Origin of the sequence: Actinomadura miaoliensis (genome assembly GCF_039536785.1) — a bacterium.
Lineage (GTDB): Bacteria > Actinomycetota > Actinomycetes > Streptosporangiales > Streptosporangiaceae > Spirillospora > Spirillospora miaoliensis.
The window spans coordinates 1-57071 of the sequence record NZ_BAAAZG010000026.1 but is presented as its reverse complement, the minus strand read 5'-3'; the positions used below and the strand labels follow the sequence as shown (position 1 = coordinate 57071).

The following is a 57071-nucleotide window of genomic DNA, read 5'->3' as shown; positions in this document are numbered from 1 at the left end:
CTTGGACCCGACCGGCTCGTTGGTGGAGACGTAGTCCTCGACAATGGCGCGCAGGACCGCCAGCTTCCGGTCGTCGAGCACGTGGTCACCTCCCCTGCCCCCGTACTGGCACTCCATACTTCCGAGTGCCAAGTGTACGGCCCGGCGGGCACCGGCTGGAGTGCCTGGCGCGGCCGAAAGCAGCCCCGGGGCGTCCCCAGGGCCGTGCCCGTGGCCGGTCCCGGCCTCCCGGGGGGCGCGCCACGCCGAAGGACGTGCGCGAACGGTGCCGGGGCGAGCAGTGCGGTTAATGTGCGGATCCGTGCGGAGTAAGGACTACGGAAACGACGTCCTGGCAGGCGACTGGCGGCGGCCCCGCAAGGGTCAGATCCCCGAGATCCCGGCCGAACGCGACCTGGTGGTGGAGGACCCGGACAGCGGCTTCTGCGGCGCCGTGGTCGGCTGCGACAAGTTCGGCGTGACGCTGGAGGACCGGTTCGGCAAGCGCCGGGTGTTCCCGTTGGCCAAGGCGGGGTTCCTGCTGGACGGCAAGCCCGTCACGCTCGTCAGGCCGGCCCAGGCCCCGCAGGGACCGCGAGCCCCGGCGCGCTCCGCCTCCGGGTCCATCGCGGTGAGCGGCCTGCGCGCGCGTGTGGCCAAGGAGAGCCGCATCTACGTGGAGGGCGTGCACGACGCCGAGCTGGTGGAGAAGATCTGGGGCCACGACCTGCGGGTGGAGGGCGTGGTCGTGGAGTACCTGGAGGGCGTGGACGACCTGCCCGCCATCGTGGAGGAGTTCGCGCCCGGCCCGGAACGCCGCCTGGGCGTGCTCGTCGACCACCTGGTGGAGGGTTCCAAGGAGAGCCGGATCGCCGCGCGAGTGCGCTCCCCCCACGTTCTGGTGACCGGCCACCCGTTCGTCGACATCTGGCAGGCCGTCAAGCCCCGCGCCGTGGGAATCAGGGCCTGGCCGAACGTCCCGCGCGGCGTACCTTGGAAGGAAGGCGTGCTCGCTGCTCTGGGTTGGGGGGACGACGTGGGCGAGGGATGGCGGCGCATCCTCGGTTCCGTGAACTCCTATACGGACCTGGAACCTGAGCTGCTCGGGCGCGTCGAAGAAATCATCGACTTCGTAACGGCCCCCTAGCGCCTCAAAGGCCGTTCCGCGGCCTTGCCAGGCGTCCTTGCCCCCGATCCCTCGTCCCCACTTCCTTGTCCCAGCCCCGCAGCCCTCACCGCAGGCGACCACGAGGAGCAGGCCATGACGCACGGGCACCCCGGCCAGCCGGGATACGACCCGCCCAACCACGGGCAGCAGCCGGGCTACGGACAGCAGCCGGGCTACGGCCAGTCCCAGCCCGGATACGACCCCGGCTACGGACAGCAGCCCGGCTACGGCCAGGCCCCGGGGTACGGGCAGCCTGGGTACGGGCAGCCGGGATACGACGCGTACGGGCAGGCGCCCGGGTACGGCTCCTACGGCGGCCAGATGCAGCCGTACGGCGCCCCCGGATACGGCCCTGGGCAGACGACCTCGGACGAGCGGACGTGGGCGCTGCTGGGCCATCTGGGCCAGCTCGTCCTCGGTTTCATCGCGCCGCTGCTGGTCTACCTGATCAAGAAGGACGAGTCGCCCTTCCTGCGGCACCACGGCGCCCAGGGCCTGAACTTCGCGATCACCCAGACCGTCTACGTGATCATCAACATCGTGCTGATGTTCCTGATCATCGGGTTCTTCACGTTCCTCGCGCAGTTCATCGCGCAGATCGTGCTGCTGATCATGGCGGCCGTCGCCGGGAACCGCGGCGAGTGGTACCGCTTCCCCTCGTTCATGGCCTGGCCCATGATCCGCTGACGCGCACGCCGCGCCGAGCCGGGCCGGGCCGACGTCAGGCCGGTCGACGTGTCGGGCCGGTCGACGTGTCGGGCCGGTCGACGTGTCAGGTCAGGTCGCGGACGACGGCGTCGGCGAGCAGGCGGCCGCGCAGGGTCAGCACCGCGCGGCCGCGCCGGTAGGGCTCCGGCTCGATCAGCCCGTCGTCGATCATGCGGCGGACGGCCCCGTCGTCCAGGAGCTCGGCGGGACAGCCGTCGGCCAGCCGCAGCTCGAGCATGACGCGCTCGATACGCCGGTCGGTGTCGTCCAGGACTTCGCGTGCGTGCGCGGGGGTGACGCCCTCGGCCAGCCGCGCCGCGTAGGCGGCGGGGTGCTTGACGTTCCACCAGCGGGTGCCGCCCACGTGACTGTGCGCGCCGGGGCCCACGCCCCACCAGTCGGCGCCCGTCCAGTAGAGCATGTTGTGGCGGCAGCGGGCTTCGGAGGTCGCCGCCCAGTTGGAGATCTCGTACCAGCGCAGGCCGTTCGCGCTCAGCGTCTCCTCCGCGATGAGGTAGCGGTCGGCCATGGCGTCGTCGTCCGGCTGCTCCAGCCGCCCGCGCCGCACCTGCGCGGCCAGGCGGGTGCCCTCCTCGACGATGAGCGCGTAGGCCGAGACGTGGTCGGGCTCCGCGGCCAGCGCCGCTTCCAGAGACGCCCGCCAGTCGTCGTGGCTCTCCCCCGGCGTGCCGTAGATGAGGTCCAGGTTGACGTGTTCGAAGCCCGCCCTGCGGGCCCAGTCCACCACCTGGGGCACGCGCCCGGGCGTATGGGCGCGGTCCAGCACGGCCAGCACGTGCTCGCGCGCGCTCTGCATGCCATAGGAGACGCGGGTGAATCCGGCCTCGCGGAGCTTGCCCAGGTACGCCTCGTCCACCGACTCGGGATTGGCCTCGGTGGTGACCTCGGCGTCAGGGGCCAGCCCGAACTCGGCGTCGATGGCACCGAGAACGCGGCCCAGGTCGTCCGGGGCCAGCAGCGTCGGCGTGCCCCCGCCCACGAAGACGGTCGCCACGGGCAGTTCCGCGTCGCCGAGCACGCGGCGCGCCATCCGGATTTCGGCGATCGCCGTGTCCGCGTAGGAGTCACGGCTCGCCCCCGGGCCGAGTTCACCGGCGGTGTAGGTGTTGAAGTCGCAGTAGCCGCACCGCGTCACGCAGAACGGCACGTGCACGTAGAAGGCGAACGGCCGCGTCCCCAGCCCTTCCAGGGCGCGCGCGGGAAGCGCGCCGTCGGCGGGTACGGGGTCACCATCGGGCAAGGTAGCGGGCACCCCTCCAGTCTGCCGCTCCTCGCCTCATGCCGAGACCATCCCTGGGGTCACCGCCCAGCGAGCCTGGCACGCAGCCAGTCGGGCATGTGCTCCTCCGAGCGGGGGAAGTGTTCCAGGTCCACCGCGTAGGTGTCGGCGGTCAGCGGCGGGTTGAAGTCGGGTTCGCCGTCGTAGTCGAACTCGGCGCTGAACCGCCCGGACCGTTCCACCCGCAGGCGCGCGGTGAACCACGCGCCCTTGTCCTCGCGGTACATCAGCTGCCGCAGGTCGTCCATCTTGTCGCTGGCCTGCCCGGGCACCGTGGTGGGCCGGATGTTGCCGTCCGCGTCGACGACCTGCAGGGCCGAACTGTCGATGCTGACGGTGGCGCGGAACACGAACTCCATGTGCTCCCACCCGTCGGGGGCCGCCGACCGCAACGCCCGCACCGCCCCGTTCACCGTTTCCCGCTCCTCCGGAGACAACCTCACCTGCTCGGAGTGGGTCACGGCACAACCTCCCTTGTCGTCCCACGCCGCCCAGCGGCCGATCCCCTCGACCCTACCGACCCGCCACTGCCCGCCCTGGAATCACCACCGTGTCGCCCATCGGCCGCATGGGCACGGGCGCCGTCCGGGACACCTTGGGGGGATTCTGCGCATGTGGGGGTCGGGGTGGTGATCAGCGTGGATAGAGTCGGCCACGTGCGGAACCAGGGGGCGACGGGGTACGGCCGGGTGCCGGTACGGGTGCTGCTGCACGGGGAGCCCGCTGGATGGCGCTCGGTGGTCGTCGACAAGGACGGGGCGGAACAGCACGCCGACCTGGGCGGCCCGGGTGTCCTGTGGAGCGAGAACGGCCGCGACGACCCCGAACCCGCGTGGTGGGCGCGCCGGCTGGCCGAGACGGCGGCGGCGTTGCGCCGCCGCGTCGACGAGACGCTGACCGACCGCACGTTCGCCGAGCTGGGCGTCGAGGCCGAGGTCACCTGGTTCGCGGTGGACGAGCCGGTCGCCTGGGAGGGCCTGGTCACGCTGCGCGAACCCGACCCCGCGCGGTTCCCCGGCCGGGTGCCGCCGTTCGTGGTCACGCTGGAGCCGGGACGCGGCGCCCTGCTGCCGGGGGCCAGCCTGCTGTTCACCACCCTCGCGCAGGACGCCTGGACCACGCTGACCGCCGTGGCCGAACGCTGCCGCACCCCTTCGCCGGTCGCCTCGTTCGTGTGCGGCTGGGACGGCACGCGCACCGTGCGGGTGGGCCGAGGAAGCCTCTCGCTGTCGACCAGGCGCGGCCACGACGGCGTGGAGCGGATCGGCGAGATCCACGGCGAGCGCCGCCCGGGCTGGGGCGGCAACCCCGAGCTGCGCGTCCGTCTCGACGGCATCGACCTGCTGGACGAACCCGCACGCGACGTCGTGACGCTGTTCCGCGACCTCGGCCACGAGGTGGTGGCCAGGAGCGGCCTGCACGTCCTGCCTGCGCTGGGCCTGACGCTCTACCCGCCCGAGGGGACGGCCGAACGGTTCACCGCCGCCGCCCTTCGCGACCCGCTCGCCGGCGGCGACCACCACTGAGCCGGCCGGTCGCGGCCAGGGTGGCCGGCGGTGACGGCGGTAGGAATCGGCGGCGGGGGCTGCCGAGCGCGCCGGTCCGGGCGGCGGGGTGTCACACGACGGCGACGGCGTCGATCTCGACCAGGCGCCCGGGGGCCAGGCCGGCGACGACGTGGACGGTGATGGCCGGCGGCGGGTCGGCCGGGTCCCACATCTGCTGGAAGGCGGCCACGCCCTCGTCGAAGCTGTGGCCGTCCACCACGGCGATGGTCCAGTGCACGATATCGGCCAGGCTCGCCCCCTCGCTCTCCAGGATGGTGCGAAGGTTGCGGAGCGCCTGCAGGGCCTGTTCCGCGACCGTGGGGCCGACGACCCTGCCGTCGGCGTCGACGCCGTTCTGCCCGCCGATGTAGATCGTCTTCGTCGGCTGCTCGACCACGACGGCCTGGCTGAAGGCCCGGCTGCGATGCAGCCCCTCGGGGTTGATGTGACGTACGCCCATGTGTCGCCCTCCTCTGACGATGACACCGGTAATAGTGGTGTCGCGCGACACCAGTTATAGTGGTTTCATGCGTGCGAGCACAACCGGACGGGTCCTGCACGACCCCAAGGGAGGGTCGTTCCGCTTCGACGCCGGCGCGGTCTGCCTGGACTTCGCCCACACCGGCGGCGAGGGCCGCTACGCGGTGTTCGAGACCCTCCACCAGCCCGCCGACCTGGCCCGATGGCTGGCCGAGCCGCCGCTGTCCGCGGTCATGACGGTTCCCGTGACGGCCGGCGAGCTGACCGCGGCCAAGGTCCTGCGCCAGGCGGTCTGGGACGCGGCCCATGCCCGGGCGGCGCGCCGGCCGATACCCGCCCGAGCGGTGGCGACCATCAACCGGGCCGCGGCGGAGGCGCCGCTGGCCCCCGAACTCGCGGCCGACGGCACCACGGCGGGGTGGGCGGCGCCGGTACGGGCGACGCAGGCGCTGTCGACCCTGGCCAGGGAGATGATCGAACTGCTGTCCGGGCCGCTGGCCGAACGCATCCGCGAATGCGCCGGTGACAACTGTCCGCTGCTGTTCGTCGACACGTCCCGTCCCGGCGCGCGCCGCTGGTGCTCGATGGAGCGCTGCGGCAACCGCCACAAGCTGCGGGCTCTGCGCGCCCGGCGAGCGGCGGAGCCGTGACGCGGACCCAACTGCCGGTCTGCTCCGGCTACCGCGAGCCGCCGCGGCGGGCGGTGAACCGAGCGGGGTTTCGGAGCGTCAAAGGAGTCATACCGTTCGCCAACAGCCATTCGGAGAGGACTCCCGCCATGGCCTACGGGCCTCCGCCGTCCCCCGGCTACGGCCACCAGCCCATCCCGCCCGCCGCGACGCCGGGCCACCGCGGCCTTCCGCAGGGCCCCTCCGGCCACGACGACACGACGTGGGCGCTGATGGCCTACGTGGGCCAGTTCGTGGTCAGCGTGATCGCGCCGCTGGTCGTCTACGTCGGCAGGGGCCGCTCGCCGTTCGTCCGGTGGCACGCCGCGCAGGGGCTCAACATGGCCGTCGCGGCGGTCGCCATGTGGCTCGTCGGGGGGCTGCTGTCGCTGCTGGCCGAGGTGATGATCTGGCTGCCGCTGGCGTTCACCGCCGTCACCTTCGTCTTCCTGGTGTACGCGGCGCGCGCCGCCAACCGCGGCGAGTTCCGCCGCGTGCCGCCCTTCATCGCCTGGCCGCTGTTCAAGTAGCCCGTCTCAAGTAGCCCGTCGCCCGCGGCCGGCGCCCTGGTGCGGCCGCGGGCGCCCGTTCGTCACGTCGCGGTGCCGGGGCCGGGCAGGACGGTCATGGTGCCGGGCTCGCCGGGCGGCTGGTCCAGGCGGACGACGCGTCCCGGATAGGCGCGTTCGGCGATCTCGACGTCGCGTTCGTCCCACTCCCCGTAGAACACCGGGCAGCCGTCCCACAGCTCCACCTTCTCGGCGCCCGTGGGCCAGCGGTGCCCGAAGGCGTCGATGAGGATGGGGTCCTCACAGTGCGGCAGATCCGGGCCGGTGCGGTGCGTCTGGTCGGGCACGGCGACTGTCCTCCTCGCAGCGGACCGGCACGGCGGCCGGTCGAAGATGGCATCGGGGGCGAGTTCGATCGGGAACGGCCGGGTCAGCGTGCGGGAGCGGCCCCAGGTCACGCGGGCCGCCTCGACGTAGCGGCCGTCACACCCGAGTTCGAACACCTCGACCTCGGGCTCGTCGCCCTTGAGGTCGACCACCCAGTACGACGGCACCCCGAACCGCTCGTACATCTCCTTCTTCCGGCCGAGGTCGGCCTCGCGCGAGGCGTCCGAGGTGACCTCGACGGCCAGCAGCGGCCCGCCGTCGATGTACCACAGATCGTCCCTGGCCTGCTCCTTGCGGAAGACCATCAGGTCCGACCGCAGCCAGGTGTCGTCCGCCAGCCGGGCACCGAACCCCGTGAGCGACTCCTGGTCCTCGGTCTCCGCGAGCCCGATCGGCACCACCAGGTCGGAGACCAGAACCTGATGCAACAACGTATGGGTCACGACAATCAGTGTTCCCGCGTGAACACTCCGTCACCACCGCTTTGCCATTTCCACAGCAACGCCCTACCTCCGGTCGACCTTGCCCGAGAGAACAGCGGCATTCACGACCCCACCCCCACCGCAGGCACACCCCAATCCACGCACATGCGCCTGCCGCCGTCCTCCCAGACACGCCCCCACGACCACAGCGCCTCAGGGCCCAACAGACCACCACAGACACACGTCACCCACAGGGCGCCTCCCACTACCACGGCCACACGGCACGCGCCCAACACAAAAACACCAACCCCACCCACATGCGCCTACCGCGGCCTCCCAAACACGCCCCACGACCACAGCACCTCAAGCACCGGCAGGCGACCGCAGGCACACTTCACCCGCAGGGCACCTGCCACAGCCTCAACGGCACGACCCCTACCACAGCCACACGGCACGACCCCAACACAGAAACACCAACCCCACCCACATGCCACCTGCCGCCGGCCTCCCAAACAGGCCCCCACGACCACAGCGCCTCAAGGCCCGGCAGGCGACCGCAGGCACACTTCACCCGCAGGGCACCTGCCACAGCCTCAACGGCATGACCCCTACCACGGCCACACGGCACGACCCCAACGCAGAAACATCAGCTCCACGCACATGCCGCCTGCCACGGCTTCGCGGGAACCGCACCGGCTGCGGCCACAGCGGCTTCATGGGGGCGACGCCACTGCGGAGACGGCGGTCTTATGGGCACGACACCGCCGCAGGCATGCCGGCTTGCGGGCATGCCGACACAAGGGGCTTGCCGGCCTCTGGGGCTTGGGCGTTCTCGGACGCGGGGGCATCACGGCCCGTCACGTCCGGGGGGCGCCTCAGGCGTGGGGCGTTACTTCTTGCCCTTGTCCTGCGACGACTCGCCCGTGGACAGGGCGGCGACGAAGGCCTCCTGCGGGACGTCGACACGGCCGATCGTCTTCATCCGCTTTTTGCCTTCCTTCTGCCTCTCCAGCAGCTTGCGCTTACGGGAGATGTCGCCGCCGTAGCACTTGGCGAGCACGTCCTTGCGGATGGCGCGGATGTTCTCGCGGGCGATGATGCGGGCGCCGATCGCGGCCTGGATGGGCACCTCGAACTGCTGCCGCGGAATGAGCTCCTTGAGCTTGCCGGTCATCATCAGACCGTATTCGCGGGCCTTGTCGCGGTGCACGATCTGGCTGAAGGCGTCCACCGACTCGCCCTGCAGCAGGATGTCCACCTTGACCAGGTCGGATTCCTGCTCGCCGCTGGGCTCGTAGTCCAGCGAGGCGTAGCCGCGGGTGCGCGACTTCAGCTGGTCGAAGAAGTCGAAGATGATCTCGGCGAGGGGCAGCGTGTAGCGGATCTCGACCCGGTTCTCCGACAGGTAGTCCATGCCCTGCAGGAGGCCGCGCCGGCCCTGGCACAGCTCCATGATCGCGCCGATGTGGTCGCTCGGGGACAGGATCGTCGCCCGCACCACCGGCTCGTACACGGCGCCGATCTTGCCCTCGGGGAACTCGCTGGGGTTGGTGACCACGTGCTCGGAGCCGTCCTCCATCAGCACCCGGTAGACCACGTTGGGCGCGGTGGCGATCAGCGACAGGTCGAACTCGCGTTCCAGCCGCTCCCGGACGATCTCCATGTGCAGCAGGCCGAGGAAGCCGCAGCGGAAGCCGAAGCCCAGTGCGGCCGAGGTCTCCGGCTCGTAGATCAGCGCGGCGTCGTTGAGCCGCAGCTTGTCCAGGGCGTCGCGCAGCTCGGGGTACTGGTCGCCGTCGACCGGATACAGGCCGGAGAACACCATGGGCTTGGGGTCCTGGTAGCCGCCCAGCGGCTCGGGCGCCGGCTTGGACGCCCCGGTGACGGTGTCGCCGACCCGCGCCTGCCGGACGTCCTTCACGCCGGTGATCAGGTAGCCGACCTCGCCGACGCCCAGCCCCTCCACCGGCTTGGGCTCGGGCGAGATCACCCCGACCTCGAGGGTCTCGTGCGCCGCGCCCGTGGACATCATCAGGCTCTTCTCGCGCCGCGACAGGTGCCCGTCGATGATCCGCACGTACGTCACCACGCCGCGGTAGGTGTCGTACACCGAGTCGAAGATCAGCGCCCGGGCCGGGCCGTCGGCGTCGCCGACCGGCGCCGGGACCGTCTCGACGATCCGGTTGAGCAGCTCGGGCACGCCCGCGCCGGTCTTGCCGCTGACCCGCAGCACCTCGGACGGGTCGCAGCCGATGATCCCGGCCAGCTCCTCGGCGTACTTGTCGGGTTGCGCCGCGGGCAGGTCGATCTTGTTGAGCACCGGGATCAGGTGCAGGTCGGCCTCCAGCGCCAGGTACAGGTTGGCCAGCGTCTGCGCCTCGATGCCCTGCGCCGCGTCCACCAGCAGCACCGCGCCCTCGCACGCCGCCAGCGACCGGGACACCTCGTAGGAGAAGTCGACGTGCCCCGGCGTGTCGATGAGGTTGAGCACGTAGTCGCGGCCGTCCGCCCCGGTCCACGGCAGCCGGACCGCCTGGCTCTTGATCGTGATGCCCCGCTCGCGCTCGATGTCCATGCGGTCCAGGTACTGGGCGCGCATCTGGCGCTCCTCGACCACGCCGGTCAGCTGCAGCATGCGGTCGGCGAGCGTCGACTTGCCGTGGTCGATGTGCGCGATGATGCAGAAGTTCCGGATGATCGCGGGATCGGTCTTGTTCGGCTCAGGCACCGGCGTCCGTTCGCAAACTCACTGGTGGACATGGATGCGGCAGATCATGCCGTATTCCATGGTCCCATGCCGCGCGGCGTGCTCGGTGCACGGGGCGCCGCTCGGTTTTGGCGGGACGGCGGTGATTGATAGGCTGTGCGACTGCGTGTGGCGTAGCGTCGTGCCCTGGGGCACCGTCGCCCCCGTCCAAACCCTTTCGTCGGAGCCTGTCCGTTCACGTGGGCAGGCGAAGGATCGCAACCAAGCTGAGGCACTACGACGTGGCTAACATCAAGTCCCAGATCAAGCGGAACAAGCAGAACGAGAAGCGCCGTCTGCGCAACAAGGCCGTCAAGTCGGAGCTGAAGACGGCGATCCGCAAGTTCCGTGAGGCCGCCGAGGCGGGCGACGTCGAGCAGGCGGTCGCGCTGCAGCGGCACGCCGCCCGCAAGCTGGACAAGGCCGTCAGCAAGGGCGTCATCCACAAGAACCAGGCCGCCAACCGCAAGTCGGCGATCGCCAAGCGGGCCGCCGCGCTGCAGGCCGCCGAGTAACACCCGCGCTCGTCCGGTGACGCCGCGGCCCGATGGGGCCGCGGCGTCCGGCGTACTGTGACCCTCGTGGACGAACGCCGCACCGTGAGGATCTCCAAGTACCTGGCCCGGCATCTGCGGCACCGCCCCCAGGACATCGGGATCACCCTGGACCCGCACGGCTGGGTGGACGTCGACGAACTGCTGTCGGCCGCCGCCCGCCACGGCTTCCCCTTCTCGCGCGACGAGCTCGACCACGTGGTGGCCGCCAACGACAAGCGGCGCTACGCACTGGACGCAACCGGGCGCCGTATCCGCGCCAACCAGGGCCACTCGGTCGACGTCGATCTCGACCTGCCCGTCACGCCCCCGCCACCGTACCTGTACCACGGCACCACGTCCCGTTTCGTGGCCGCCATCCGCCGCGACGGCCTGCGCCGCATGAACCGCCACGCCGTCCACCTGTCCCCCGACCGCGAGACCGCCGAGCGCGTCGGCTCCCGCCGCGGCCGCCCCGTGGTCCTCACCGTGGACTCCGGCCGCATGGCCGCCGACGGCCACGAGTTCCGCGTGACCCCCAACGACGTCTGGCTGGTCGAGAGCGTCCCGCCCCGGTACCTGCACTTCCGCGACTGACTCGGCCACCGGGCGGGCGGCGGGTCAGCGCATCGCGCGTGCGGCGACGATCGCCCCCACCGCCTTCTCCAGCGCGTAGGCGGGATCGGCGGCGCCGCCCTTGACCTGCGCGTCCGCCTCGGCGACCACGCTGAGCGCCCGCGCGACACCGTTGCCGGACCAGCCGCGCAGCTGCCGCTGCACGCGTTCGATCTTCCACGGGGGCATGCCGAGTTCCTTGGCCAGCGCCGCTCCCCGCGCGCCCCGGGGCGCTCCGCCGACCTTGGCCAGCCCCCGCACGCCCTGCGCCAGCGCGCTGACGATCAGCACCGGCGCGACGCCGGTGGCCAGCGCCCACCGCAGCTGCTCCAGCGCGTCGGCGAGCTGCCCCTCGATCGCCTTGTCGGCGACGGTGAACCCGCTGACCTCGGCGCGGCCCCGGTAGTAGCGCGCGACGGCCGCGTCGTCCACCCTGCCGCCGGTGTCGGCGACGAGCTGACTGCACGCCGCGGCCAGTTCCCGCAGGTCGTTGCCGACGGCGTCGATGAGCGACCGCGCCGCGTCCTGCGACACCTTGCCGCCCGACCGGCGGATCTCCTCGCGGACGAACGCGACCCGGTCCCCCATCTTGGTGAGCTTCGGCCGGGCGATCTTGCGGGCCTTGAGCTTGGTGAGCCCGTCCACCAGCGCCTTGCCCTTGGCCCCGCCATGGTGGACGACCACCAGGACGACGTCCTCGGCGGGCCGCTTGGCGTAGGCGAGGACTTCGGCGGTCAGGTCCTTGCCCAGGTCCTGTGCGGCGCGCAGCACCAGCACCTTGCCGCCGCCGAACAGCGACGGCGAGGTCAGCTCCGCCAGCCGCCCCGGCTCCAGGCCGCCCGGCACCAGGTCGATCACCTCGAGCTCCGGATCGGCGGCGCGCGCCTCCGCCACGATCTCACCGACCGCCCGCTCCACGAGCAGCTCTTCGTCTCCGACGATCAGATTCAGGGCTTCACCCGACACCCCAGCAGCATGCCACGCCCCACCCCGTCCCCAAGCCACCCCTCACAACCCCACCGCCAAACACCGCCCCCCAAACCCACACAAAAACCAACCCCCGCGACAGACACGCCAGCGCTCCGCCCCAATCACGCCGCACAAGCAGCAACAGCTGTCCCCGTCGGCACGGTCGACGGGCAAGCGGGGTGACTACACCCACAGCGCAACCAACCGGCAACAGCAAGCGATCGACCACCTACTGAAACAGACACGAGAGCGACCGCCCGCCACGCACAACAGCCTCCAACCCATCGCATTACGCCCCATCCCGCCTGAACGATCGGGACAAAAGCGAACTCCTCACTTCGCAACCGGCCCATCGGCAACAGGTGACAGCCACCAAGCCCATGCGACAGACACGCGCGGCGGTGGCATGCCGGGGATGTGCAGGCGTCCAGCCTGCCGGGCAGCGCAGGAACGACCGTCTTCTGCGACGCGGTGGGGCGCGGCGGGGCGGACTTGCCCTGAGTGCTGCCGGGGTGTCAGTGGCGGGTGACGACGGCCAGGCCCGCGGCGGTGCGGACGACGGCGATGTCTCCTTCCTGGTCAGTGCGGTGGATGCGCATGCCGAGACGGCGCAGCATGTCCATGGTGGCGGTGGACGGGTGGCCGTAGTCGTTGTCCCGTCCGACCGAGATGATGGAGATCGCCGCGTGTGTCGCGGCGAAGAACGCCGGCTCCTGCTTACGGGACCCATGATGTGGCACCTTCAGCACCTGCACCGGCGGCACGACACCCTGCAGGACGCGCTGCGCCTCGGGTTCGACGTCGCCGGCGAGGAGGGCGCTGAATCCCGGCCGCTGGGCCACGAGCACAACGCTCGCGTTGTTGATGGCCGTCCCATCGTCATCGGGGGTCAGCCGAGGCCCGGTTCCCGCGGGCCCCAAGATCGACAAGGTCAGTTCGTCGATCTGCCAACGCTGCCCGGCCACCGCCGGACGCGCCACCGTCCCACATCGCGACTGCCCTGAGGAAGGCCGGGCGCCATCGGTTGTGGCGCACTGGGCCCCTTCACCCTCCGCCGGGCCACCGACCGGTGTGCGGGCGGGCGGGCCGGCTGGAACGAGGGCTGGAAGGGCCTCCTTGGCGGTGCCGAGGGGTGTGGTCAGCACCGTGTGCAGGCCGCGTCCGTCGCGGACACCGGCGATTCCGTCGACGTGATCGGCGTGTGGGTGGGTGAGGACGAGCAGGGGAACCTCGCGTATGCCGAGACGGTCGAGGCAGGCGTCCACCGGACGGGGTTCCGGGCCGGTGTCGACCACGACGGCCCGTCCGGGCGCGGTCGACAGCACGACGGCGTCGCCCTGGCCGACGTCGCAGGCGACCATCATCCAGCCCGGCGGCGGCCAGCCCGGAGACAGGATCCGCAGGCCGGCGACCGCGACGAGCGTGCCCGCCATGGCCGCCACGACGACGAGCCGGACACGGCGGTACCGCAGGGTCAGCACGGCGCAGCCGCCGGCGGCGAGCAGCGCCAGCGCGCCGAGTCCGCCGCCACGCCAGGGGATGGTGGCGTACGGGAGGTCGGCCGCCGTCCGGGCCACCCACACGATCCAGCCGACCGCCAGCCCGGCGGGCCACACCACGACCTGGGCCGCTTCGGGCCAGACCAGCGCGATCAGAGTGGCGGCGGCGCCGAGGAGCGTGGCGGGCGGCACGGCCGGGGCGGCGAGCAGGTTCGCCAGGACGGCGACCACGCCCACCTCTCCGGACAGCATCACCAGGACGGGGGCGACGGCGATCTGCGCGGCCGCCGCGACGGCCAAGGCGTCTGCCAGCGGCCCCGGCACCCGGCGCCGCAGCCGTTCCCGCCACGGCGGCGCGAGGACGAGCAGGCCGGCGGTGGCGAGCACGGACAGCGCGAACCCGTACGAGCGGGCGAGCGTCGGGTCGATCAGCACCAGCAGCAGGACCGCGGCGCACAGTGCGGGCAGCCCTTGCCGTCGCCGTCCGGTGAACATCGCCAACAGGCCGATCAGCCCCATGACGGTCGCCCGCAGCACGCTGGGCTCCGGACGGGCGACCACCACGAACACCGGTACGGCCAGTGCGGCGATGAATGGCGCTCGCCGCCGTCCCAGCCCGGCCAGACGGCACAGGCCCAGGACCGCGCCGATGACGATCGCCAGGTTCGCCCCGGACACCACGAGCAGGTGGGTGAGCCCGGCGGTCCGGAAGTCCTCGGCGAGCCGAGGGTCGAGCCGGGAGGTGTCACCCACGACCATGCCGGGCAGGACGCCGCGTTGGTCGGGCGGCAGCCGGGCCACGGCCAGGCGCAACCTCGCGCGCACGTGCTCGGCGGCCCGCTGGACGGTCGAGGCGGGACTCAGCACGGTCGGCGGGCCGCGCACCACGACCACGGCGGCGAGCAGCTCGGCCCGCCTCGGCGGAGCGAACCGGCCGGTGAAGCGCACCCGCTGGCTGGGCAGCAGACCGATCCAGCGTCGATCGGCGGCGACCGCCAGGATCGGGACGCGCACCCTGGTCTTGCGCCCGCGGGCGTCAACGGTCTCGGCCCGCATCCGTATCAGGGCGAACCGCCGCCCGGCCACCGGCTGTGGATCCGCGGTCACCACCGCCTCGACCGCCGCGCGGCCGCCCGCCTCGGCGAGGTCGCGCACCGGGCCGGACTCGACGGCCGTGGCACGGAGCCCCACCCCGGCGGCCGACGCCGCGGCGCACGTCAACGCCAGCGTGCACCAGCGGCGCGCATCGCCCCGGCGGCGGCCGACGAGCACGACCGCGGCCACGGCGGCGCCGGCGATGCCGTACGCGACGGCCCGTCCCGTGCCGATCGCGACCGCCGCGGCGAGCCAGGCGGCCACGGCCGGGGCGACCAGCCGCAGGTCATGGTCCTTCACACGCGCACCAGCCTCTTGAGGTCGGCGAACCGCCGCTCGCCGATGCCCGAGACCTCCTGGAGCTGCTCCACGGAGCGGAACGCGCCGTGCTGGGTGCGGTAGTCCACGATGCGCTGGGCGAGCACGGGCCCGACCCCGGGGAGCTGGTCGAGCTGGTCGACGCTGGCCGTGTTGAGGTCGAGTTGCGCGCCGCCGACGGCGGACGCCCCGGCCGCCCCGCCGGGCGTCGCGGCCGGTGTGGGGGCGGCGGACGGCGCCCGCACACCGACCGCGATCTGCTCGCCGTCCACCACCTTGCGGGCGAGGTTGAGCGCTCCCGTACCGGCTCCCGGCCGCACTCCCCCGGCCGCCTTGATGGCGTCCGCCACCCGCGACCCGCCGGGCAGGGTGACCACACCGGGCCGCCTGACCTTGCCGTACACGTGCACCATGACCGGCGCGCCCTGTCCGCCGGCGGCTGTGGGGGCGGGCGCGGCGGGCGCCGACGAGCCCGCGACCAGTGCCGGCCGTCCGCCGGCCTCCGCGACGGGACGCGGCCGCGCCATCCAGAGGTAACCGGCGGCCACCAGCGCCGCGACCAGGGCCACGAGGACGAGCGCCCGTACACCTCCGGCCCCGGGATCCAGCCGGCCCAGCACGTCGGCGACCCGGCCGCGCCTCCCCGCGGTCTTGTCATCCGGTGGGCGAGGTGGTCCCGATCCGGGCTCTGGACGCGCCGCCCCCAGCATCCTGAAGCCACGCGCCTCGGTCCGTCCGTCTACAGGCTCGTCCCCCCGCACCGGCCCGGCATCCCCTCCCACCACCACACGCCCAGACTCCCCACCACCCGCCCGACGCTTCACCGCCCGGACACCGCCACCATCGCCCCGCCCGCCGCGCACCGACCGCGCGGTGGAGTGCCGGGCGTCGGCGTACGGGCGCTGGACGGCTCTTCGGGCAACCGCCGGTGGCGGGTGGGGGTGGGTGGGAGTGGAGCGCAGGTAGGCCGATGGTGGGGCCGGGAGGTTTCTCACGAGGCTCGACGTTAGGCGGCGGAGACGGGGCGCCACAGACCTCGCGGAGATTGTGGATAACTCGGCTCAGAGGTGCGGGGCCACGACGACGCCGAGCATGCCGGGACCGGCGTGGGCGCCGATGACGGGGCCGACCTCGCCGACGTAGACGTCCTTGACCTGGGGAATGCGGTCGCGCAGGCGGGAGGCGAGGGTCTCGGCTCGCGGGGCGGCGCCCAGGTGCTGGATGCCGAGGTCGACGGGGCGGTCGCCGGCGAGGTCGGCGGCGAGTTCCTCCATCCGGGCGATCGCCCGGGACGAGGTGCGGACCTTCTCCAGCGGGGCGATGCGGCCGTCGACGATGCTCAGCAGCGGTTTCATCATGAGGGCCGAGCCGAGCAGCGTGGCGGCGGCGCCGATGCGGCCGCCGCGGCGCAGGTGTTCGAGGGTGTCGACGTAGAACAGGGAACGGGACAGGCGGGCGCGGTGTTCGGCGGCTGCCGCGACCTCGTCGGCGTCGGCGCCGCGCAGGGCGGCCGCGGCCGCCGACAGGGCGGCGAAGCCCAGGCCGAGGCCGATGGCGCCGGTGTCGACGACGCGGACGGGCACGGGGGCGTCCTCGGCGGCGAGCCTGGCGGCCTCCACGGTGCCGGACATGGCCGCGGACAGGTGGACCGAGACGACGGCGCGCGCACCGCCGCCCGCGGCGGCCTTGAACGCGTGCGCGAAACGTTCGGGCGACGGGCGGGAGGTGGTGACGGGATGCCACTCCTTGAGGGCCCGCGCCGCCTCGGCGCTGGTGATCTGCCCCTCGTCCCGTACCGTGCCGCCGATGACGATCTGCAGCGGCACGACGGTGATCCCGTGGCGTTCGGCGAGGCCCGGGGGAAGGTAGGCAGTGGAGTCCGTGACGACCGCAACCGCGCTGGCCATGGGGCGAGGCTACTCCTCGGGGTGTAACGCGAAGGTGTCCGCCTGTAACGGTGTCGTGTCCGTCGCTCCCTACCCGTGGACGAGGCCGGTGAACGCCCGGGCCGCGCGGCTATGCGGCCGACGCGGCCGGACGCGGGGCGTCGCTCAGGACTGGACGGGGACGCCGCCCCTCCACACGCGCAGGGCACGCAGGCCGAACGCCCAGGCGAACGCGCCCTCGTGGTCGGCGTCCCACAGGACGATGTCGGCCAGCATGCCCGGGGCCAGGGAGCCGCGGTCGCCGACGCGCAGCGCGGCCGCGCCGCCGAGGGTGGCGGCGCGCAGGGCCTCGGTGACGCTGAGCCCGTACATCGCCACGGCCAGGCCGATGACCAGCGGCATCGAGGTGATGCCGCACTGGCCGGGGTGGTCGGTGCCGAGGGCGACGGTGACGCCGCGGTCGAGCATGGCGCGCACCGGCGCCGGGGGACGCGAGCTGTTGAGCGCGCTGCCCGGGCAGACGGTGGCGGTGACCCCGGCGTGCGCCAGGGCCTTGATGTCGTCCTCGTTGGCGTGGGTGAGCAGGTCGGCGGAGGCGCAGCCGACCTCGGCGGCGACCTGCGCGGCGCCGACGCGCTCGTTGGCGCAGGCGTGCATGCGGGCCTTGAGCCCGGCGCGCTTGCCGGTGAGCAGCAGGGCGCGGGCCTCCTCGGCGGTGAAGTGACCTTCGTCGCAGTACACGTCGATGCTGTCGGCGCCCGCCGCGGCGGCGTCGGCGGCCCACAGGCGGATGGCCTCGATGTAGTCGCGGCGGCGGCCGAAGAACTCCGGCGGCAGGATGTGCGCGGCCAGGAAGGTGGCGTGGATGCGCGGCATGGCGGGCTCGCCCTCCAGCGAGCGCAGCATGCGGATGTCGGCGAGCTCGCCGTCGCGGGTGAGGTGGTAGCCGGTCTTGGCCTCGACCGTGGTGGTGCCCGCGAGGATCCACTGGCGCAGCCGCTCGCGGACGCCGTTGCACAGCGTCCAGGGGTCGGTGCCGCGGGTCACGGTGACCGTGGAGTTGACCCCGCCGCCCGCCGCGGCGATCGCCGAGTGGGACGAGCCGCTGGTGCGCATGGCCAGCTCGGCCCAGCGGTTGCCCGCGTAGACGGGGTGCGAGTGGGCGTCGATCAGCCCGGGCGTGACCAGGCCGCCGCCGAGGTTCTCCACGTGGTCGACGTCGACGATGTCGTCGATGACGCCGGGCACGCTCTGCGGCAGGTCGGCCGCCGGGCCTGCCCACACGATCCGGTCGTCGTGGATGAGAACGGCGGCGTTGCTGCAGACGTCGGTGCCCGTCCAGAGCCTGCCGATGTTCGTCAACAGCCGTACCGTCATCGGGTCACCGACCCGGATGGGACATCGCGCCGTTCGGCGCTGAACGGGACGCCATGAAGAGGGCCACCTGCTCTCGATCCGAAACGCCGACTGGGTGCCGGCGACTCACCGCTGGAGGGTTGGGCGATCCTGCGATCGCCATGAGCAACGAGACCGTAGATATCGGTTTCGTCACGGTAGTGCACTGACGGCCCGGCCGACAACCTCTGGCTCGTCAACGCGGGCGTCTCGACCGAGGTTCCCCGAAGGTGGCGGCGGGCTGGGGATGGTGCGAGACGTGCGCGCGGACGGTTCACCGAGGTCCGATAACCGGACAAAACTCGCATACCACCCGATAAACCATGCAATACCTGTCCGCACCGCATCGACGCCTCACCCGCCCCTAGTCATACGACCGTACGGGTTACGGCGGAACCGTCAAGCGGAATGGAGAAGCTGTCACCGTTCGGCGACCACAGAGACCACATTCGGTCGGCCCCGAAGGCGGATTTCGGAAGGGCGCTCAAAACGCCCACCATCCCCGCAACGGTACCGCATCTCCCCCGGAATCCACCGCCTTTGTGGGAAATCTCGGGCACCGAGACGCCCCGAGCACCGACTGACGGGCTGCGCGACGGTGCGGGCGGCCCGAGGCCGCCCGCATCCCCGAGGGCGGGACGCCGTCCCGCGCGTTCGGGCAGTCCGCCACGTCACTCCGCGCGTCCCCCGGCGCGGCCGATTCAGGGCGGCCGGGTCAGGGGGTGGGAGCCAGGTCCTCGAAGCGCTCCAGTTCGCCGGCCAGGTCGTCCGGGACGCGGGCGTGCAGGGCGGTGCCCTCGGCCAGGTGCTCCAGCTTGAGCACCTCGCCGCGGCTGTGGACCTGGGCGACCAGGTCGCCGCGGTCGTACGGCACCAGGACCCGCAGTTCGCGCTCCAGGCCGGGCAGGTCGGCCTCGATGGCCGCGCGCAGCTCGGCGATCCCGGCGCCGGTGCGGGCCGAGACGACCACGCTGTGCGGTTCCCGGCGTTGCAGCCGGGCCAGCGTGAGCTCGTCGGCGGCGTCCGCCTTGTTGATCACGACGAGTTCCGGGATGCCCTCGGCGCCGATCTCGCGCAGGACCTCGCGGACCGCGTCGATCTGGGCCTCGGGGTCGGCGTCGGAGCCGTCCACCACGTGCAGGATCAGGTCGGCGTCGGCGACCTCCTCCAGGGTGGAGCGGAACGCCTCGACCAGCTGGTGCGGCAGGTGCCGGACGAACCCGACCGTGTCGGCCAGCGTGTAGGCGCGGCCGCCGGGCGTCTGCGCGCGCCGGACCGTGGGGTCCAGGGTGGCGAACAGCGCGTTCTCCACCAGCACCCCGGCGCCGGTGAGCCGGTTGAGCAGCGACGACTTGCCCGCGTTGGTGTAGCCGGCGATCGCCACGGCGGGCACCTCGTTGCGGCGCCGCTCGCCGCGCTTGGTGTCGCGGGCCTTGGCCATGTCGGCGATCTGGCGGCGCAGCTTGGCCATGCGGGCGCGGATGCGGCGCCGGTCCAGCTCGATCTTGGTCTCGCCGGGGCCGCGGCCGCCGATGCCCACGCCGCCGGCGGCGCGGCCGCCGACCTGCCGGGACAGGTTGCCGCCCCAGCCGCGCAGGCGCGGCAGCAGGTAGTCCAGCTGGGCCAGCTCGACCTGCGCCTTGCCCTCGCGGCTGCGGGCGTGCTGGGCGAAGATGTCCAGGATCAGCGCGGTCCGGTCGATGACCTTGACCTGGACGGTCTCCTCCAGGTGCCGCAGCTGGCTCGGCGACAGCTCGCCGTCGCAGATCACGGTGTCGGCGCCGGTGGCGGCCACCACGTCGCGCAGTTCGGCGGCCTTGCCCGCGCCGATGTAGGTCGCCGGGTCGGGTCGGCTGCGCCGCTGGATCATGCCCTCCAGCACCTGTGATCCGGCGGTCTCGGCCAGCAGCGCCAGCTCGCGCAGCGAGTTGTCGGCCGCCTCGGCGGTGCCGTCGGTCCACACGCCGATGAGCACGACGCGTTCGAGCCGCAGGGCGCGGTACTCGACCTCGGTGACGTCGGTGAGTTCGGTGGACAGGCCCGCCACGCGGCGCAGCGCGCGGCGGTCCTCCAGATCGAGTTCCCCGGTCATCGGCTCGTCGCGGAGCGCGTCCGGAATCCGGGGCTCGTGGTCTTCAGAGAAGAGTTGAGTCATAAGTCCTCTGTAGAACGCCGCTGAGCGGCTGTGTCTTCCCGGCGATCGTCTCACGGTGCGGTCGCCGGGTCATTCGATTATCCCCACGTCACAGGTATCCCCACCTGACGAGGCCATACCCGGCCGCGGCCGGACGTAGCCGGACGTTCGCGGCCGGCGTTCTCACGCCGCGCGACGGGGAGATGACCGATGGTGGTGACGGCACGGAGCGGGTAGGGGCGTGTCGACCGCGGCGCGTCGGCCGGCCCCCTTTGACCGCCGCCTGAACGGACGAGTAACTTTCTCCACGTAACAGAAGTGAGTTTTCACGATACGAAAGAAGGGCGGGACGATGGCTGCACCCGACGGCCCGGAGGGCATCGAGGTCACCGGCCCTCTGCACGACCGTTACGACGAGATCCTCACGCCCGGGGCGCTGAGCCTGCTGGCCGCGCTGCAGCGCGAGTTCGGGCCCCGGCGCGAGGAGCTGCTGCGGGCGCGCGCCGAACGGCAGGAGCGGCTGTCGGCGGGCGGGACGCTGGACTTCCTGCCCGAGACGGCGGCGGTGCGGGCGGACGAGACGTGGCGGGTCGCCGCGCCCGCGCCCGGCCTGGAGGACCGCCGGGTCGAGATCACCGGGCCCACCGACCGGAAGATGACGATCAACGCGCTGAACTCCGGCGCCAAGGTGTGGCTGGCCGACTTCGAGGACGCCAACACCCCGCTGTGGACGAACATGATCGAGGGTCAGCTCAACCTGCGCGACGCCCTCGACCGCACGATCGACTTCACCGACCCGTCCAGCGGCAAGAGCTACGCGCTCAAGGCCGACGAGGAGCTGGCCACGATCGTGGTCCGCCCGCGCGGCTGGCACATGGAGGAGAAGCACGTCCTGGTGGACGGCGCGCCGATGTCGGGCTCGCTGTTCGACTTCGGGCTGTACCTGTTCCACTGCGGACGGCGCCAGCTCGACAAGGGCAGGGGCCCGTACTTCTACCTGCCGAAGATGGAGAGCCACCTGGAGGCGCGGCTCTGGAACGACGCCTTCAACCTGGCCCAGGACATCCTGGAGATCCCGCGCGGCACCATCCGCGCCACCGTGCTGATCGAGACGATCCCGGCGGCGTTCGAGATGGAGGAGATCCTCTACGAGCTGCGCGACCACTCGGCCGGGCTGAACGCGGGCCGCTGGGACTACCTGTTCTCGATCATCAAGAAGTTCCGGGACCGGGGCGCCGAGTTCGTCCTGCCCGAGCGCAACGCGATCACCATGACCGCGCCGTTCATGCGCGCCTACACCGAGCTGCTGGTGCGCACGTGCCACAAGCGCGGCGCGCACGCCATCGGCGGCATGGCGGCGTTCATCCCGTCCCGCCGGGACCCCGAGGTCAACAAGGTCGCGCTGGAGAAGGTGCGGGCCGACAAGACGCGCGAGTCCGGCGACGGTTTCGACGGGTCCTGGGTGGCGCACCCGGACCTGGTGCCGGTCTGCCGCGAGGTGTTCGACGGCGTGCTCGGCGACCGGCCCAACCAGCTGGACCGGCTGCGCGAGGACGTCCGCGTGTCGGCCGCCGACCTGCTGAACTTCAGCGCCACGCCCGGCGAGATCACCGAGGCGGGGCTGCGCAACAACATCGACGTGGCGCTGCGCTACCTGGCGACCTGGCTGGCCGGTTCGGGCGCGGTGGCGATCCACAACCTGATGGAGGACGCGGCGACCGCGGAGATCTCCCGGTCGCAGGTGTGGCAGTGGATGCGCAACGGCGTCGAGCTGGCCGACGGGCAGAAGGTCACCCGCGAGCTGGTGGAGCGGATCATGGACGAGGAGCTCGCCAAGATCCGCAAGGAGCTGGGCGGGGCGTACGACGAGCCGCGCTACGACCAGGCGGTGGCGCTGTTCAAGCAGGTCACCCTGGCCGACGAGTACGCCGAGTTCCTGACCACCCCGGCGTACGCCCGCTTCCCGTGACCGGGCGGCGCGGCGCGCCGGACCCGGCCCGGCTTCGGCTTCGGGTCCGGCGCGCCGCGCCCGTCAGCCCGCACGCCACCACACCTCGGCGTGGGTCAGCGACACCAGCCCCTCGTCCAGGACCACCCGGAAAGGATTCGCCCCGATGATCGCCCACGCGTGGGCGCGGTGCTCGAAGGGGAAGCCCTTGCTCGTGACCAGCGCGAACACCTCGTCGAACGCGGCGGAGAACACCTCGCTCAGCTCCTCGCCGAGCCGGTCGTAGGCGCCGGACCGCAGATGATCCGCCAACCCCTCCAGATCGCCGGCGGCGAGCAGCGGCTCCACCGCCGGGTCGTCGTCGGCCAGCAGCCCGGCCACCCGGTCGCTCGCGGCGCGCAGCTCGCTGGTCATGCCGTCCACCTCCGGCAGCGTCGCGAACGCGGCCATGACGTCGGCGGGGTCCCGGCGCGGCCAGCCCTGCGCCTTGCCCAGGCAGTACGGCACGAACTCGGGGAACTCCATGCCGTGCGCGGCCTGCGCGACGCGGACCCAGAACCCCGGCGGGAGTTCGGCGTCGCGGCCGTTCTCCTCGGCCCAGACGCCGATGTCCTGGAGGGTGTTCATCCAGAAGTGGTACAGCCCCTCCTCGGCGCACTCCCGCAGCTCGTCGGCCAGCCCGCTGGCGGCCAGCAGCGTCCCCGGCACCAATGTCCCCGCGATGGCCAGCTGCTCGCGGACGGTGCCCTCGGGGAAGGTGAGATCGGCGGTCAGGAACTCGGGGAGCATGGCCCGGGAAACTACCCGACCCTGCCCGGGTATGTCCGCGGAACGCCGACCTCGGGCGATCTTGCGGTGAACGCGGCACCGGAGGGAAGGTGAAAAGGATGGAGCAGACACTTCGGGCGCTGGCGGAGCGGTTCACCGGACTGCTCGGCGCGGACGCCGTCATCACCGACCCGGTGCGGCTGCGCACGTACGAGTGCGACGGGCTGACCGCGCACCGCGCCGTGCCCGGGCTGGTCGTGCTGCCCGGCTCCGCCGAGCAGATCGCCGAGATCGTCCGGGCGTGCGTGGCGGCGGGCGTGCCGTACGTGGCGCGCGGGTCGGGCACGGGCCTGTCGGGCGGGGCGCTGCCGCGCACGGACGGGGTGCTGATCGTGACGGCCCGGATGCGCCGCGTCCTGGAGATCGACATCCCGAACCAGCGGGCCGTGGTGGAGCCCGGAGTGATCAACCTGGACGTGACCAGGGCGGTGCGCCCGTACGGCTACTACTTCGCGCCCGACCCGTCCAGCCAGCAGATCTGCTCGGTCGGCGGCAACGTGGCGGAGAACTCCGGCGGCGCGCACTGCCTGAAGTACGGCTTCACCGCGCACCACGTGCTGGCCTGCGAGATCGTCACCCCGGACGGCGAGATCGTCACGCTGCGGGCCGGCGATCCCGGCTACGACCTGCTGGGCGCGTTCGTCGGCGCCGAGGGCACGCTGGGCATCACCACCAAGATCACGGTGCGGCTGACCCGGCTGCCGGAGACGGTGCGGACGCTGCTGGCGGCGTTCGCCTCGATCGAGGCGGGCGGCGCGGCGGTGTCGGCGATCATCGCGGCGGGGATGGTGCCGGCCGCGATCGAGATGATGGACGCGCTGTCGATCGAGGCGGCCGAGGCGGCGGTGAGCTGCGGGTACCCGCCGGGCGCGGGGGCGGTGCTGATCGTCGAGCTGGACGGCCCGGCGGCCGAGGTGGAGCACCAGTTCGCCGAGGTTGAGCGGCTGTGCCGGGAGGCGGGGGCGTTCGAGGTCCGCGTCGCCGCGGGCGACGCCGAGCGGGCGCTGATCTGGAAGGGCCGCAAGTCGGCGTTCGCGGCGGTCGGCCGGATCAGCCCCGCCTACATCGTGCAGGACGGCGTGATCCCGCGCACCGCGCTGCCCGAGGTGCTGGCGCGCATCGACGAGCTGTCGGCCGAGTCGGGCGTGCGGGTCGCCAACGTGTTCCACGCCGGGGACGGCAACCTGCACCCGCTGGTGCTTTTCGACGACGCCGTGCCGGGGGCGGCCGAGCGCGCCGAGGAGGTGTCGGGGGCGATCCTCGACCTGTGCATCGAGCACGGCGGGTCGATCACCGGCGAGCACGGGGTGGGCGTGGACAAGTCGCGGTACATGCCCCGGATGTTCAGCGAGACCGACCTGGACACGATGCAGATGGTGCGGTGCGGTTTCGACCCGGCGGGCCTGTGCAACCCGGGCAAGGTGTTCCCCACGCCGCGGCTGTGCGGGGAGGTCCCGGGCGTCCGCAAGGGCGTGCATCCGCTCGTCGCGCAGGGAAAGGCGGAGCAGTTCTGATGCAGGCGGTGGACGCCCTGGCGAAGGTCTGCGCGGACGTGCGCCCCGGCGAGCCGGAGGAGGGCGTGCTGGGCGTCGCGCCGCGCTGGGTGGCCGCGCCGGCGGACGCCTCCGAGGCGGCCGAGGTGATGCGCGTGGCGGCCGAGCACGGGCTGGCCGTGGTGCCGCGCGGCGGCGAGACGCGGCTGGACTGGGGGCTGCCGCCGCGGCGCTGCGACCTGCTGGTCGACACCCGGCGGCTGGACCGGGTGGTGGAGCACGCGGCGGGCGACCTGGTGGTCACCGCGCAGGCGGGGCTGCCGATGCGGCGGCTGGCCGAGACGGTCGCCGAACGGGGACAGCGGCTGTCGCTGGACGTGCCGCTGCCGGGGTCGACGGTCGGCGGGACGATCGCGACCGGGGCGGCCGGGCCGCTGCGGCTGCTGTACGGGGCGCCGCGCGACCTGGTCATCGGGATCACGATCGTGCGGGCCGACGGGCGGACGGCGCGGTCGGGCGGCAAGGTCGTCAAGAACGTGGCCGGGTACGACCTGGGACGGCTGCTGTGCGGTTCGTACGGCACGCTGGGGCTGATCGTGGAGGCCACGTTCCGGCTGCACCCGCTGCCGTCCGCGTGCGCCTACGTGACGTCTCCTGTGGCGGACGCGGGGGCCGCCTGCGAGGCAGTCCAGGCGATCCTGCATTCTCCTGTGGTTCCCAGCGCCCTGCAGTGCTGGACCTCCTCCGGGCAGAGCCTCGCGCTGGGCGTGCTGCTCGAGGGCGTACCGGACGGCGTGGCCGCCCGTGCCGCCCGTGTCGCCGATCTGCTGGGCTCGCGGGCGAGCATCAAGGAGCAGGCTCCCGAGGGCTGGGGCGCCTACCCCGACGGCACGACCCTCATCGAGGTGAGCGCACCCCCGGCGTCGCTGACGGACCTGCTGGGCGCCCTGCCGCCGGAGGCGACGGCGGTGTGGTCGGCCGCAGGGCACGGACACGTCGGCCTGCCGGCGCAGATGAGCGCCGGGGACGTTGCGCGCGCGCTTGAGAAGCTCCGGGGCGCGCTCGCCCCCCACCACGGCGGCGCGGTCGTGTGCTACGCCCCCGAGGGGGTACGGGAAGCGATCGACCTGTGGGGCCCCGTCCCCGCCCTGTCGCTGATGCGGCGCGTCAAGGACCAGTTCGACCCCGACCATCGCCTCTCCCCCGGCCGTTTCGCTGGAGGCATCTGATGACCGCCCCGAACGACCCCGCGGCCGCGAACGACGCGGGCGCCGGCGCAGACCCGGGTACCGACAAGGACGTGGCCGCCCCGCAGGACCGGGAACTGCCACAGCTCCTCAGCGACTGCGTGCACTGCGGGTTCTGCCTGCCCACCTGCCCCACCTACGTACTGTGGGGCGAGGAGATGGACTCCCCGCGCGGCCGCATCCACCTCATGCAGCAGCACGTGGAGGGGGCGCCGCTGTCGGCGCCCATGGTCGAGCACTTCGACCGTTGCCTGGGGTGCATGGCGTGCGTGACGGCCTGCCCGTCGGGGGTGCAGTACGACCGGCTCATAGAGATGACCCGGGCGGAGGTGGAGCAGGAGCACCCGCGCCCCGTCGCCGAACGGCTGACCCGTGAGGCGGTGTTCCGGCTGTTCCCGTACCCGCGTCGTCTGCACGCGCTCCGCGGTCCGTTGCGCGCCTACCAGCGCACGGGGTTGCGCCGCCTGGTCCAGCGCAGCGGACTTCTCGGGCTGCTGGAGCGGGTCTCGCCCTCGCTCGCGGCCATGGAACGCCTCGCCCCGCCTCTCGGCAAGGCCCAACCCAGGCTCCCCGAACGCGTCGCCGCGCGCGGGGAGCGCAGGGCGACGGTCGGCATGCTCACCGGGTGCGTGCAACGCGAGTTCTTCCCGGACGTCAACGCGGCCACGGCGCGCGTGCTGGCGCTGGAGGGCTGCGACGTGGTCATCCCCAAGGGGCAGGGCTGCTGCGGCGCGTTGTCATTGCACGCGGGCAGGCAGGAGGAGGCGCGCGCGTTCGCCCGCCGCACCATCGAGACGTTCGAGGACGTGGACGTCATCGTCGTCAACGCGGCGGGCTGCGGGTCGGCCATGAAGGAGTACGTCCACCTGCTCTCCGACGACCCGGCGTGGGCCGAACGCGCCAAGGCCCTGTCGGCCAAGACGCGCGACCTGGCCGAGTACCTGGTGGAGCTTGGGCCGCGCGCGCAGCGGCACCCGCTGCCCGTCACGGTCGCCTACCACGACGCGTGCCACCTGGCGCACGCGCAGGGGGTGCGCTCCCAGCCGCGCGCGCTGCTGGCAGGCATCCCCGGGCTGACCGTCCGGGAGATCGCCGACCCGGACGTCTGCTGCGGCTCGGCGGGCACCTACAACCTGTTCCAGCCCGAGGCCGCCGCGGAGCTCGGCGACCGCAAGGCGGCCGACGTGCGCGCCACCGGGGCCGAGCTGCTCGTCGCCGCCAACCCCGGGTGCGCGATGCAGATCTCCGACGCGCTCGCCCGGCGGGGTGACCGGATCTCCGTCGCGCACACGGCCGAAATCCTGGACGCGTCGCTGCGCGGGCTGGACCGTTCCGCCCTGCTCGGCCGTCTGACCTGAGCCGTTTCCACCATTTGTCACGTACGTCTTACCGAGCGAAATGTCCGGTATAGTGCGTCGGCCTGAGACCGGCGCGTACTGCTGTGACCGCAGAGACGCCAGAGGCGGAGTCGACCCGGGGAACGACCATGGCCAACAACCACCGTCCACGCAGCCACCGCAAGAAGAGGAGCGCGGGCTGGCTGGGCCTGGCCGGGGCGCTCACGGGCGCGGCCGGCATCGCGGTCGTGGCCGTCGGCATCGCTGTCCTGCAGCCCGACGGGAACGGCGGCGGCTCCACTTCGCTCACCAGCGAGGGCGGGCCCGCCTCCACGCCGTCCCCCCGAACCGGGCGCTCGCTGACGTTCACCACACCGGAGGGGTACGGATACAGGCTGGCGGCCGTCAGGACGGGGCTCGATCCACGCCCCTTCGGGGACGGCGAGTCCCCGCCCTCCGGGTCCACCTACGCCTACGCCGACTACGTCATCACCAACACCGGCCGGCGCCCGGTGCTCCTGGACTACCCCGCCGACCTGTTCATGCCGCGTTCCGGTGTGCCCGCGTCCGCACGCGACCGGTGCATGCCCCAGCCCGGCATCCCCGACTCCATGTGCACGCTGCCGAACAGCAGCCAGGTCACGGCCCGGCTGGACGGCTCCAAGCCGCCGGTCAGGGACGGCGCCGACACGCTCATTCCGGCGGGCGCGTCCTACGTGGTGCGCGTCGCGTCCGACCTGCCGGTCAAGGACGACATCGATCCGTCCGACCTGAAGCTGTACGTGTGGAACGCCCGCTACACCAGTGACCGCAAGGGCGTCGAACTCGCCTTCCCCTGACCGCGAGCGGGCCAGGAGCCGGTCGTGGTGCCTTAGGAGCCGGTCACGGTGCCTCAGGGGCCGGTCGTGGCGCCGGTGAAGCCGATGTCCTCGTACGGGGGTTCGAAGAAGCCGACCGCGCCGAGGTTGGCCAGGTCGCCGCGGGCGGCGACGATCTGCGGCCGCTGGTAGACGGGCAGCACGATGGCCAGCTGCCAGATGAGCCGGTCGGCCTCGTTGATCAGGCGGCGCGCCTTCTCCGGGTCGACCTCGTGGACGGCCTTCTCCAGCAGGGCGTCGATGGCGGGTGTGCCCACCCGGGCATAGTTCTGCTGGATGCGGTCGCCGCTCGGCCGGGAGAACACCGAACGCAGCGCCGACATGGGGAACGCGGTGCCGAGCCAGGAGAACGGCACGATGTCGAAGCTCCCGGGCGTGACGTACTGGTCGAACAGGTCGTCCACCGGCACCGGCCGCACGTCCACGCGAATCCCTATCCGGGCCAGCATGGCGCGTGTGAGGTCCCCCTCCTGCCTGCTGCCGGGCATCCCCGAGGGCACGACGAAACGCAGCGCGAGCGTCCGGCCGTCCTTGACGCGGTACTTCCCCCGTCGCGCCCAGCCCGCCTCGTCCAGGAGCCGCTCCGCCGCCGCCGGGTCGTAGCGGCCGAGATCGCCGGAGTTGTCCTGGTAGCCCTCCTGGGTGTTCATGAAGAAGTGGTTGCCGAGGGTCTGGGCGGGCCAGCCCAGGTCCCCCAGCGCGGCCCGGGCGAGGGCGTCGCGGTCGATGCCCAGGATGACCGCGCGCCGTACGCGCACGTCCGCCAGCAGCGGGGACGCGGCGTTGAGCGTGAACTGCCGCCAGTCGGGGCCTCCCGCCCGGCGGATGTCGGCGTTACGGACGCCGGCGGCCCGGCGCAGCGCGCCCGCGTCCACGTTGACGTCCATCAGGTCTATCTCGCCGTTGGCGAAGGCCGCCGGCATCGCCGCCACGTCCATCGCCCTGTAGACGATGCGGTCGAGCTTGGGTGCGCGCCCCCACCACAGGGGGTCGCGCACAATGGTGACGGTCTTGGCCGTACGGTCGATCTTCTGCAGCCGGAACGGCCCGGCGGTGGGCCCCATCCGCCCCTGCCATCCGGTGTTGAACCTCACGGGATCCGACGTGGTGGACGCCGGATACAGGGGGCTGAACAACGCCTTCCAGTCCGTGTAGGGCCGGGCGAACCTCACCACCACCTCGCGGTCGTCGGCCCCCCGCTCGACACGGCGGATGTGCCGGTACCCGGTGCTGATGGCCACCTGGTACCGGGGGTCGTGCCCGGACAGGGCCTGCGCCTGCGCCGCGAAGTCGCGGTAGGTGATCGGCTTGCCGTCCGACCACCTCGCCCGGGGGTTGAGCCGGTAGGTGACGACCTGTTCAGGACGTTCCCGCGTCACCTGGGCCGACTCCACGTACTCGGGGACCGGACGCGGCACCGCCTTGGCGTCGACGCGCATCACGTGGGGCAGCAGCCCGTGCAGGACGTTGGTGACCACGCTCTTGGTGCCGTTGACGTGGTGGAAGTTCCATTGCGTGGGGAACTCGGGCAGCGGCCACCGCAACGTGCCCCCGTCCCGGACCTGCTCACGCGGCGTCCAGTTGACGTCGGAGGCGGGCAGCTTGCGCGCGTCCACCCGGGGCCTGTCGTCAGTACCGCGACACCCGGCCGCCCCGGCGAGCAACGCCACGACCAGGCCGGCCCCGCACACGGCGCGCGGCAGCGGCTTGGCGGCGAAGGCGCGAAGGCTCACTTGGCCACTTCCGCGTGGTGGCAGGCGGCCTGGCGGTCCACGGACGGATCGAGGACGCGAAGGGCCGGATCGCTGGTTTCGCACCTGCGACGCAGGGCGTCGTTGCGGAGGGCGGCGTATCTGGGGCAGCGCGGGCGGAAACGGCACCCCGCGGGCGGCGCGGAGGGATCGGGCGGGTCGCCCTGGAGCGGGATACGGCGACGCTGCCGTTCACGCAGGGGGTCGGGCAGCGGGACGGCGTCCAGCAGCGCGCGCGTATAGGGGTGAGCGGGCCTCTGGTACACCACCGACGCGGCGCCGATCTCCATCAGCCGGCCGTGGTACATGATGGCGACGCGGTCGGCGACATGGCGCAGCACCGCCAGGTCGTGGGCGACGAACAGGTACGACAGGTCGAGACGGGCGCGCAGCTCGTCCAGCAGCTCCAGGACGCCGGCCTGCACGGACACGTCCAGGGCGGCGACGGGTTCGTCCAGCAGCAGCAGGCGGGGCTCCAGGGCCAGGGCCCGGGCGATGCCGACGCGCTGGGCCTGCCCGCCGGACAGGCCGCGCGGGTAGCGGGAGGCGTGCTCCTTCTCCAGGCCGACCACGCCCAGCAGTTCCTGCACCCGCAGCGGGATCTTCGGGCCGGGCGTGCCGTGCGCGGTCAGGGGCTCGGCGAGGATGTCGGCGACGCGCATGCGCGGGTCCAGGGACGAGAACGGGTCCTGGAAGACCACCTGCAGGTCGCGGCGCAGCCGTTTGCGGTCGGCGGCGGTGAGCGCGGCGGTGTCCTCGCCGAAGACGGTGATGCGGCCGCGCTGGGGCCGGGCGAGCCGGAGGATCTCCATCAGCACGGTGGTCTTGCCGCAGCCCGACTCCCCGGCCAGCCCCAGGGTCTCCCCCGCGCGCACGTCGAACGTCACCCCGTCCACGGCGTGAACCGGCCCGTCGCGCCGCTGGCGGTAGTGCCGGACCAGATCCTCCACCTTCAGCACGACTGGCCGTTGGTGACGCGCAGAGGCCTCGGGAACGCGCACCGCCGTCCGATGGGGGAACACCGCGTCCAGGTCCGCGGTCGCCTCGATGTTGACGCACGCGGCGCGGTGGCCGCCCGGCCCGACCGGCGCCGGTTCGGGCACGGCCTCGCCGCACCGCGCGAGCGCCACGGGGCAGCGCGGCGTGAACGGGCATCCCGGGGGCGGCGCGGACGCCGACGGGGGCGCGCCGTCGATCGGCACGGGGCGGACGGCCCCGTCGGCGCGCGGCAGCGACTTGAGCAGCCCGATGGTGTACGGCATGCGCGGCCGGTGGTAGAGCTGGTCGACCGGCGCGGTCTCCACGGCGCGGCCCGCGTACATCACCATGACGCGATCGGCGGCACCGGCGACCACGCCCAGGTCATGGGTGATCAGCAGGACGGCCGCACCGGTGGCCTCCCGGGCGACCCGCAGCACGTCGAGGATCTGCGCCTGGACGGTGACGTCCAGGCCGCCGGTGGGCTCGTCGGCGACCAGCGCCACCGGATCGTTGGCGATCGCCATGGCGATCATGACGCGGCGCCGCATGCCGCCGGAGAACTCGTGCGGGTAGGCCCGGGCGCGCCGGGGCGCGTCCGGGATGCCCACCAGGTCCAGCAGTTCGACGGCGCGCGTCTGGGCGGCGCGGCGGGTGGCGCCCGCGTGCACCCGGATCGTCTCGGCGATCTGGTCGCCCACGGTATGGACGGGAGTCAGCGCGGAGAGCGGGTCCTGGAACACCATGGCGATGTCGCGTCCGCGCAGGCGCGACATCTCCGCGTCGGAGCGGCCCAGCAGTTCGCGTCCGCGCAGCCGTACCGAACCGCGCACGTGTGCGCCGGACGGGGGCAGGCCGAGCACGGCCAGGGCGAGGGCGGTCTTGCCCGAGCCGGACTCGCCGACGACGCCGAGAACCTCACCGGCCCCCACCTCCAGGCTGATGCCGCGGACGGCTCGCACGCCCGGCGGGTAGGTGACGTGGAGGTCCCGTACCGTCAGAACGCTCATGCGCGCCCCCCGTACCGCCGCGGAACGCGCAGTCTGAGGCGAGGCCGGGGATGCTGGGGGGCCGCCGGGTCGAGGACGTCGCGCAACCCGTCCCCGGTGAGGTTGACCGCGACGACGATGAGGACCAGCAGCCCCCCGGCGAACCCGAACAGCCACGGGTAGGCGAGCGCGGTGCCGCTGCCGTCGGCGATGAGGGTGCCGAGCGAGGTGTCGGGGGGCCGCACACCGTAGCCGAAGTACGACAGGGCGCTCTCGGCGATGATGGCCACGCTGACGCCCAGGCTCGCGTCCACGATCAGCAGCGAGGCCAGGTTGGGCAGGATGTGGCGGGCGATGATGCGGGGGGTGCCCACCCCCAGGAAACGGGCCGCCAGGACGTATTCGCGGTGGCGGAGCGACAGCGTCATGCCGCGCACCATGCGGGCCGTCACCATCCACATGAACGCGGCCAGCAGCGGAATGAGCAGGGGCCAGCGTCCCCCCAGCGCCGGGGACAGCACGGCGACGACCAGGAACCACGGCAGGACCAGCAACAGGTCCACGCCCCACATCAGGACCCTGTCGACCCAGCCGCCCAGGTATCCGGCCACGGCGCCCACCACCGCGGCCAGGCCCGTCGACAGCACGGCCACGCACAGCCCGATGAGAAGGGACTTCTGCATGCCGCGCACGGTCAGCGCGAACACGTCCCGTCCGCTTCCGGTGGTGCCGAACCAGTGCTCTGGCGAAGGGGGCCGGCGGAACGCGGTGAAGTCGATCTCGTCGTAGCCCCATGGGGACACCAGCGGCCCGGCGAACGCGAGCAGGAACAGCAGGCCCAACAGCACGAGCCCCGTCACGGCCCGCCCGTTGCCCAGCATGCGCCGTACCGCGAGCGCGCGCGGCGAGGGCAGGTCGAGCGGGCCCGCGGCGCTCACCCCGTCGCCGCTCGCACCGCTGCCCCTCGCACCGCTGCCCCTCGCACCGATGCCGCTCACGCCGTTCTCCTCCGCACGCGAGGGTCGAGGACGACGTACGCGACGTCCGACAGCAGCCCGGCCAGCAGCACGGCCGCGGCGGCGCAGCAGTTGACGGCCGCCACCACGTTGACGTCACCGCGCGTTATGGAGTCGACCAGCCACTCCCCCAGACCGTGCCAGCCGAAGATCTTCTCGGTGAACATCGCGCCGAGCAGCAGCAGCCCGAACGTGTAGGCGAAGTAGGTGGTCATGGGGATCAGCGCCGTGCGCAGGCCGTGCCGCAGCAGCGCGTCCCGGCGGCGCAGGCCCTTGGCGCGGGCGGTGCGGACGAACTCGGCGTCCAGCACGTCCAGCATCATGGCGCGCTGGTAGCGGCAGTAGAGGGCGAACTGGGCCAGGGCGATGGTGGCCGTGGGCAGCAGCAGGTGCCGGACGCGGTCGCCCAGTCCGCCGAGCGGGCCGAACGGCCCCTCCCCCGCCCCCGGGGACGACTCGCCCACCCACTCGAACAGCCGCAGGCCGGTGAGGTCGTTGACCTCCCGCGCGGCGAGCTGCAGCAGCACCGCCAGCACGAACACCGGCACGGCCAGCAGCAGGAACGACCCGAACGTGATGAGCCGGTCGGGCATCCGGCCGTTGCGGGACGCCGCGTACACCCCCAGCAGGACGCCCAGCACGCCCCCGAGCACCGCGCCCGCCGCCAGCAGCCGCATGCTGACGCGCAGCCGCCGCCACAGCTCGTCGTTGACCGGCTCCCCCTGCCAGGTGCGTCCGAAGTCGCCGTGCAGCACGCCCCGCGCCCAGACCGTGTAGCGCTGCGGCAGCGGGGTCTCGTCGTTGAGGTTGAACCGGGTCAGCTCGGCGTCGACGACGGTGTCGGGCGGGCGCGGGCTGCGGTCGGCGTAGTTGGAGCGCGGGTTCAGCGCCGCGGCGGCGAGCAGGTAGGCGACGCTGGCGGCCAGCACGACGAGCACGGCGTGCCCGGCCACGCGCCGCAGCAGGAACGTCGTCATGCCACCCCCCTCCCCGAGCACGCGACGTGACGGAATGCTACTAATCGCTCACTCTAAGCGCGGGACGACGAGCCGATCTCGGCGGGTTGGCCGGGGGAAAACCGCTGGTCCGGGCGCATACATGGGACAACCCCGGCAGGCGGTGGGCCGGCCGGGGTCGCACAGGAGGGAATCGGGCGTCAGGGCACCAGCGCCGGTTCGTTACGGCCGTTGTCGGCCGTCTCGGCACGGCGGCCGCGCAGTCCGCCGACGACCGGCAGCAGGGCGCCGAGGAGGATCCAGCCGAGCAGCACGGTCAGGGGGGTGCCCGCCCCCGCGCCGTCGAAGAAGGCCACCGACCGCAGCAGCGTGGCCGCGGCGCCCGGGGGAAGCCACTGGCCGATCTCCCCCCACGGCTGGGGCAGCATCTCCGGCGCCGACGTGGCCGCCGACAGCGGGTTGCCGATCAGCATGAACACCAGGGCGCCCAGGCCGATCCCCGGCCGTCCCATCACCGAGACGAGTCCCGTGACGACACCGGCCACGGCCGCGATCGCCAGCGCCATGACGCCCGAGACGGCCAGATACGACCCGGGGAGCACCGAGAGCCACCCCTGGGCGAGCGCGGCCGCGCACGCCCCGCCCAGGACGGCGATGCCCGCCACCGCCGCGGCCTGCCGGCCGATCCCGCGAATCGCGAAGGTGACGATGACCGCTGCGGCCAGGCTGGACATCACCAGGGGCAGCGCCAAGGCTCCGAAGCCCGCTCCCCTGGGATCGTCCGGGTCGGCCGCCACCACGTCGCGTACGGGCACGGTGGGCGCCGCCGGGGGCGACATGTTCTGGGCGACCTGCTGGAGCAGTTGCGCGACGGTCGGCGAGGCCGCGGACGCGACGAGCATCCGGGGCCCCTGGGGGCCGGTGACGATGGCCGCGTAGGCGTCGCGGTCGGTGAGCGCCGTCCGCGCGGACACCTCGTCGGGAACGGTCCTGACGTCGAACGCCCCGGGACGCTGCTGTTCGAGCCGTTGGGCCACCGCCGACGCCTGGGGCCCGGTGACGACGATGGGCACGTCGCGGGGGGCGCTGCGCGTCGCCGGCCAGGCGAACGCGACCAGCATGACGAACTGCACGACCACGACGCCGACGATGACGCCCACGACGCGTCCTGCCGTGGTGGGGGGCACGGCCGCCTCCTATCAAAGCGAATGTTCGTTCTTTATGATGCCGCCAGGGTGACCACAGGCGCCCGGGTTTGTCAAGAACGAATATTCGTTTTATGTTGGAACCATGCCGCGAGTGAGCGAAGAGCACCTGGAGCGGCGGCGCCGGCAGATCCTCGACGCCGCCCGGGCCTGCTTCATCCGCAAGGGCTTCCACGAGACGTCGATGCAGGACATCTTCGCCGAGGCCGACCTGTCCGCCGGGGCCGTCTACCGGTACTTCAAGAGCAAGACCGAGATCGTCGAGGCGATCGCGTCCGAGGCCATTTCGATGCTGGGCGTGACGCTGCACGAGATCGTCGCCGAGGACCCGCCGCCGCCCCCGGACCAGGCCCTGGAGCGCGTGACGACCAGGCTGGTGGAGATCGGCGAGTCGTACCTGGGGTCGTTCATGCTGGCGCCCCAGGCGTGGTCACTGGCGATGCACGACTCCGACTACCGGAACTACGTTCAGGGCATCATGCGGCCCGTGCGAGAGCTGTGGACGTCCTACGCCGAGCATCTGCGCGACACCGGCATGCTGCCTGCCGACACCGATCCGCAAGCGGTGAGCAAGACGCTGCTGGCGCTGCTGCCCGGCTTCATCATCCAGCGAGTCATCCTCGGCGACGTCGCCCCCGAGACGCTCCGCGACGGCCTGCACGCCCTCACGCACAGCAGCGCGGCGTCGACCAGGCCCTCCTAGAGCCCGGCGCGCAGGCGATCATGCGTGCACGGCACGCGCATGCGCCCACGGGCGCGGCGCCTTCAGCGGGCGCCGGTCGCGAGTCACGCCTGGCCCCAAGGCCGTTGTGGTGACGGTGCCTCGAACCCGCCCCTGTTGAGGTTCGAGGCCCGCACTGCGAGGGGGCCGGTGAACGCGGCCACGGGTCGGCCGGAACAGGCAGCGCCCTTGGTGACGCGGCCATGACCGAGGCGTGCGCACTGCCGCCCTGCCGCCGCGTGAGCGGCGGCGTTCCTCCGTCTGGCGACGCCCTCATCGTGGGCGGAGACGAGTCCCGCCGTCCTGAGACGCCCGCCCCGTTCTTGTCAGGACGCCGCGTCAGGAACGCTTGTCAAACCTGCGTCGACGGGGCCTGCGCGTCCCGCGCGATCTCGCGGCCCGGACCAGTGGACACGGGGCATATGCGAAGCAGGGGCGATGGAGAGGACCAGTCCCGGCCGTCCCCGGCACCCGGGACAGGGCGGCGCGCACCGCCTCCGGGGCGCGGGCACGACGGCAGGCACGCACAGAAAGCGCTTTCAGCGCAGAATATAAAAGACGCCTCCAGATCCGTCAAGAGGGAGGAGGGAAGGCGTTCAGCCGCCTCGGCCGCCCCGCTTACACGTCACTTAAAATCTTTAATCCTCGGCGAACCGCCGCCTGCACACGTCGGCGCCAAGGCCCGCAAAAACATGCGCTGAACAGGGAAAACACGTCCCGCCAATCCGGTAAGCGCTTGCCTGGAATGGTGCCGATCACCCGTCGGCGGCGCCGGAGAAACGTCCTCGACCCCTGGACCGCCCGTTTAGTCCGGAGGTATGTTGACCACGCTTTCCGAGGGAAGGAGTATCCCCATGCCCACCCGCGTCAGCACGGACAAGCGCACGGACGAGCGCCCCGCCCGGACCGCCACCACCTGGAGCAAGCCGAAGATCGACATCAGCGGCACCAGCTTCGAGGTGCGCACGTACTGCTACGCGCGCTGAGCGGCCGAGCCGGACGCTGAGACGCACACGGTGCGCGCTGTCATCCTGGGCGCCGCCGCCGGCGGCGGCCTTCCGCAGTGGAACTGCCGCTGCGAGGGCTGCCGCGCGGCGCGCACCGGCGCCGTGCCCCCGCTGACGCAGTCGTCCCTGGCGATCCGCGCCGAGGACGGCCCCTGGCATCTGGTGAACGTCTCCCCCGACGTGCGGTACCAACTGGAGGCGCTCGGCGCCCACGACCGCCGCGCCGACGGCGGCGACGCCGGTGCCCCCGCCTCCTTCCACGACGTCGTCCTGACCGACGCGCAACTCGACCACACGCTGGGCCTGCTCACGCTGCGCGAGTCCCCAGAGCCGCTGACCCTGCACGCCACCGACACGGTGCGGCGCCTCCTGACGAGCGACTTCGACGCGGGCGGCATGCTCGCGCAGTGGCGGAAGGTCGACTGGCATCCCCTGCGGACGGGCGAACCCACGCGCCTGGCGGGCGGCCTCGTGATGACCCCCATCGACCTGGAGGGCCCCCTGCCGCGCTACGCGGGCGGCGGCACCGCCCCGGGCGCGGCCGTGGGCCTGGTGTTCTCCGAGGGCGACGCGACGCTGCTGTACGCGCCGTGCGTCGCCCGCCTGAACGACGCCCTGCGCGGCCACCTGGCCACCGCCGACTGCGCCATGCTCGACGGCACCTGCTGGAGCGACGGCGAGGTGGCGCACCGTACGGCACGGCAGATGGGGCACGTGCCCATCGACGGGGACGACGGCCTGCTCCGCCTCCTGGAGCGGGTGCGCCCGCCCCGCACGATCCTGGTCCACCTCAACAACACCAACCCCGTGATCCTCCCCGGCTCCCCCGAACGCGCCCGGCTCGACGAGCTCGGCGTCGAGGTGGCCGTCGACGGCATGGAGGTACGTCTTCGACCATGACCGCACAGGTGACGACAGCTCCCGCAGACACCGCCGCGGCCTCCCCCGAGGAGTTCACCGCCCGCCTGCGCGCGCTCGGCGACCGCTACCACGACCGCCATCCGTTCCATGTGGCGATGAACGAAGGGCGCCTGGACCGCGACCAGTTGCGCCGATGGGTCGCCAACCGCTTCTACTACCAGAGCCGCATTCCGATGAAGGACGCGGCGATCCTGGCCAACTGCCCCGAGCCGCAGGTGCGGCGCGTGTGGATCGGACGCATCCTCGACCACGACGGCCGGCCGGACAGTCCCGGCGGCATCGAACGCTGGCTGCGCCTGGGCGAGGCCATAGGCGTCCCGCGCGAGGAGATGCTGTCGGAACGGCACGTCCTGCCCGGCGTCAGGTACGCCGTGGACGCCTACGTGGACTTCTGCCGCAGGCGCCCGTGGATCGAGGCGGTCGCCTCGTCCCTCACCGAGCTGTTCGGGCCGGGCGCCATGCGGGTGCGGGTCGCCAGGATGGAGGAGCACTACCCGTGGATCAGCCGGGACGGGCTCGCCTACTTCCGCGACCGGCTCGTCCAGGCGCCCGCCGACGCCGACCACGCGCTGTCCCTGGTCCTGGAGCGGTGCCGCACGGCCGAACTGCAGGACCGGGCCGTCGCCGCCCTGGCGTTCAAGTGCGACCTGCTGTGGGCGCAGCTCGACGCGATCGCCGCCGGAGACACCCGTCCGGAGGCCGCCGCGCGATGACGTCCACGCCCCGCGATCCCGCGACACCCGGCGGTACGCCGGCCGCGCCCGCCTCGTCACCGGCGTCCGCCCTGCCGGGACGCCCGCGGCTGGCACGCGGCGTGCGGCTGCGGCTGGACGCCGGCGGGTCCGACCACGCGCTGCTGTTCCCCGAGGGCGTGTGCCGGCTGAACGACTCGGCGGCGGCCGTCCTGGAGCTGTGCGACGGCCACCGCCGCACCGAGGAGATCATCAGCGTGCTCGAGAACCGCTACGGCGATCCCGGGGTCGCCGCCGACGTCCGCGAGCTGCTCGGCGAGATCGCCGCGACGGGGCTGGTCGTCGATGCCGACGCCTAGGCCGCTGTCGCTGATCGCCGAGCTGACCCACCGGTGCCCGCTGCGCTGCCCGTACTGCTCCAACCCGGTCGACCTGCGCCGCGACGAACTCGACACCGCCACCTGGCTGCGCGTCATCGACCAGGCCGCCGCGCTGGGCGTGGTGCAACTGGCGTTCACCGGCGGCGAGCCACTGGCCCGGCACGACCTGGACGACCTGGTGCGCGCCGCCGCCGAGCGTGAGCTCTACACCAACCTCATCACCTCCGCCTTCGCACTGGACGCCGACCGTCTGGCCCGCCTGCGCTCGGCCGGGCTGGAGCACGTGCAGGTGAGCTTCCAGGACGCCGACCCGGCCCGCGCCGACCTGATCGCGGGACGCCGCGCCCACGAGCGCAAGCTCGCCGCAGCCCGCGCCGTCAAGGACGCCGGGCTCCCCCTGACCGTCAACGTCGTGCTGCACCGTCACAACCTGGACCACATCGAGGAGATCCTGGGTCTGGTCGCCGACCTGGAACCCGACCGGGTCGAGATGGCCAACGTGCAGTACGAGGGCTGGGCCGTCGCCAACCACGCCGCGCTCATGCCCACGGCCGAGCAGCTGAAGAACGCCGAGGCGGCCGTGCGGCGCTTCCGCGAACGGATCGGCCCCGGCATGCGCGTCCTGTGGGTCGCCTCAGACCTGTACGAGGACGTCCCCCAGCCGTGCATGGGCGGCTGGGGACGGCAGACCATCGTGTGCGCACCCGACGGGGCCGCGCTGCCGTGCCTGTCGGCGTCCGGCCTGCCGGGGATGGAGTTCCCCAACGTACGGGACCACTCCCTGGAGTGGATCTGGGAACGGTCGGAGGCGTTCAACCGCTTCCGGGGCACGGACTGGATGCGGGAGCCGTGCCGTAGCTGCCCGCTGGGCCGCCAGGAAGAGGACTACGGCGGCTGCCGATGCCAGGCCGCCCGCCTCACCGGCGACCCGTACGCCACGGACCCGGTGTGCGGGTTCTCCCCGCATCACCAGCGCGCCGTCGACCTGCGCACCGTCCCGCCCGAGGAGGAGCAGCCCGCCTACGTCTACCGCACCCTGCGCAGCACGACCCCCTCCTGACGTCGTCACGTGGCCGGGCCCCGCGTTCCGCCGTACGTCCGCAGCAGTTCGATGAGCTCCCTCTGGTTGCGGGGGGTGCGCCCATAGGCGGTGTAACCGTCGTCGTTACGCAGATGGACGTCGGCCCCGGCCTCCAGGAGCAGGCGGGCGCATTCGACGAAGCCGCCGTTGCAGGCCCAGATCAACGCCGTTCCTCCACCCGCGTCCCGCCCGTCGACGTCGGCCCCGTGCGCGAGCAGCGAACGCACGATCTCGGGGTTTCCGCGCGCGGCCGCGGTCGACAGGGCCCGGAACAGGAACGGAGCGGGCCACCGCGGGTCCACCGCGTTGGGATCGGCGCCACACGCCAACGCGTGTTCGACGGCCGCCACGTCGTCTCGGCCGATGGCCTCGAACAGAGCCGTGTCGGCTGCCTCCGAAGCCATACCACCCCCTAATCCGCGAAGGTCCATCCTCACCACGAAACGGCGCGGCGCCAACGCCATTTCCGGCCGCGTCCGCGGTGGCGCCCGGACGACTTCCTCACGCAGCATCGGCGGCGACGGAACCCGCGACCGCGACGGACGCCGATGAGCCATGCCCAGCCGACCCGCCGGCATCTGCGGCTGTTCCTCGGCGGTCAGTCCGTCTCGCTGCTCGGCGACGGCCTGGGGCTCCTGGCGATCCCGCTCCTGGTGCTGGAGGTCAGCCGCAACCCGGTGGTCTCGGCACTGTCGGCGGCGTCGCTGACACTCGGCCACCTCTGCGTGGGCCTGCCCGCGGGGGTGCTGGTCGACCGGCTCGACCCCTGGCGGGTCCTCATGGCGATGGACGCGGCACGCACGCTGCTGTTCGCCGCGCTGTTCGCCGCGTCGGCGACAGGAACGGCGACCGTCGGGCTCATCCTCGTCATCGCCGTCACGGCGGGCGCCTGCCACGTGCTGTTCGACACGGCCCTGGTGGTCGTGGTCAAGGACCTGTTCGCCGCGCCCGGCCTGTTACGCGCCAATTCGACGATCGAGCTGGCCAGGCAGGCGTCGCTGCTGGTCGGCCCCGGTGTCACGGCCGGTCTGGCGGCCCTCGGCGGCCTGCGGACCGCACTGCTGGTCGACGCGCTGACCTTCGGCGTCTCGCTGCTGAGCCTGGCGGCCGTCCGGCGCCGCGTCCCCGGCCCCCGGCGCCCCGCCGCCTGGCCCCGGTGGCGCGACATGACACGGGACGTCCGCGAGGGCCTGCGCTACCTGCTCTCGGTGCGGACGCTGGTCATCCTGACCGTCGTGCAGATGGTCGTGAACCTGTGCCTGGCCGTGGAGAAACTGATCTACTTCTACGGCCGGGACACGCTCGGCCTGAGCGCCTCGGCGGTGAGCGTCGTCGCGGCGTCCGCCGGTGCGGGCGGCATCGCCGGGGCGCTGTCCGCGGCGCCCCTGGCCCGGCGGACCGGCCAGATGCGGGTGATCGTCGCCGCCGTCGTCGCCTGCGGCACGGCCGTCGCGGCGATGAGCCTGGCGACGACGCTGGGCACGCTGATGCTCGCGACCTCGGCGTCCGCGTGGGCCGTGGTCACGGCGAGCGTGGTGAACCGGACGCAGCGGCAGCAGATCGTCCCGCGCGCCCTGCTGGGCCGGGTCACGAGCACCGGCCGGCTGCTGTACCTGGCGGTCGACCCGCTCGGCGTGCTCGTCACCGGTGGAGCGACGGCCGCCCTGGGCGGCGACCCCCGCCCCGTCTTCCTCACCGCCGGTGTCGTGGTCGCCGCCACCGCCCTGGCCGGCTGGCGCGCCGGGCTCCGCGACCACCCCTCCTGATCGGCGCGCCCGGCCGGGGCCGCGCCCTCGGAGCGTGGCGAGGTGCGGCGTCGCTGCTCGCTGACCGGGCCGGCCGGGTCGTTTCACCGCGACGGGGACGGTCGGGCGCACGTTCTGGTTCCAGGTCGGGTGACGGAAAGGTGTCCGTAGCCGGACACGGTTGAGCGCGGGTTGACCACCAGGAGGTTTTAACATTCCATTACTTCTTTCTCGGTAGGGGTCGGGAGCGCCTTCGACATGGGCACGGTGCAGCGGGGCCGGGTGAGGGGCAGGGGCAGGGCGGCCTTGGCGCTGGCTCTGTGCGCGGTGCTGGCGGCGGTGGGGTCGCTGGTGCTGGGCTTCTGGCTGCCCGCCGACCGGCGGCTGGTGTGGTGGCATCCCGAGATCCTCGTCGCGGTGATCTGGACCCCGACGGCGGCGCTGCTGCTGCGGCACCGGCCGGGGCTGCGGGTCGGCTGGGTGATGATGGTCAGCGGCGTCGGCGCGGGCCTGTACGTGCTGGCGCTCAACCTGGGGCCGCTGTCCGAACTGCACGGCTGGGCCGGGGGCTGGTTGTGGACCTGGCTGGGCCGCTGGCTGTGGGCGGTCGACACGTTCGTGCTCACGCTCGTCCTGCCGCTGGTCTTCCCGGACGGGCGGCTGGTGTCCCGGTGGTTCGCGCCGGTGCTGGTGGTGGCGTGCGCGGTGCCGCTGATCGTGTGCGTGCACCTGACCGTCGACCCGGGGGCGCGGCAGTTCCACAACGGCGTGTCGGTCTACCCGTTCCAGGACATCCCGCTGCCGATCAGCGCGACGATCCTGGGGACGCTGGCACTGGCGCTGGCGTCGGTGGCGATCCGGTTCGTGCGTTCGTCGCCGGACGTGCGCAGGCAGATCGCCTGGGTCGTGTACCCGGGCGTGGTGGCGATGGCGGTCATCTACGTCGGGGAGACCACGCCGATCGGGGACGTGGTGCGCAACGTGTCGGTCGCGGGCGTCCCGCTGTGCGTGGCCGTCGCCATCACCCGGTACCGGCTGTTCGACATCGACCTCGTCATCAGCAGGACGCTGGTCTACGCGGGGCTGATCGTCGTCATCACCGGCGTGTACTTCGCGCTGCTGGGGGTGGCCGGCCTGGTCGCCGTGGAGCGGGGGCCGCTGGCCGGGCTGGCGGGCGCGATCGCGGCGGGCGCGGTGTTCGAGCCCGCGCGGCGCCGCCTGCAGGCCGCCGTCGACCGGATCATCCACGGCGAGCGCGACCCGTACCGCATCGCCGACCGGCTGCAGGCGCTCATGCAGACCGCCCCCGGCCCGTCCGGCGCCCTGGCCGTGGCGACGGAGGCGGTGCGGGAGGCGTTGCACGCCAGGGGCGTGGCCATCGAGGTGTCCGACCGGGGCGGGCGGCTGATGTCCGCCGAGAGCGGCTCCCTGGGCGAGCGGCCCCAGCGCGTTCCCCTGATGTGGTACGGGGAGCCGGTGGGGCGGCTGCTGTTCGAGCCCGCCCGGGCGCGCCCGCCGGACCCGCGGCTCACCGGCGTCCTGGCCCGCAACCTGGCGGAGCTGGCCAACGCGGCCCGGCTCGCGGCCGATGTGCAACGTTCGCGGGAGCGCATCCTGCGGGCCCGCGAGGAGGAACGCCGCAGGCTGCGCCGCGACCTGCACGACGGGCTGGGCCCCACGCTGGCGAGCCTGGCGATGACGGTGGACGCGGCCCGCATCACCCTCAGGAGCGACCCCGACGCCGTCGACGCCCTGCTGGAGAATTTGCGGTCGACGATGGGACGCACCATAGGCGAGGTGCGCGACCTGGTCTACGACCTGCGTCCGCCAGCGCTGGACGACCTGGGCCTGGCCGGCGCCATCCGCGCCCTGGGCGGGGTGGTGTCCACCGGGGAGGGCCCACGGGTGGACGTACAGGTCGAGGGCGATCTGACGACGCTGCCCGCCGCGGCCGAGGTCGCCGCGTACCGCATCGTGCAGGAGGCGCTGACCAACGTGCACCGGCACGCGAACGCCGGGGCGGCGGTGGTGCGGCTGCATCTCAACGGCGACCTGCAGGTCACCATCGGGGACGACGGCGTCGGCCTTCCGTCCGAGCCGCGCTCGGGCGTGGGGATGACGTCGATGCGTGAACGCGCCGCCGAGCTGGGCGGCTCCTGCACGGTGGGGCCCGGCCCGGACGGCGGCACCCTGGTGCGCGCCTGGCTGCCCATCTCCAACGGCGCCAACGGCCACGCCTGACGTTCCGCCGCCGGCGCCTGTCCGCGTCGCCGTGGCGCGTACCCCGCGTCACGCGGTATCCCCCGCGAATGCCGCGTGCCGCGGGTCCGCCTCACGCCCCCGGGTGCCTCTCCCCGCGCCTCCGAACGGCGCCCCCGCGGCCTTCGTCTGGAGGCGAGAGTGGAGGGCCGGCGACCGCCCCCCGCCAAGAAGGATGCCGCCGGCCCTCGGGCACGTCCGCGGCGCCGGGGCTCCCTTCCCGACCCGCGGGTGCCTTCCACCAGAGGGTGTGCAGGTAGAACGCTAGGCCGGGCATGGTCCCGGCGGTCAGGGACAAAGGTCCCGACCCTTCCGGGAACCCTTTGCTTACTTCGCCGGTCACAACCAGTCGGAACGGATGTCGCCCTCGGCGACCAGAACGGCGGGTCCTCTCAGGTGGCTGGTGACGCCGTCGAACGTGACGGTCAGGCGCCCGCCCGGCACGTCCACCGTCCACACGCCCTCAGGGATCGTCCCGGTGTCCTGGTCGATGGCCGCCGCGACCGCCGTCGCCACGGTGCCCGTGCCGCAGGAGCGGGTTTCCCCGGAACCGCGCTCGTACACGCGCATCTCCAGGTGCCTGTCCCCCACCGTGCGGAACAACTCCACGTTGACCCCCTCGGGGAACACGGCCGGGTCGAAGGACGGGGCGCGGGTCAGATCGAGCGTCGCCACGGGCTCGTCGACGGGGCATGCCAGGTGCGGGTTGCCCATGGACACACGGACGCCGCTGTACGTGCGTCCGGCCACGTCGGCCTGGCCCGTCCCCAGGTAGACGGGGGCGCCCATGGCGACGCTCACGTCACCGGTCGCCCCCAGCGAGACCCTCCGGAGCCCTGCTCGGGTCGCGATGTTCCATTCGCCCGGCGCGGCCAGGCCCGCGTCCACCAGGTAGCGGGCGAAGACGCGGACGCCGTTGCCGCACATCTCGGCGATGGAGCCGTCGGCGTTGCGGTAGTCCATGAACCACTCGGCGTCGTCCGCGACGGCGTGGGCATCGGCCACGGCCTTGGTGCGGACGACGCGCAGCACGCCGTCGGCGCCGATCCCGGCGCGCCGGTCGCACAGCCGCGCCACCATGGCGGGCGTGAGGTCCAGGGAGCCGCCGGGATCGGGCACGATCACGAAGTCGTTCTCTGTCCCGTGTCCCTTGACGAAGCGCATGTGATCGATCGTATCCGCAGCGCGCGTGCCACCAGGTCGGGTGCGTCGTAGGGGAGCCAGTGCACGCGGGGGTCGCGGCGGAACCACGACTCCTGGCGGCGCGCGAACCGCCGGGTGGCGCGGATGGTCTCCTCCTTGGCCTGCTCCTCCGTCCACTCCCCCGCCAGGAACCGCAGCACCTGGGCGTAGCCGAGGGCGCGGCCGGCGGTGAGCCCGTCACGGATGCCCTGCCGTTCCAGCTCGCGGACCTCCTCCACCAGCCCCGCCCGCCACATGCGCTCCACGCGCAACGCGATGCGCTCGTCCAGCTCGGGACGGGGCACGAGCAGGCCGATCTGTACGGCGTCGTAGCGGTAACGGTGCTCGGGCAGGGTCGCGCTGAACGGCCGCCCCGAGATTTCGATCACTTCCAGGGCCCGGACGACACGGCGCCCGTTGCTCGGCAGGATCGCCTGGGCCGCCTTGGGGTCCACCTCCTGCAGCCGTCCGTGCAGCACGTGGGAGCCGACCTCGGCGAGCTCCTTCTCCAAGCGCGCGCGCACCGCGGGGTCGGTCCCCGGGAACTCCAGATGGTCGAGCGCTGCCCGCACGTACAGCCCCGAACCGCCCACCAGCACGGGGATGCGGCCACGCTCCCGGATGCCTGCGATGGCCTGGTCGCTCAGCCGCTGGTACTCGGCCACGCTGGCGGTCACCGTCACGTCCCACACGTCCAGTAGATGGTGCGGGACGCCCCGCATCTCCTCGGAGGTGAGCTTGGCCGTGCCGATGTCCATGCCCCGGTACAGCTGCATGGAGTCGGCGTTGACGGCCTCGCCGTCCAGCCGCAGCGCCAGCTCCACCGCCAGGTCGGACTTGCCGGCGGCCGTCGGGCCCACTACGGCGATCACGTCGGGTGAGGTCACGGGCTTAATTGTGGCAAGGGTACGGGTATAGACGGTTCGTACGGGCGTCCTCCGGGGCGTCGCACACCATTCGGGGGGAATGAGCATGTCCATCGTCGACAAGGTCAAGTCGTTGCTCGGCCAGCACTCCGACAAGGCCCGCGAGGGCATGGAGAGGGCCGGAGACAAGATCGACGAGAAGACCGGGGGCAGGTACTCCGACCAGATCCACGAGGCCGAGGGCAGGGCCGACGAGTACGTCGACCGCGGCCGGCAAGGCGACGCCGACCGCCCCGGCTAGTCCCGCTTCCAGCTCGCCACCAGATAGCCCACGCCGTAGGGCGCCTCGTGGGCCAGCAGTTCGGCCGTGAAGGGGGCGGCGCCCGCGGCACCGGCCAGCACCTGCCACGCTGCCCGCCCGGCCGCCCACAGGTCCGCCGCCAGCGACGGGTCCAGGGCGGCCAGGGCCGCCGTGTCGGCGGGCCCTCGCGCTCCCGAGCCGCCCAGGGCGCGCGCGGCGGCCTCGTCGAAGGGCTCGGCGCGGTCGTCCAGGTAGCCGGGGGCCTTGACGTCCCTGCACGCCGAGCCGTCCCCCATCACCAGCAACGCCACGCGTTCGGCGGAGCCGGCGAGCCGCTCGCCCAGGGCCAGGCAGTCCTGCGGTGACGCGTCGAACGCCACCGCCTGGTAGCGCACGGGCGGCACGCCCCGCGCGCGCCGCAGCAGCCAGTGCCCGATCGCCAGCGACAACGGCAGCGTGTCCCGGCCCGTACCGAACGTCAGGTCCAGCCCGTAGGGGCGGAAGTCGGCCACGCCGTCGGCGGCGGGTTCCCAGGTGCGCGCATCGCCCCCGACGACGACGAGCACGTCCCCGGCGAGCCTTCGCACGGCCTCGTCGCACGCCTCGCGCAGGGCGTCCAGTTCACCGGCGGCGGCCCCCGCCATCTCCGGCACCAGCAACGGCGGATGCGGGCAGACGGCCGCGGAGACCAGCACGACGCCTCAGTGGGCCGTGCAGGCGGACGAGGCGGGCTGCGCCGCGGGACGCCCGATGGTCGGCATGCCCAGCGACACGGCCGGCTTGGACTCGCCCTGGCGCGCCTCCCAGGCGTCCCCCGCCCGCGTGCGGCGAACGGCGCGCACGGGCCCGTCGGCGACCAGGTGGTGGGGGGCGGCGTAGGTGGCCTCCACGGTGACCATGTCGCCGGGGCGGACGGGCTCGTCCGGCGCGCGGAAGTGCACCAGACGGTTGTCGGGGGCGCGGCCGGACAACCGCCGCGTCTCCCCGTCCTTGCGCCCCTCGCCCTCGGCGACCAGCACCTCCAGGCTGCGCCCCACCAGCTTCTTGTTCTCCTCCCAGGAGATCTGCTCCTGGAGGGCGACCAGGCGCTCGTAGCGCTCCTGCACGACCTCCTTGGGCACCTGGTCGTCCATGGTGGCCGCCGGGGTGCCGGGACGCTTGGAGTACTGGAAGGTGAACGCGCCGGAGAAGCGGGCCTCGCGCACCACGTGCAGGGTCTGCTCGAAGTCCTCCTCGGTCTCGCCCGGGAAGCCCACGATGATGTCGGTGGTGATCGCCGCGTCCGGGATCGCGGCCCGGACCTTCTCGATGATCCCCAGGTAGCGTTCCTGCCGGTAGGAGCGGCGCATCGCCTTCAGCACCCGGTCCGAGCCGGACTGCAGCGGCATGTGCAGCGACGGCATGACGTTCGGCGTCTCGGCCATCGCGGCGATCACGTCGTCGGTGAAGTCCTTGGGGTGGGGCGAGGTGAACCGCACCCGTTCCAGGCCCGCGACGCCGCCGCAGGCGCGCAGCAGCCCCGCGAACGCCGACTGCCCGCCCTCCGTCATCTCCTGGATCTCGGCCGGGGCCGAGCCCAGCGCGCCGAAGCCCGATCCGTAGGCGTTGACGTTCTGGCCGAGCAGGGTGATCTCGATGACGCCCTCGGCGACCAGCGCCTCGACCTCGGCGAGGATCTCGCCGGGACGGCGGTCGCGCTCCTTGCCGCGCAGCGACGGCACGATGCAGAAGGTGCAGGTGTTGTTGCAGCCGACGGAGATCGACACCCACGCCGCGTACGGCGACTCGCGCCGCGTCGGCAGCGTCGAGGGGAAGGTCACCAGCGACTCTTCGATCTCGACCTGCGCCTCGCGCTGCACGCGGGCGCGCTCCAGCAGGGCGGGCAGCGACCCGATGTTGTGGGTGCCGAACACCACGTCCACCCAGGGCGCCCGCCGGACGATCGCGTCGCGGTCCTTCTGCGCCAGGCAGCCGCCCACCGCGATCTGCATGCCCGGATGCCCGTCCTTGACCGGGCGCAGATGGCCCAGGTTGCCGTACAGCCGGTTGTCGGCGTTCTCCCGGACGGCGCAGGTGTTGAACACCACAACGTCGGGTTCCGCGCCGTCGGCGCGCACGTATCCGGCCGACTCCAGCAGCCCCGCCAGGCGCTCGGAGTCGTGGACGTTCATCTGGCAGCCGTAGGTACGGATCTCGTACGTACGGGCGCCGCTGTCTTCAGGTGCGGTCATGGCAATCACCAAGGGTACGCGGCGCCCCGGGCATCGCGCGCCCGCACCGGCACGCCCGTGCGCCTGCTGTCAAGGTCACGACGTGGTACCGGCCCGGCCTACGGCTGTGCCCCCGGGGGCCGGGTGAGGGACATGTGGCCTGACGTGCGATCATGATCCCGAAGCGGCGCGCCGGAAGGGGGCCCGAAGGCCGCGAATGGGCCGCCGACGTGCGGATTCGTGATCGTATCGGTACCGCTCCGAAGCCGGAGCCCCGCCGCGGATGTCGTAAAGTCCGAGCCCATGACGGACAGCGGAGGCGGGCCCGACCTCGGCAAGGACGTGGCCGGCGAGGTCACCAAGGTCGACGGCGGGCCCCAGGACGACAACGCGGGCGCGGCTCCCCTCGTCGTGGTGGAGAACGTCAACAAGCACTTCGGCGAGCTGCACGTTCTCAAGAACATCAACCTCACGGTGAACCGCGGCGAGGTCGTGGTCATCATCGGCCCGTCCGGTAGCGGCAAGTCGACCCTGTGCCGGTCGATCAACCGCCTGGAACCCATCGATGACGGCAGGATCCTGGTGGACGGCGAGGAACTGCCCAAGGAGGGCAAGGAGCTGGCCAGGCACCGCGCCGACGTGGGCATGGTCTTCCAGTCCTTCAACCTGTTCGCCCACAAGACGATCCTGGAGAACGTCACCCTCGGGCCGATCAAGGTGCGCAAGGTCGGCAAGCAGGAGGCCGAGAAGCACGCCATGGAGCTGCTCGACCGGGTGGGGATCGCGAGCCAGGCGCAGAAGTACCCCGCCCAGCTGTCGGGCGGGCAGCAGCAGCGCGTGGCCATCGCGCGCTCGCTGGCCATGAAGCCCAAGGTCATGCTGTTCGACGAGCCCACCTCGGCGCTGGACCCCGAGATGGTCAACGAGGTGCTCGACGTGATGACCGAGCTGGCCCGGGACGGCATGACCATGATCGTGGTCACCCACGAGATGGGCTTCGCCCGGCGCGCGGCGCAGAAGGTCGTATTCATGGCCGACGGTCAGATCGTCGAGGAGAACACCCCCGACGAGTTCTTCACCAACGCGCGCACCGACCGCGCCAAGGACTTCCTCTCCAAGATCCTCACGCACTGAGAGCAGCGGGGACTCCAGCAGAAAGCAGAGGTGCACCACAGCATGCGAGTACGTCGTTTCGGCGCTGTCATCGGCGCGGCCGCCGCGCTGTCCCTGGCGCTGAGCGCCTGCGGCAGCGACACCGAGAAGACCGAGGCCAAGAGCGTCGTCGACAAGGCCAAGGAATCCAAGAAGCTCGTCGTCGGCATCAAGTACGACCAGCCGGCCCTGGGGCTGAAGAAGCCCGACGGCTCCTTCGACGGGTTCGACGTGGACGTCGCCAAGTACATCGCCCAGCAGCTCGGCGTCCCCGAGAGCGGCGTCGAGTTCAAGGAGACCACGTCCGCCAACCGCGAGTCCTTCCTGGGCGGCGGCCAGGTCGACCTGGTGGTGGCCACCTACTCCATCACCGACGCCCGTAAGCAGCAGGTCACCTTCGGCGGCCCCTACTACGTCGCCCACCAGGACACGATGGTCCGGGCGGACGACAACTCCATCAAGAAGGCCCAGGACCTCAAGGGCAAGAAGCTGTGCAAGGCGGCCGGGTCCAACTCCTTCCGCCGCGTGACCGAGGGCCCGCCGGACGGCAAGCTGGCCATCTCGGGCGTGACGCTGGTGGACGCCTCCAGCTACTCGGAGTGCTCGGCCAAGCTGAAGGCGGGCGCCCTGGACGCGGTCAGCACCGACGACCTGATCCTGGCCGGGTTCGCCGCCCAGCAGAAGGGCTCGTTCAAGGTCATCAACGACCCCTTCACCGACGAGAAGTACGGCGTCGGCATCAAGAAGGGCGACACCAAGACCTGCGAGGCCGTCAACCAGGCCATCCAGAAGATGTACTCCGACGGCACCGCCAAGACCCTGCTGGAGAAGCACTTCTCGGGCACGGGGCTGAAGCTCGTCACGACCGCTCCGCAGATGGAAGGCTGCGCCTGAGACCGACCGCTGGATGACGGCCTGAGCCTGCCGCCCGGGCCGCGACCCCAGGCCGACGTGCCCGGGTCCGGTTCCGTCCCAGGCTGAGGCCGTCCCGCGCCGGTGTCCTCCCCCGGAGGTGCGCGTCCGCGACGGGCGCCTCCGGGCGCGTCCCCCCGTGGTCGCGCCCGCCGGGGCGGCAGCGGCATGTCCCCGAACGCTGGAACGTCATGTCACAGCTAAGCGAGCTATTCGACTTCGGCCCGTTCTTCGACAACTTCGACAAGATCCTCGAAGGCTTCTGGGCCACCGTGCGCCTGTCCGTGGGGGCAGGGGTGCTGTCCCTGATCATCGGGACGGTGCTGGTGAGCTTCCGGGTCGCGCCCGTCCCGGTGCTGCGCTCCGTAGGGACGGTGTACGTCAACGTCCTGCGCAACACGCCGCTGACCCTGGTGCTCCTGATGTGCGCCCTGGGCCTGAACGACACGCTGGCGCTGAAGTTCTCCGACGACCCGGGCACGACCTACTACTGGTGGGCGGTCCTCGGGCTCTCGGCCTACACCGGCGCGTTCGTCTGCGAGGCGCTGCGCTCGGGCATCAACACCGTGCCGCTCGGCCAGGCCGAGGCGGCCCGGTCGATCGGGCTGACTTTCATGCAGTCGCTCCGCATGATCATCCTGCCGCAGGCGTTCCGCGCGGTCATCGCCCCGCTGGGCAGCATCCTCATCGCGATGATCAAGAACACCACGGTGGCGGCCGCCGCGAGCTACGCCGAGACGGCGACGGTCATGAAGGACCTTCTCGACCTGCCGTCGTTCAGCAGCGGAGCGATCCCGCTGTTCATCGGCGTCGCGGTCGGGTTCATGATCCTCACCCTGCCGACCGGGTTCTTCTTCGGCTGGCTGGCCAAGCGGATGGCGGTGGCCCGATGAGCAAGGAAGCCAACGTTCTGTTCGACGCGCCCGGCCCGCGGGCGCAGGCGCGCAACCGGGTGCTGACCGTGGTGTCGGCGGTCGCGGTGCTCGCCCTGGTCGCCGCGCTGGTCTGGCGGCTGGCCGACAAGGACCAGTTCCAGGGCAGACTGTGGAAGCCGTTCATCGAGTGGCAGGTCTGGGACAACCTGATCCTGCCCGGCCTGTGGAACACCCTGAAGGCCGCCGTGATCGCCTCGGTGCTGGCGATGCTGTTCGGCGCGGTGTTCGGCCTGGCCCGGCTGTCGGACCACTGGTGGATCCGCGTCCCGGCCGGCGCGGTCGTGGAGTTCTTCCGCGCGATTCCGCTGCTGATCCTGATCTTCCTGGCGTTCTTCCTGCCGAACAAGATCAGCCCGGTGATCGCCGAGTCCCCGCTGGGCCAGTTCCAGCGCCTCTCGGTGGACTACTTCTTCTCGATCTTCGGCGTGGAGATCAACGCCGGGACGATCACGGTGCCCGCGTTCGCCGCGGTGGTGTTCGGCCTGGTGATGTACAACGGCTCGGTGCTCGCCGAGGTCGTGCGGGCGGGCGTGCTGTCGGTCCCCAGGGGGCAGGCGGAGGCCGCCTACTCGATCGGCCTGCGCAAGAACGGCGTGATGCGCCTGGTGCTGCTGCCGCAGGCGATCACGGTGATGATGCCCGCGATCGTCAGCCAGCTGGTCGTCCTGCTCAAGGACACCGCGCTCGGCTTCATCATCGCCTACGCCGAACTGCTCCAGGCCGGGTTCAAGCAGATCCCGCCGAACTACAACAACAACATCATCCAGGCGGGTCTGGTCGTCGCGGTCATCTACATCGCGATCAACATGGCGCTCAGCCGGGTGGCGACCTGGCTTGAGGGCCGTAGCCGCCGGAGCCGCAAGACGTCCGCCAAGACGATGGGAACCGGGACGGGCGCACCGCCCGCCCCCGGCATGGCCGCCACGGGCAGCGCCACGGGCGCCGCAACCTGACCGATCACCCTCTCCCACCCCAGGGGGCGCCGCCGCCACAAGCGTCGGCGCCCCCTTCACGTTGGGAAAGCCCTGATGAACGGCCCCACAACGCCGGGTTGCCGCGGTGTTGGCCCGCCGCTGGGGCGCCCCACGTGAACGGCTTGTATCTTTCCGAGTTCAACTGCCCCGTCATGGCCCCAACCGGTGCCTGTATGCGGGACGATTCGCATATGACCGCTCGTGCGACCCTCCCCTACGGCTCCTGGCCGTCCCCCATCTCCGCCGCCGACGTCGCTCGCGCCCGGCTCCGCCTCGGTTTCCCCACCGTTCACGACACCGACGTGTGGTGGCAGGAGACCCGCCCCGAGGAGGGCGGGCGCACCACGGTCATCCACCTGCGGGACGGCCACCGCACCGAACTGCTACCGGCGCCCTGGGACGCCCGCACGCGCGTCCACGAGTACGGGGGCCGCTCGTACCTGCCCGTGCGTGTCGCCGATGGCTACGCCCTGGTCTTCTCCCACTACGAGGACCAGCGTCTGCACCGGCTCGACCCGGGCGACGCCAAGCCCCGCCCCCTGACGCCCGAACCCGCCGTCCCCGGGGGCCTGCGCTACGCCGACTACGTCCTGTCCCCGGACGAGACCGAGGTGTGGTGCGTGTGCGAGGGGCACACCCCCGACGGCATCCGCCGCGCCATCGTCGCCGTCCCCCTGGACGGAAGCGCCGCGCAGGACGCCTCCGCCATACGGGAACTGGTCAGCGGCGCCGACTTCTACGCCAGCCCCATGCCGTCCCCCAGCGGGGGGCACCTGGCATGGGTGCAGTGGAACCACCCCCGCATGCCCTGGGAGGGCACGGAGCTGCGTGTGGCGGCCCTTGAGGGAGGCCAGGCGGTGACCCCCTACACCGTCAGGGGCGGCCTCACCGAATCGGCTCTGGCGCCGATCTGGCGGGACGACGAGTCCCTGTACGTCATCTCCGACTGGCCCGGTTGGTGGAACATCTACCAGGTCGGCCTGCACGGGGAGTCGGCCACCGCGCTGTACCCGGCCGAGGAGGAGTTCGCCGCGCCGCTGTGGACGCTCGGCGGCATGCCCTACGCCCTGCTCGAGGACGGCCGTCTGGCCGTCCTGCACGGGGAAGGCGACATGCGCCTGGGCATCTACGACCCCGAGACGCTGGAACTGACCGACGTCGACGTCCCCTACGAGCACTGGCAGCCCGCGCTGTCCGCCCACGGCACCACCGTCGTGGGGATCGCCGGCGGCCCCACCACACCGCCCACGGTGGTGCGCATCGACACCGCCACCGGCCGCTCCGACGCCCTGCGCCGCGAACTGACCGACCTGCCCGACGCCGCCTACCTGCCCCGGCCGCGCGCGGAACAGCTTGAAGGCCCGTTCGGACGCCCCGTCCACGCCCTGGTCTACCCGCCCGCCAGCCCCGACGCCGCGGGCCCCGCCGACGAGCTGCCGCCGTTCGTGGTGTTCGTGCACGGCGGCCCCACCAGCCGCTCCTCCAGCGTCCTGAACCTGGAACGCGCGTACTTCACCAGCCGCGGCGTCGGCGTCGTGGACGTCAACTACGGCGGCTCCAGCGGTTACGGCCGCGCCTACCGGGAACGCCTGCGCCGCCAGTGGGGCGTGGTGGACGTCGAGGACGCGGTCGCCGCGGCCAAGGCCCTCGCCGACGGCGGCATCGCCGACCCGGCGCGCATCGCCATCCGCGGCGGCAGCGCGGGCGGCTGGACGACGCTGGCCGCCGTCACCCAGACCGACGTGTTCAAGGCCGGCACGTCCTACTTCGGCATCAGCGACCTGAAGACCTTCGCCGACGCCACCCACGACTTCGAGTCGCACTACCTGTTCAGCCTGATCGGCCCCCTGCCGGGCTTCGAACGCGCCTACGAGGAGCGCTCCCCCCTCAACCGCGCCGACGAGACCTCCTGCCCCGTCCTGCTCCTGCAGGGCCTGGACGACCCGATCGTCCCCCCGGACCAGTCCGAGCGCTTCGCCCAGGCCCTGGCCGCCAAGAAGGTCCCGCACGCCTACCTGACGTTCGAAGGCGAAAGCCACGGCTTCCGCCGCGCCGAGACCGTCATCGCCTGCCTGGAGGCCGAACTGGCCTTCTACGGCCAGACCCTTGGCTTCACCCCTCGCGACGTGAAGCCCCTCACCCTGTCCTGACCCCACCCCCAACCACGCCCCCCCGCCAGAACGCCCTCTCTCCTCCACCCGCACAACCCAAGAGCCTGAGCCCGACTCGCCACTCCCGAGTTCGAGCGGCTCGCGACTCAGCCCGACGCTCAGTGGGCCGGACACCGGCGTCCGACCCTCGCGTCCCAACACACCCCCAGCCACGCCTCATCTCGCAGCAGACGCCCCAGCAGGCCAGAGGCGGTGGTCCTTGCCCCGCTGGCCTCTCAGCCCGTCCAGCACGCCCTGACCACGGCCACACGGCGTTCCGGCGAGCTTCACTCGACTCAGCCCTCCTGAGCAGAGTTGAGGGGCCCTGCACGCCACACCACGGCGCACGGCCGGCGCGCTGGATCCGGATCAGCAGCGCGCAGCGCGTCGATGGGAGCCGACCTGGAGGCGAGCCATCCCAAGGCGGCCCCTGAGCCGCGAGCGGCACCACCCACGGCGACCCCGACGTGCCGAAGCTCTCGCCCCAGGAACGGCCCGCACGATAGGGGCGATAGGGGCGACAGAGGTGACTCCCGCGCGCTTCCCTTAGCTCAGCGGGCGAACTCGGTGGCGCGGGACTCGCGGACGACCGTGACGCGGATCTGACCGGGGTAGGTGAGCTCGTCCTCGACCTGCTTGGCGATGTCGCGGGCGATCACCTGGGCCTGGATGTCGTCGACCGCCTCCGGCTTGACCATCACGCGGATCTCGCGGCCCGCCTGCATGGCGAACACCTTCTCCACGCCCTCGTGCTTGTCGCGCGCGATCTCCTCGAGGCGTTCCAGCCGCTTGACGTACGCCTCCAGCGACTCGCGGCGCGCACCGGGGCGGCTGCCGCTGATCGCGTCGGCGGCCTGCGTCAGCACCGCCTCCACCGTCCGCACCTCGACCTCGTTGTGGTGCGCCTCGATGGCGTGCACGACGTCCTCGTGCTCCCCGTACCGACGGGCGATCTCCGCTCCGATCAGCGCGTGGCTGCCCTCCACCTCGTGGGTGAGCGCCTTGCCGATGTCGTGCAGCAGCGTGCAGCGCTTGGCCAGCTCCACCGGCAGCCGCAGCTCCGCGGCCATGATCCCGGCGATGTGCGCCGACTCGATGAGGTGCTTGAGCACGTTCTGCCCGTAGGAGGTGCGGTAGCGCAGCTGGCCGAGCAGCGCGATCAGCTCCGGGTGCATGTCGGTGATGCCCAGTTCGACCAGGGCGTCCTCACCGGCCCGCACGCACAGCTGCTCGACGTCGCGCTTGCTGCGCTCGTACACCTCCTCGATGCGCTGCGGGTGGATGCGGCCGTCCAGCACCAGCTTCTCCAGCGTCAGCCGGCCGACCTCCCGGCGCACCGGGTCGAAACAGCTCAGCAGCACCGCCTCGGGCGTGTCGTCGATGATCAGGTTGACGCCCGTGGTGGACTCGAACGCGCGGATGTTGCGGCCCTCGCGGCCGATGATCCGGCCCTTCATCTCGTCGCCGGGCAGGTGCAGCACCGACACCACCGACTCGGCGGTCTGCTCGCTGGCCACCCGCTGGATCGCCAGCGTCACGATCTTGCGGGCGCGCTTCTCGCCCTCGGCCCGGGCCGCGTTCTCGATCTCCCGCGTGATCGGGATGGCCTCCCGCTTGGCCTGGTTCTCGATCGCCAGGACCAGTTCGCTCTTGGCCTCCTCGGCCGTCAGCCCGGCGGCGCGTTCCAGGACGCGGCGCCGCTCCTCCTCCAGGCGGCCGAGTTCCTCCTTGCGTTCGGCGAGCGTCCGCTTGGTCTCGGCCAGTTTGGCGGACCACTCCTCCAGACGCCGCACCTCGGCGTCGAGCCGCTGCTCGCGCTCGGCCAGCCGGGCCTCCCGCCGCTCCAGGTCGTCCCGCAGGGTCTTGAGGTCGTCGCGGAGCGTCCGCGCCTCCTCGTCGAGCTCGGCGCGCACCGAGCTGGCGATCTGCTGGGCCTGCGTCTCGGCGCGTTCCAGGATCTGCCCGGCGTCCACCTTGGCGGCGGCACGGATCTCCTCGGCCTCCTGGCGCACCGTGTCCAGCTCGTCCTCGGAAGGGACGGGGGGAGGCACGACGCCGGGACGTCGCAGCACCATCACGAGAGCGACCAGGGTCACCAGCAGCGCGGCACCCAACAGGACGCTCTCCATGAGGCAGACCCCTCCTCGGCCGCGGGCCCCTCTCGGCCGGGAGCCCTGGTCAGCGAGGACTTACCCGCGGCGCGGCGGCCGAGCCGGTGCACGGTCGGCGTCCGGACCAGCGGCGGGCGGCCCGGTCTGCGCGGCGGCGGTCGTCTTCCTGTCTACCTCTCAGCTGCTCGAACGTGCTCGGACGTATGGCAATCCGCGGTGCGCGGAGTAACTCCTCACTGCCGTAACGGTAAGCGGCACGGAGGTAATGAGCAAGCAAACGCAGGGCATTCCGGACTAACCGAACGCCCACGTGAGGACTTCCTTACCAACGTCCGCACACCCGCCGACCTGCCCCCTTACACCGCCCACCCCTCATCCACGCCCCTCCACCCCAGCCCACCAAGCAAGCCCCCCAACCTCCACTCCTCCACGCCCCACCCCCAACAACCAACTCGTCGCCCCCCCCACAACCAACATGTCTCCCCCAT

50 protein-coding genes (1 of these 50 running past the window's edge) are annotated in these 57071 nt (G+C 72.4%); 26 read left to right on the top strand and 24 right to left on the bottom strand.

Going from position 1 to position 57071, the window contains the following annotated elements; genetic code table 11:
* Positions 1-81, bottom strand: the 5' end (the start) of a protein-coding gene (gene hrcA / locus ABD811_RS20695) for a heat-inducible transcriptional repressor HrcA (RefSeq protein WP_344950017.1). Its footprint begins 936 nt before the window's first position; the window shows 81 of its 1017 coding nt (coding positions 1-81); the start codon lies at positions 79-81; its stop codon lies beyond the left edge, outside the window.
* A gap of 208 nt (positions 82-289) precedes the next feature.
* On the opposite strand from hrcA, the gene ABD811_RS20690 reads away from it, so the two are divergent.
* On the top strand, positions 290-1126 hold the full coding sequence (locus tag ABD811_RS20690; protein ID WP_344950014.1) for a DUF3097 domain-containing protein: 837 nt from the start codon (positions 290-292) through the stop codon (positions 1124-1126).
* Positions 1127-1240: 114 nt separating this feature from the next.
* Positions 1241-1834, top strand: a complete 594-nt coding sequence (locus ABD811_RS20685) for a DUF4870 domain-containing protein (RefSeq protein WP_344950011.1) — start codon at positions 1241-1243, stop codon at positions 1832-1834.
* Positions 1835-1919: 85 nt separating this feature from the next.
* On the opposite strand, the gene hemW is transcribed toward ABD811_RS20685, so the two are convergent.
* Together hemW and ABD811_RS20675 are read right to left on the bottom strand one after the other, a co-directional pair.
* The gene (gene hemW / locus ABD811_RS20680) at positions 1920-3128 is read right to left on the bottom strand and encodes a radical SAM family heme chaperone HemW (protein ID WP_344950008.1); all 1209 of its coding nucleotides are present in this window, start codon (positions 3126-3128) and stop codon (positions 1920-1922) included.
* A gap of 47 nt (positions 3129-3175) precedes the next feature.
* Entirely contained in the window at positions 3176-3616 is a 441-nt protein-coding gene (locus tag ABD811_RS20675) for an antitoxin YezG family protein (RefSeq protein WP_344950005.1), read from the bottom strand.
* Positions 3617-3811: 195 nt separating this feature from the next.
* Here ABD811_RS20675 and ABD811_RS20670 point away from each other — a divergent pair, with 195 nt between their 5' ends.
* On the top strand, positions 3812-4681 hold the full coding sequence (locus ABD811_RS20670; RefSeq protein WP_344950002.1) for a hypothetical protein: 870 nt from the start codon (positions 3812-3814) through the stop codon (positions 4679-4681).
* Positions 4682-4772: 91 nt separating this feature from the next.
* Here the strand turns inward: ABD811_RS20670 and ABD811_RS20665 are convergent, their stop codons facing one another.
* A complete protein-coding gene (locus ABD811_RS20665; protein ID WP_344949999.1) occupies positions 4773-5162 on the bottom strand; it encodes a RidA family protein in 390 nt (129 codons plus the stop codon).
* A 67-nt stretch (positions 5163-5229) separates the two neighbouring features.
* Here ABD811_RS20665 and ABD811_RS20660 point away from each other — a divergent pair, with 67 nt between their 5' ends.
* Both ABD811_RS20660 and ABD811_RS20655 read left to right on the top strand, forming a co-directional pair.
* Positions 5230-5832, top strand: a complete 603-nt coding sequence (locus ABD811_RS20660; RefSeq protein ID WP_344949997.1) for a CGNR zinc finger domain-containing protein — start codon at positions 5230-5232, stop codon at positions 5830-5832.
* 128 nt (positions 5833-5960) lie between these two features.
* The gene (locus tag ABD811_RS20655) at positions 5961-6380 is read left to right on the top strand and encodes a DUF4870 domain-containing protein (protein ID WP_344949994.1); all 420 of its coding nucleotides are present in this window, start codon (positions 5961-5963) and stop codon (positions 6378-6380) included.
* A gap of 62 nt (positions 6381-6442) precedes the next feature.
* Here the strand turns inward: ABD811_RS20655 and ABD811_RS20650 are convergent, their stop codons facing one another.
* Positions 6443-7195, bottom strand: coding sequence for a Uma2 family endonuclease (locus ABD811_RS20650; RefSeq protein WP_344950173.1), 753 nt, complete (start codon positions 7193-7195; stop codon positions 6443-6445).
* Positions 7196-8057: 862 nt separating this feature from the next.
* Positions 8058-9896: a translation elongation factor 4 gene (lepA, locus tag ABD811_RS20645; protein ID WP_344949991.1), complete on the bottom strand. Its 1839-nt coding sequence runs from the start codon at positions 9894-9896 to the stop codon at positions 8058-8060.
* 260 nt (positions 9897-10156) lie between these two features.
* Between lepA and rpsT the strand changes: the two genes are divergently transcribed.
* On the top strand, positions 10157-10429 hold the full coding sequence (rpsT, locus tag ABD811_RS20640) for a 30S ribosomal protein S20 (RefSeq protein WP_344949987.1): 273 nt from the start codon (positions 10157-10159) through the stop codon (positions 10427-10429).
* 66 nt (positions 10430-10495) lie between these two features.
* Positions 10496-11044, top strand: a complete 549-nt coding sequence (locus tag ABD811_RS20635) for an RNA 2'-phosphotransferase (RefSeq protein ID WP_344949983.1) — start codon at positions 10496-10498, stop codon at positions 11042-11044.
* Positions 11045-11068: 24 nt separating this feature from the next.
* Here the strand turns inward: ABD811_RS20635 and holA are convergent, their stop codons facing one another.
* From holA to hflX, 6 genes are all read right to left on the bottom strand, one after another.
* The gene (gene holA, locus ABD811_RS20630) at positions 11069-12028 is read right to left on the bottom strand and encodes a DNA polymerase III subunit delta (RefSeq protein ID WP_344949980.1); all 960 of its coding nucleotides are present in this window, start codon (positions 12026-12028) and stop codon (positions 11069-11071) included.
* A gap of 518 nt (positions 12029-12546) precedes the next feature.
* On the bottom strand, positions 12547-14925 hold the full coding sequence (locus ABD811_RS20625) for a ComEC/Rec2 family competence protein (RefSeq protein ID WP_344949977.1): 2379 nt from the start codon (positions 14923-14925) through the stop codon (positions 12547-12549).
* Positions 14922-15563: a helix-hairpin-helix domain-containing protein gene (locus ABD811_RS20620; RefSeq protein WP_344949974.1), complete on the bottom strand. Its 642-nt coding sequence runs from the start codon at positions 15561-15563 to the stop codon at positions 14922-14924. The genes ABD811_RS20625 and ABD811_RS20620 overlap by 4 nt, the downstream gene beginning before the upstream one ends.
* A gap of 441 nt (positions 15564-16004) precedes the next feature.
* Positions 16005-16850, bottom strand: coding sequence for a DegV family protein (locus ABD811_RS20615; protein WP_344949971.1), 846 nt, complete (start codon positions 16848-16850; stop codon positions 16005-16007).
* Between the two features lie 144 nt (positions 16851-16994).
* A complete protein-coding gene (gene hutI, locus ABD811_RS20610; protein WP_344949968.1) occupies positions 16995-18206 on the bottom strand; it encodes an imidazolonepropionase in 1212 nt (403 codons plus the stop codon).
* Positions 18207-18939: 733 nt separating this feature from the next.
* On the bottom strand, positions 18940-20379 hold the full coding sequence (gene hflX / locus ABD811_RS20605; protein WP_425549441.1) for a GTPase HflX: 1440 nt from the start codon (positions 20377-20379) through the stop codon (positions 18940-18942).
* A 331-nt stretch (positions 20380-20710) separates the two neighbouring features.
* Between hflX and aceB the strand changes: the two genes are divergently transcribed.
* Positions 20711-22327: a malate synthase A gene (gene aceB / locus ABD811_RS20600; protein ID WP_344949965.1), complete on the top strand. Its 1617-nt coding sequence runs from the start codon at positions 20711-20713 to the stop codon at positions 22325-22327.
* A gap of 63 nt (positions 22328-22390) precedes the next feature.
* Here the strand turns inward: aceB and ABD811_RS20595 are convergent, their stop codons facing one another.
* The gene (locus ABD811_RS20595) at positions 22391-23095 is read right to left on the bottom strand and encodes a hypothetical protein (RefSeq protein WP_344949962.1); all 705 of its coding nucleotides are present in this window, start codon (positions 23093-23095) and stop codon (positions 22391-22393) included.
* A 98-nt stretch (positions 23096-23193) separates the two neighbouring features.
* Between ABD811_RS20595 and ABD811_RS20590 the strand changes: the two genes are divergently transcribed.
* From ABD811_RS20590 to ABD811_RS20575, 4 genes are all read left to right on the top strand, one after another.
* Complete coding sequence (locus ABD811_RS20590) at positions 23194-24648, top strand: FAD-linked oxidase C-terminal domain-containing protein (protein ID WP_344949959.1); 1455 nt, start codon at positions 23194-23196, stop codon at positions 24646-24648.
* Positions 24648-25856, top strand: a complete 1209-nt coding sequence (locus ABD811_RS20585) for an FAD-binding oxidoreductase (protein WP_344949956.1) — start codon at positions 24648-24650, stop codon at positions 25854-25856. Before ABD811_RS20590 ends, ABD811_RS20585 begins: the two co-directional genes overlap by 1 nt.
* On the top strand, positions 25856-27232 hold the full coding sequence (glcF, locus tag ABD811_RS20580) for a glycolate oxidase subunit GlcF (protein ID WP_344949953.1): 1377 nt from the start codon (positions 25856-25858) through the stop codon (positions 27230-27232). The genes ABD811_RS20585 and glcF overlap by 1 nt, the downstream gene beginning before the upstream one ends.
* 128 nt (positions 27233-27360) lie before the next feature.
* On the top strand, positions 27361-28050 hold the full coding sequence (locus tag ABD811_RS20575; protein WP_344949950.1) for a hypothetical protein: 690 nt from the start codon (positions 27361-27363) through the stop codon (positions 28048-28050).
* A 53-nt stretch (positions 28051-28103) separates the two neighbouring features.
* Here ABD811_RS20575 and ABD811_RS20570 read toward each other — a convergent pair whose 3' ends face one another.
* The 5 genes from ABD811_RS20570 to ABD811_RS20550 form a co-directional block, all read right to left on the bottom strand.
* The gene (locus ABD811_RS20570) at positions 28104-29822 is read right to left on the bottom strand and encodes an ABC transporter family substrate-binding protein (protein WP_344949947.1); all 1719 of its coding nucleotides are present in this window, start codon (positions 29820-29822) and stop codon (positions 28104-28106) included.
* Positions 29819-31828, bottom strand: coding sequence for a dipeptide ABC transporter ATP-binding protein (locus ABD811_RS20565; RefSeq protein ID WP_344949944.1), 2010 nt, complete (start codon positions 31826-31828; stop codon positions 29819-29821). The genes ABD811_RS20570 and ABD811_RS20565 overlap by 4 nt, the downstream gene beginning before the upstream one ends.
* Positions 31825-32721 (bottom strand): ABC transporter permease, encoded by an 897-nt coding sequence (locus ABD811_RS20560; RefSeq protein WP_344950167.1) that lies wholly within the window; start codon positions 32719-32721, stop codon positions 31825-31827. The genes ABD811_RS20565 and ABD811_RS20560 overlap by 4 nt, the downstream gene beginning before the upstream one ends.
* Positions 32722-32801: 80 nt before the next feature.
* Positions 32802-33800 carry an ABC transporter permease gene (locus ABD811_RS20555; protein WP_344949941.1) on the bottom strand — a complete coding sequence of 333 codons (999 nt, stop codon included), beginning with the start codon at positions 33798-33800 and terminating at the stop codon, positions 32802-32804.
* A gap of 179 nt (positions 33801-33979) precedes the next feature.
* Positions 33980-34966 carry a hypothetical protein gene (locus ABD811_RS20550; protein ID WP_344949938.1) on the bottom strand — a complete coding sequence of 329 codons (987 nt, stop codon included), beginning with the start codon at positions 34964-34966 and terminating at the stop codon, positions 33980-33982.
* A gap of 112 nt (positions 34967-35078) precedes the next feature.
* On the opposite strand from ABD811_RS20550, the gene ABD811_RS20545 reads away from it, so the two are divergent.
* The 6 genes from ABD811_RS20545 (at position 35079) to pqqE (ending at position 39765) form a co-directional block, all read left to right on the top strand.
* The gene (locus tag ABD811_RS20545; RefSeq protein WP_344949935.1) at positions 35079-35687 is read left to right on the top strand and encodes a TetR/AcrR family transcriptional regulator; all 609 of its coding nucleotides are present in this window, start codon (positions 35079-35081) and stop codon (positions 35685-35687) included.
* An 872-nt stretch (positions 35688-36559) separates the two neighbouring features.
* Positions 36560-36691, top strand: coding sequence for a hypothetical protein (locus ABD811_RS20540; protein ID WP_344949932.1), 132 nt, complete (start codon positions 36560-36562; stop codon positions 36689-36691).
* A gap of 30 nt (positions 36692-36721) precedes the next feature.
* Positions 36722-37612, top strand: coding sequence for a pyrroloquinoline quinone biosynthesis protein PqqB (gene pqqB / locus ABD811_RS20535; RefSeq protein ID WP_344949929.1), 891 nt, complete (start codon positions 36722-36724; stop codon positions 37610-37612).
* Positions 37609-38346: a pyrroloquinoline-quinone synthase PqqC gene (gene pqqC / locus ABD811_RS20530; RefSeq protein WP_344949926.1), complete on the top strand. Its 738-nt coding sequence runs from the start codon at positions 37609-37611 to the stop codon at positions 38344-38346. Before pqqB ends, pqqC begins: the two co-directional genes overlap by 4 nt.
* A complete protein-coding gene (gene pqqD / locus ABD811_RS20525) occupies positions 38343-38684 on the top strand; it encodes a pyrroloquinoline quinone biosynthesis peptide chaperone PqqD (RefSeq protein WP_344949924.1) in 342 nt (113 codons plus the stop codon). Before pqqC ends, pqqD begins: the two co-directional genes overlap by 4 nt.
* Complete coding sequence (gene pqqE, locus ABD811_RS20520; protein ID WP_344949921.1) at positions 38671-39765, top strand: pyrroloquinoline quinone biosynthesis protein PqqE; 1095 nt, start codon at positions 38671-38673, stop codon at positions 39763-39765. The genes pqqD and pqqE overlap by 14 nt, the downstream gene beginning before the upstream one ends.
* A gap of 5 nt (positions 39766-39770) precedes the next feature.
* On the opposite strand, the gene ABD811_RS20515 is transcribed toward pqqE, so the two are convergent.
* Positions 39771-40190: an ankyrin repeat domain-containing protein gene (locus tag ABD811_RS20515; protein ID WP_344949918.1), complete on the bottom strand. Its 420-nt coding sequence runs from the start codon at positions 40188-40190 to the stop codon at positions 39771-39773.
* 144 nt (positions 40191-40334) lie between these two features.
* Here ABD811_RS20515 and ABD811_RS20510 point away from each other — a divergent pair, with 144 nt between their 5' ends.
* On the top strand, positions 40335-41552 hold the full coding sequence (locus tag ABD811_RS20510; protein ID WP_344949915.1) for an MFS transporter: 1218 nt from the start codon (positions 40335-40337) through the stop codon (positions 41550-41552).
* A 237-nt stretch (positions 41553-41789) separates the two neighbouring features.
* On the top strand, positions 41790-43772 hold the full coding sequence (locus tag ABD811_RS20505; RefSeq protein WP_344949912.1) for a sensor histidine kinase: 1983 nt from the start codon (positions 41790-41792) through the stop codon (positions 43770-43772).
* Positions 43773-44129: 357 nt separating this feature from the next.
* Here ABD811_RS20505 and dapF read toward each other — a convergent pair whose 3' ends face one another.
* Entirely contained in the window at positions 44130-44954 is an 825-nt protein-coding gene (gene dapF, locus ABD811_RS20500; protein WP_344949908.1) for a diaminopimelate epimerase, read from the bottom strand.
* Positions 44912-45844: a tRNA (adenosine(37)-N6)-dimethylallyltransferase MiaA gene (gene miaA / locus ABD811_RS20495; RefSeq protein WP_344950164.1), complete on the bottom strand. Its 933-nt coding sequence runs from the start codon at positions 45842-45844 to the stop codon at positions 44912-44914. The genes dapF and miaA overlap by 43 nt, the downstream gene beginning before the upstream one ends.
* 100 nt (positions 45845-45944) lie before the next feature.
* Between miaA and ABD811_RS20490 the strand changes: the two genes are divergently transcribed.
* Positions 45945-46139 (top strand): antitoxin, encoded by a 195-nt coding sequence (locus ABD811_RS20490; RefSeq protein ID WP_344949905.1) that lies wholly within the window; start codon positions 45945-45947, stop codon positions 46137-46139.
* Here ABD811_RS20490 and ABD811_RS20485 read toward each other — a convergent pair.
* Both ABD811_RS20485 and miaB read right to left on the bottom strand, forming a co-directional pair.
* Positions 46136-46834, bottom strand: a complete 699-nt coding sequence (locus ABD811_RS20485) for a class III extradiol ring-cleavage dioxygenase family protein (protein ID WP_344949903.1) — start codon at positions 46832-46834, stop codon at positions 46136-46138. The two genes, ABD811_RS20490 and ABD811_RS20485, sit on opposite strands and share 4 nt — an antisense overlap.
* A gap of 6 nt (positions 46835-46840) precedes the next feature.
* A complete protein-coding gene (gene miaB, locus ABD811_RS20480; protein WP_344949901.1) occupies positions 46841-48370 on the bottom strand; it encodes a tRNA (N6-isopentenyl adenosine(37)-C2)-methylthiotransferase MiaB in 1530 nt (509 codons plus the stop codon).
* A gap of 282 nt (positions 48371-48652) precedes the next feature.
* Here miaB and ABD811_RS20475 point away from each other — a divergent pair, with 282 nt between their 5' ends.
* The 5 genes from ABD811_RS20475 (at position 48653) to ABD811_RS20455 (ending at position 54472) form a co-directional block, all read left to right on the top strand.
* Entirely contained in the window at positions 48653-49483 is an 831-nt protein-coding gene (locus tag ABD811_RS20475) for an amino acid ABC transporter ATP-binding protein (RefSeq protein ID WP_425549440.1), read from the top strand.
* Positions 49484-49525: 42 nt separating this feature from the next.
* Positions 49526-50395, top strand: a complete 870-nt coding sequence (locus tag ABD811_RS20470) for a glutamate ABC transporter substrate-binding protein (protein ID WP_344949898.1) — start codon at positions 49526-49528, stop codon at positions 50393-50395.
* 209 nt (positions 50396-50604) lie between these two features.
* Entirely contained in the window at positions 50605-51306 is a 702-nt protein-coding gene (locus ABD811_RS20465; protein WP_344949895.1) for an amino acid ABC transporter permease, read from the top strand.
* Complete coding sequence (locus tag ABD811_RS20460; protein WP_344949892.1) at positions 51303-52301, top strand: amino acid ABC transporter permease; 999 nt, start codon at positions 51303-51305, stop codon at positions 52299-52301. Before ABD811_RS20465 ends, ABD811_RS20460 begins: the two co-directional genes overlap by 4 nt.
* Positions 52302-52513: 212 nt before the next feature.
* Positions 52514-54472 (top strand): S9 family peptidase, encoded by a 1959-nt coding sequence (locus ABD811_RS20455; RefSeq protein ID WP_344949889.1) that lies wholly within the window; start codon positions 52514-52516, stop codon positions 54470-54472.
* A gap of 551 nt (positions 54473-55023) precedes the next feature.
* Here the strand turns inward: ABD811_RS20455 and rny are convergent.
* Positions 55024-56601 (bottom strand): ribonuclease Y, encoded by a 1578-nt coding sequence (gene rny / locus ABD811_RS20450; protein ID WP_344949886.1) that lies wholly within the window; start codon positions 56599-56601, stop codon positions 55024-55026.
* Between the last annotated feature and the right edge of the window lie 470 nt (positions 56602-57071).

What these genes read in the sequence shown, in the direction of transcription:
- ABD811_RS20510 (WP_344949915.1), top strand. Translation starts at nt 40,335, where the DNA reads ATGAGCCATGCCCAGCCGACCCGCCGGCATCTGCGGCTGTTCCTCGGC.
- ABD811_RS20665 (WP_344949999.1), bottom strand. Translation starts at nt 5,162, where the DNA reads ATGGGCGTACGTCACATCAACCCCGAGGGGCTGCATCGCAGCCGGGCC.
- ABD811_RS20470 (WP_344949898.1), top strand. Translation starts at nt 49,526, where the DNA reads ATGCGAGTACGTCGTTTCGGCGCTGTCATCGGCGCGGCCGCCGCGCTG.
- ABD811_RS20595 (WP_344949962.1), bottom strand. Translation starts at nt 23,095, where the DNA reads ATGCTCCCCGAGTTCCTGACCGCCGATCTCACCTTCCCCGAGGGCACC.
- ABD811_RS20515 (WP_344949918.1), bottom strand. Translation starts at nt 40,190, where the DNA reads ATGGCTTCGGAGGCAGCCGACACGGCTCTGTTCGAGGCCATCGGCCGA.
- ABD811_RS20585 (WP_344949956.1), top strand. Translation starts at nt 24,648, where the DNA reads ATGCAGGCGGTGGACGCCCTGGCGAAGGTCTGCGCGGACGTGCGCCCC.
- ABD811_RS20475 (WP_425549440.1), top strand. Translation starts at nt 48,653, where the DNA reads ATGACGGACAGCGGAGGCGGGCCCGACCTCGGCAAGGACGTGGCCGGC.
- ABD811_RS20505 (WP_344949912.1), top strand. Translation starts at nt 41,790, where the DNA reads ATGGGCACGGTGCAGCGGGGCCGGGTGAGGGGCAGGGGCAGGGCGGCC.
- pqqE (WP_344949921.1), top strand. Translation starts at nt 38,671, where the DNA reads ATGCCGACGCCTAGGCCGCTGTCGCTGATCGCCGAGCTGACCCACCGG.
- ABD811_RS20465 (WP_344949895.1), top strand. Translation starts at nt 50,605, where the DNA reads ATGTCACAGCTAAGCGAGCTATTCGACTTCGGCCCGTTCTTCGACAAC.
- ABD811_RS20455 (WP_344949889.1), top strand. Translation starts at nt 52,514, where the DNA reads ATGACCGCTCGTGCGACCCTCCCCTACGGCTCCTGGCCGTCCCCCATC.
- ABD811_RS20655 (WP_344949994.1), top strand. Translation starts at nt 5,961, where the DNA reads ATGGCCTACGGGCCTCCGCCGTCCCCCGGCTACGGCCACCAGCCCATC.
- ABD811_RS20565 (WP_344949944.1), bottom strand. Translation starts at nt 31,828, where the DNA reads ATGAGCGTTCTGACGGTACGGGACCTCCACGTCACCTACCCGCCGGGC.
- pqqC (WP_344949926.1), top strand. Translation starts at nt 37,609, where the DNA reads ATGACCGCACAGGTGACGACAGCTCCCGCAGACACCGCCGCGGCCTCC.
- aceB (WP_344949965.1), top strand. Translation starts at nt 20,711, where the DNA reads ATGGCTGCACCCGACGGCCCGGAGGGCATCGAGGTCACCGGCCCTCTG.
- ABD811_RS20555 (WP_344949941.1), bottom strand. Translation starts at nt 33,800, where the DNA reads ATGACGACGTTCCTGCTGCGGCGCGTGGCCGGGCACGCCGTGCTCGTC.
- ABD811_RS20540 (WP_344949932.1), top strand. Translation starts at nt 36,560, where the DNA reads ATGCCCACCCGCGTCAGCACGGACAAGCGCACGGACGAGCGCCCCGCC.
- ABD811_RS20590 (WP_344949959.1), top strand. Translation starts at nt 23,194, where the DNA reads ATGGAGCAGACACTTCGGGCGCTGGCGGAGCGGTTCACCGGACTGCTC.
- hutI (WP_344949968.1), bottom strand. Translation starts at nt 18,206, where the DNA reads ATGACGGTACGGCTGTTGACGAACATCGGCAGGCTCTGGACGGGCACC.
- ABD811_RS20460 (WP_344949892.1), top strand. Translation starts at nt 51,303, where the DNA reads ATGAGCAAGGAAGCCAACGTTCTGTTCGACGCGCCCGGCCCGCGGGCG.
- ABD811_RS20660 (WP_344949997.1), top strand. Translation starts at nt 5,230, where the DNA reads ATGCGTGCGAGCACAACCGGACGGGTCCTGCACGACCCCAAGGGAGGG.
- ABD811_RS20490 (WP_344949905.1), top strand. Translation starts at nt 45,945, where the DNA reads ATGTCCATCGTCGACAAGGTCAAGTCGTTGCTCGGCCAGCACTCCGAC.
- glcF (WP_344949953.1), top strand. Translation starts at nt 25,856, where the DNA reads ATGACCGCCCCGAACGACCCCGCGGCCGCGAACGACGCGGGCGCCGGC.
- ABD811_RS20615 (WP_344949971.1), bottom strand. Translation starts at nt 16,850, where the DNA reads ATGGCCAGCGCGGTTGCGGTCGTCACGGACTCCACTGCCTACCTTCCC.
- ABD811_RS20685 (WP_344950011.1), top strand. Translation starts at nt 1,241, where the DNA reads ATGACGCACGGGCACCCCGGCCAGCCGGGATACGACCCGCCCAACCAC.
- rny (WP_344949886.1), bottom strand. Translation starts at nt 56,601, where the DNA reads ATGGAGAGCGTCCTGTTGGGTGCCGCGCTGCTGGTGACCCTGGTCGCT.
- hflX (WP_425549441.1), bottom strand. Translation starts at nt 20,379, where the DNA reads ATGACTCAACTCTTCTCTGAAGACCACGAGCCCCGGATTCCGGACGCG.
- ABD811_RS20690 (WP_344950014.1), top strand. Translation starts at nt 290, where the DNA reads ATGTGCGGATCCGTGCGGAGTAAGGACTACGGAAACGACGTCCTGGCA.
- pqqD (WP_344949924.1), top strand. Translation starts at nt 38,343, where the DNA reads ATGACGTCCACGCCCCGCGATCCCGCGACACCCGGCGGTACGCCGGCC.
- ABD811_RS20575 (WP_344949950.1), top strand. Translation starts at nt 27,361, where the DNA reads ATGGCCAACAACCACCGTCCACGCAGCCACCGCAAGAAGAGGAGCGCG.
- dapF (WP_344949908.1), bottom strand. Translation starts at nt 44,954, where the DNA reads ATGCGCTTCGTCAAGGGACACGGGACAGAGAACGACTTCGTGATCGTG.
- miaB (WP_344949901.1), bottom strand. Translation starts at nt 48,370, where the DNA reads ATGACCGCACCTGAAGACAGCGGCGCCCGTACGTACGAGATCCGTACC.